General features: G+C 42.4%; 46 protein-coding genes. 20 read left to right on the plus strand and 26 right to left on the minus strand.

From position 1 onward, the window contains the following. Positions 1–294: 294 nt before the first annotated feature. The 4 genes from fusA to ACS8FB_RS12915 all read right to left on the minus strand — a co-directional run bounded on the left by fusA (position 295) and on the right by ACS8FB_RS12915 (position 5,332). Positions 295–2,421 (minus strand): elongation factor G, encoded by a 2,127-nt coding sequence (fusA, locus tag ACS8FB_RS12900; protein WP_439263468.1) that lies wholly within the window; start codon positions 2,419–2,421, stop codon positions 295–297. Between the two features lie 367 nt (positions 2,422–2,788). Continuing rightward, positions 2,789–3,262 (minus strand): 30S ribosomal protein S7, encoded by a 474-nt coding sequence (gene rpsG, locus ACS8FB_RS12905; RefSeq protein WP_058369539.1) that lies wholly within the window; start codon positions 3,260–3,262, stop codon positions 2,789–2,791. A 198-nt stretch (positions 3,263–3,460) separates the two neighbouring features. Next, positions 3,461–3,835 (minus strand): 30S ribosomal protein S12, encoded by a 375-nt coding sequence (rpsL, locus tag ACS8FB_RS12910; RefSeq protein ID WP_025646352.1) that lies wholly within the window; start codon positions 3,833–3,835, stop codon positions 3,461–3,463. A 375-nt stretch (positions 3,836–4,210) separates the two neighbouring features. Beyond that, positions 4,211–5,332, minus strand: a complete 1,122-nt coding sequence (locus ACS8FB_RS12915; RefSeq protein ID WP_439263470.1) for an EcsC family protein — start codon at positions 5,330–5,332, stop codon at positions 4,211–4,213. Between the two features lie 477 nt (positions 5,333–5,809). Here ACS8FB_RS12915 and ACS8FB_RS12920 point away from each other — a divergent pair, with 477 nt between their 5' ends. Next, positions 5,810–7,060, plus strand: coding sequence for a beta-ketoacyl-ACP synthase II (locus ACS8FB_RS12920; RefSeq protein WP_439263472.1), 1,251 nt, complete (start codon positions 5,810–5,812; stop codon positions 7,058–7,060). 3 nt (positions 7,061–7,063) lie between these two features. Then, on the plus strand, positions 7,064–8,773 hold the full coding sequence (locus ACS8FB_RS12925; protein ID WP_439263474.1) for an anthranilate synthase component I family protein: 1,710 nt from the start codon (positions 7,064–7,066) through the stop codon (positions 8,771–8,773). Between the two features lie 86 nt (positions 8,774–8,859). On the opposite strand, the gene hisC is transcribed toward ACS8FB_RS12925, so the two are convergent. From hisC to ACS8FB_RS12965, 8 genes are all read right to left on the minus strand, one after another. Beyond that, complete coding sequence (hisC, locus tag ACS8FB_RS12930; RefSeq protein ID WP_439263476.1) at positions 8,860–10,008, minus strand: histidinol-phosphate transaminase; 1,149 nt, start codon at positions 10,006–10,008, stop codon at positions 8,860–8,862. 174 nt (positions 10,009–10,182) lie between these two features. Further along, positions 10,183–11,478: a histidinol dehydrogenase gene (gene hisD, locus ACS8FB_RS12935; protein ID WP_439263478.1), complete on the minus strand. Its 1,296-nt coding sequence runs from the start codon at positions 11,476–11,478 to the stop codon at positions 10,183–10,185. Between the two features lie 270 nt (positions 11,479–11,748). Further along, a complete protein-coding gene (gene hisG / locus ACS8FB_RS12940) occupies positions 11,749–12,444 on the minus strand; it encodes an ATP phosphoribosyltransferase (RefSeq protein WP_439263480.1) in 696 nt (231 codons plus the stop codon). Positions 12,445–12,541: 97 nt separating this feature from the next. Next, the gene (gene murA, locus ACS8FB_RS12945; RefSeq protein ID WP_439263482.1) at positions 12,542–13,810 is read right to left on the minus strand and encodes a UDP-N-acetylglucosamine 1-carboxyvinyltransferase; all 1,269 of its coding nucleotides are present in this window, start codon (positions 13,808–13,810) and stop codon (positions 12,542–12,544) included. A gap of 82 nt (positions 13,811–13,892) precedes the next feature. Then, on the minus strand, positions 13,893–14,144 hold the full coding sequence (locus ACS8FB_RS12950; protein WP_299188909.1) for a BolA family protein: 252 nt from the start codon (positions 14,142–14,144) through the stop codon (positions 13,893–13,895). 154 nt (positions 14,145–14,298) lie between these two features. Further along, positions 14,299–15,288 (minus strand): alpha/beta hydrolase, encoded by a 990-nt coding sequence (locus tag ACS8FB_RS12955; protein WP_439263484.1) that lies wholly within the window; start codon positions 15,286–15,288, stop codon positions 14,299–14,301. Positions 15,289–15,408: 120 nt separating this feature from the next. Next, the gene (locus ACS8FB_RS12960) at positions 15,409–16,266 is read right to left on the minus strand and encodes a BON domain-containing protein (protein ID WP_439263486.1); all 858 of its coding nucleotides are present in this window, start codon (positions 16,264–16,266) and stop codon (positions 15,409–15,411) included. Between the two features lie 342 nt (positions 16,267–16,608). Further along, positions 16,609–17,109: a YraN family protein gene (locus tag ACS8FB_RS12965; protein ID WP_439263487.1), complete on the minus strand. Its 501-nt coding sequence runs from the start codon at positions 17,107–17,109 to the stop codon at positions 16,609–16,611. A 101-nt stretch (positions 17,110–17,210) separates the two neighbouring features. Here ACS8FB_RS12965 and rsmI point away from each other — a divergent pair, with 101 nt between their 5' ends. Both rsmI and ACS8FB_RS12975 read left to right on the plus strand, forming a co-directional pair. Next, positions 17,211–18,146 carry a 16S rRNA (cytidine(1402)-2'-O)-methyltransferase gene (rsmI, locus tag ACS8FB_RS12970; protein ID WP_439263491.1) on the plus strand — a complete coding sequence of 312 codons (936 nt, stop codon included), beginning with the start codon at positions 17,211–17,213 and terminating at the stop codon, positions 18,144–18,146. Positions 18,147–18,198: 52 nt separating this feature from the next. After that, a complete protein-coding gene (locus ACS8FB_RS12975) occupies positions 18,199–19,221 on the plus strand; it encodes an adenosine kinase (protein ID WP_439263493.1) in 1,023 nt (340 codons plus the stop codon). Positions 19,222–19,326: 105 nt separating this feature from the next. Here the strand turns inward: ACS8FB_RS12975 and ACS8FB_RS12980 are convergent, their stop codons facing one another. Both ACS8FB_RS12980 and nfuA read right to left on the minus strand, forming a co-directional pair. Then, complete coding sequence (locus tag ACS8FB_RS12980) at positions 19,327–20,655, minus strand: O-acetylhomoserine aminocarboxypropyltransferase/cysteine synthase family protein (RefSeq protein WP_439263495.1); 1,329 nt, start codon at positions 20,653–20,655, stop codon at positions 19,327–19,329. A 233-nt stretch (positions 20,656–20,888) separates the two neighbouring features. Then, positions 20,889–21,572: a Fe-S biogenesis protein NfuA gene (gene nfuA / locus ACS8FB_RS12985; protein WP_439263497.1), complete on the minus strand. Its 684-nt coding sequence runs from the start codon at positions 21,570–21,572 to the stop codon at positions 20,889–20,891. A 560-nt stretch (positions 21,573–22,132) separates the two neighbouring features. Here nfuA and ACS8FB_RS12990 point away from each other — a divergent pair. From ACS8FB_RS12990 to ACS8FB_RS13010, 5 genes are all read left to right on the plus strand, one after another. Continuing rightward, a complete protein-coding gene (locus ACS8FB_RS12990) occupies positions 22,133–23,155 on the plus strand; it encodes an alpha/beta fold hydrolase (RefSeq protein ID WP_439263499.1) in 1,023 nt (340 codons plus the stop codon). A 153-nt stretch (positions 23,156–23,308) separates the two neighbouring features. Then, complete coding sequence (locus tag ACS8FB_RS12995) at positions 23,309–23,938, plus strand: glutathione S-transferase family protein (protein WP_439263501.1); 630 nt, start codon at positions 23,309–23,311, stop codon at positions 23,936–23,938. 223 nt (positions 23,939–24,161) lie between these two features. Beyond that, on the plus strand, positions 24,162–25,214 hold the full coding sequence (locus ACS8FB_RS13000; RefSeq protein WP_439263502.1) for a bifunctional nicotinamide-nucleotide adenylyltransferase/Nudix hydroxylase: 1,053 nt from the start codon (positions 24,162–24,164) through the stop codon (positions 25,212–25,214). Between the two features lie 198 nt (positions 25,215–25,412). After that, complete coding sequence (locus tag ACS8FB_RS13005) at positions 25,413–26,810, plus strand: nicotinate phosphoribosyltransferase (protein ID WP_439263504.1); 1,398 nt, start codon at positions 25,413–25,415, stop codon at positions 26,808–26,810. After that, positions 26,804–27,679, plus strand: coding sequence for an SGNH/GDSL hydrolase family protein (locus ACS8FB_RS13010; RefSeq protein WP_439263505.1), 876 nt, complete (start codon positions 26,804–26,806; stop codon positions 27,677–27,679). The genes ACS8FB_RS13005 and ACS8FB_RS13010 overlap by 7 nt, the downstream gene beginning before the upstream one ends. A gap of 105 nt (positions 27,680–27,784) precedes the next feature. Here ACS8FB_RS13010 and ACS8FB_RS13015 read toward each other — a convergent pair whose 3' ends face one another. Beyond that, positions 27,785–28,063 (minus strand): type B 50S ribosomal protein L31, encoded by a 279-nt coding sequence (locus ACS8FB_RS13015; RefSeq protein ID WP_439263507.1) that lies wholly within the window; start codon positions 28,061–28,063, stop codon positions 27,785–27,787. A gap of 451 nt (positions 28,064–28,514) precedes the next feature. Then, positions 28,515–28,952: a COG4315 family predicted lipoprotein gene (locus ACS8FB_RS13020; RefSeq protein WP_299221809.1), complete on the minus strand. Its 438-nt coding sequence runs from the start codon at positions 28,950–28,952 to the stop codon at positions 28,515–28,517. Between the two features lie 583 nt (positions 28,953–29,535). Here ACS8FB_RS13020 and ACS8FB_RS13025 point away from each other — a divergent pair. Then, complete coding sequence (locus ACS8FB_RS13025; protein WP_439263510.1) at positions 29,536–31,131, plus strand: FAD-dependent oxidoreductase; 1,596 nt, start codon at positions 29,536–29,538, stop codon at positions 31,129–31,131. A gap of 140 nt (positions 31,132–31,271) precedes the next feature. On the opposite strand, the gene ACS8FB_RS13030 is transcribed toward ACS8FB_RS13025, so the two are convergent. Then, entirely contained in the window at positions 31,272–31,964 is a 693-nt protein-coding gene (locus tag ACS8FB_RS13030; RefSeq protein WP_439263511.1) for an LOG family protein, read from the minus strand. Between the two features lie 434 nt (positions 31,965–32,398). Here ACS8FB_RS13030 and ACS8FB_RS13035 point away from each other — a divergent pair, with 434 nt between their 5' ends. Continuing rightward, positions 32,399–33,376, plus strand: coding sequence for an alpha/beta hydrolase family protein (locus ACS8FB_RS13035; protein ID WP_439263512.1), 978 nt, complete (start codon positions 32,399–32,401; stop codon positions 33,374–33,376). A gap of 31 nt (positions 33,377–33,407) precedes the next feature. On the opposite strand, the gene ACS8FB_RS13040 is transcribed toward ACS8FB_RS13035, so the two are convergent. Next, positions 33,408–34,136, minus strand: coding sequence for a 3'-5' exonuclease (locus ACS8FB_RS13040; protein WP_439263514.1), 729 nt, complete (start codon positions 34,134–34,136; stop codon positions 33,408–33,410). A gap of 250 nt (positions 34,137–34,386) precedes the next feature. Here ACS8FB_RS13040 and ACS8FB_RS13045 point away from each other — a divergent pair, with 250 nt between their 5' ends. After that, positions 34,387–34,977 carry a M23 family metallopeptidase gene (locus ACS8FB_RS13045; protein ID WP_439263516.1) on the plus strand — a complete coding sequence of 197 codons (591 nt, stop codon included), beginning with the start codon at positions 34,387–34,389 and terminating at the stop codon, positions 34,975–34,977. Here the strand turns inward: ACS8FB_RS13045 and phoR are convergent. The 3 genes from phoR to dtd all read right to left on the minus strand — a co-directional run bounded on the left by phoR (position 34,974) and on the right by dtd (position 37,430). Then, on the minus strand, positions 34,974–36,083 hold the full coding sequence (gene phoR / locus ACS8FB_RS13050; protein WP_439263518.1) for a phosphate regulon sensor histidine kinase PhoR: 1,110 nt from the start codon (positions 36,081–36,083) through the stop codon (positions 34,974–34,976). The genes ACS8FB_RS13045 and phoR overlap by 4 nt on opposite strands. A gap of 60 nt (positions 36,084–36,143) precedes the next feature. Beyond that, on the minus strand, positions 36,144–36,848 hold the full coding sequence (gene phoB, locus ACS8FB_RS13055) for a phosphate regulon transcriptional regulator PhoB (RefSeq protein WP_439263520.1): 705 nt from the start codon (positions 36,846–36,848) through the stop codon (positions 36,144–36,146). A gap of 129 nt (positions 36,849–36,977) precedes the next feature. Next, a complete protein-coding gene (dtd, locus tag ACS8FB_RS13060; protein WP_439263522.1) occupies positions 36,978–37,430 on the minus strand; it encodes a D-aminoacyl-tRNA deacylase in 453 nt (150 codons plus the stop codon). A 118-nt stretch (positions 37,431–37,548) separates the two neighbouring features. Here dtd and asd point away from each other — a divergent pair, with 118 nt between their 5' ends. Continuing rightward, entirely contained in the window at positions 37,549–38,388 is an 840-nt protein-coding gene (gene asd / locus ACS8FB_RS13065; RefSeq protein WP_439263524.1) for an archaetidylserine decarboxylase, read from the plus strand. A 127-nt stretch (positions 38,389–38,515) separates the two neighbouring features. Here the strand turns inward: asd and ACS8FB_RS13070 are convergent, their stop codons facing one another. From ACS8FB_RS13070 to fadB, 4 genes are all read right to left on the minus strand, one after another. After that, positions 38,516–39,118 (minus strand): DUF1287 domain-containing protein, encoded by a 603-nt coding sequence (locus tag ACS8FB_RS13070; RefSeq protein WP_439263526.1) that lies wholly within the window; start codon positions 39,116–39,118, stop codon positions 38,516–38,518. A 91-nt stretch (positions 39,119–39,209) separates the two neighbouring features. Next, positions 39,210–39,785, minus strand: coding sequence for an isochorismatase family protein (locus tag ACS8FB_RS13075; protein ID WP_439263528.1), 576 nt, complete (start codon positions 39,783–39,785; stop codon positions 39,210–39,212). A gap of 251 nt (positions 39,786–40,036) precedes the next feature. Continuing rightward, positions 40,037–41,209 (minus strand): acetyl-CoA C-acyltransferase FadA, encoded by a 1,173-nt coding sequence (gene fadA / locus ACS8FB_RS13080; protein WP_439263530.1) that lies wholly within the window; start codon positions 41,207–41,209, stop codon positions 40,037–40,039. Between the two features lie 206 nt (positions 41,210–41,415). Beyond that, complete coding sequence (gene fadB, locus ACS8FB_RS13085; RefSeq protein WP_439263531.1) at positions 41,416–43,575, minus strand: fatty acid oxidation complex subunit alpha FadB; 2,160 nt, start codon at positions 43,573–43,575, stop codon at positions 41,416–41,418. A gap of 603 nt (positions 43,576–44,178) precedes the next feature. Here fadB and ACS8FB_RS13090 point away from each other — a divergent pair. Beyond that, entirely contained in the window at positions 44,179–45,225 is a 1,047-nt protein-coding gene (locus ACS8FB_RS13090) for a polyprenyl synthetase family protein (protein WP_439263533.1), read from the plus strand. A 200-nt stretch (positions 45,226–45,425) separates the two neighbouring features. Beyond that, positions 45,426–46,244 (plus strand): DUF72 domain-containing protein, encoded by an 819-nt coding sequence (locus ACS8FB_RS13095; RefSeq protein WP_439263535.1) that lies wholly within the window; start codon positions 45,426–45,428, stop codon positions 46,242–46,244. 111 nt (positions 46,245–46,355) lie between these two features. Here ACS8FB_RS13095 and ACS8FB_RS13100 read toward each other — a convergent pair whose 3' ends face one another. Next, positions 46,356–46,988: a superoxide dismutase gene (locus ACS8FB_RS13100; protein ID WP_299221761.1), complete on the minus strand. Its 633-nt coding sequence runs from the start codon at positions 46,986–46,988 to the stop codon at positions 46,356–46,358. 467 nt (positions 46,989–47,455) lie between these two features. Here ACS8FB_RS13100 and rdgB point away from each other — a divergent pair, with 467 nt between their 5' ends. From rdgB to ACS8FB_RS13125, 5 genes are all read left to right on the plus strand, one after another. Continuing rightward, positions 47,456–48,091, plus strand: coding sequence for an RdgB/HAM1 family non-canonical purine NTP pyrophosphatase (gene rdgB, locus ACS8FB_RS13105; RefSeq protein ID WP_439263537.1), 636 nt, complete (start codon positions 47,456–47,458; stop codon positions 48,089–48,091). Positions 48,092–48,579: 488 nt separating this feature from the next. After that, positions 48,580–49,923, plus strand: coding sequence for a trigger factor (gene tig / locus ACS8FB_RS13110; protein WP_439263539.1), 1,344 nt, complete (start codon positions 48,580–48,582; stop codon positions 49,921–49,923). A gap of 585 nt (positions 49,924–50,508) precedes the next feature. After that, complete coding sequence (gene clpP, locus ACS8FB_RS13115) at positions 50,509–51,120, plus strand: ATP-dependent Clp endopeptidase proteolytic subunit ClpP (protein ID WP_439263545.1); 612 nt, start codon at positions 50,509–50,511, stop codon at positions 51,118–51,120. Between the two features lie 195 nt (positions 51,121–51,315). Then, positions 51,316–52,587 (plus strand): ATP-dependent protease ATP-binding subunit ClpX, encoded by a 1,272-nt coding sequence (gene clpX, locus ACS8FB_RS13120; protein ID WP_439263541.1) that lies wholly within the window; start codon positions 51,316–51,318, stop codon positions 52,585–52,587. 293 nt (positions 52,588–52,880) lie between these two features. Beyond that, positions 52,881–53,897: an SDR family NAD(P)-dependent oxidoreductase gene (locus ACS8FB_RS13125; RefSeq protein WP_439263543.1), complete on the plus strand. Its 1,017-nt coding sequence runs from the start codon at positions 52,881–52,883 to the stop codon at positions 53,895–53,897. Positions 53,898–54,049 lie beyond the last annotated feature (152 nt).

Below are 54,049 nucleotides of genomic sequence, written 5' to 3' on the forward strand. Positions count from 1 at the left end.
TGTCCGATGGTGCCGACGTTGACGTGGGGCTTGTTGCGTTCAAACTTGGCCTTTGCCATGGGTAGTTCCTCTTTATTTGGGCTTAGTTACTTAACTAAAGTATTTAAATAATATGAATACGTTAATTAAATAATACTAAGCACATTAAGATAAATGTTAAAAGGTTGCACATTCGATGTGCAGATATTATAAGAAAATTACAACCAATAACAAGTCTTTTAACAAGTTATTGGCATATTCTCTACTGACAATACAAAGATTTGCGTTAGATTGTCTTATTTAGCAATTTCTTACTTACTCGTCATCATCTTTAGAGTTGAATTTAGAGATGATTTCAGCAGCTACTGACTTTGGAATTTCCGCATACTTTTGGAATTCCATTGAATACGTAGCACGGCCTTGTGACATAGAACGCATTTGAGTGGCATAACCAAACATTTCTGCTAATGGTACTTCAGCACGGATCTGTTTAGTACCACCAGGTAGATCTTCCATACCCTGAACTAAACCACGACGACGGTTAAGATCGCCCATGATATCACCCATGTAATCTTCAGGTGTTTCAACTTCTACTTTCATTACTGGCTCAAGTAGTGCTGGGTCCGCTGCCATGAAACCTTTTCTAAAGGCCATAGAACCTGCCATTTTGAACGATAATTCATCAGAATCGACATCATGATAAGAACCATCATACAAAGTTGCTTTTACGCCAACGACTGGGTAACCAGCAAGTACGCCGTTTTTCATGCGCTCTTGGATACCTTTATCAACAGCACCATGGAATTCTTTTGGTACAGTACCACCAACAACTTCTTCAGCGAATTCATACTCAGTTTCGCCCGCTGGATCAAGTGGCTCAAGACGTAACCAAACGTGACCAAACTTACCACGACCACCAGTCTGACGTACAAATTTGCCTTCTTGTTCAACAGTATTACGAATCGTCTCACGATAAGCAACCTGCGGCGCACCGATGTTCGCTTCAACGTTGAATTCACGCTTCATACGGTCAACTAGAATCTCTAGATGTAGCTCACCCATACCGCTAATGATCGTCTGACCAGACTCTTCGTCAGTGTGTACACGGAACGATGGATCTTCTTTTGCCAAACGGCCCAAAGCAATAGACATCTTTTCTTGGTCAGCTTTAGTCTTAGGCTCAACAGCTAGACTGATTACTGGATCTGGGAATTCCATACGCTCAAGAGTAATAACGTTACTCTCATCACATAACGTATCACCAGTACCTACGTCTTTCATACCAACTAGAGCTGCGATATCACCGGTACGAATCTCTTCTAGCTCTTGCTGTGAATCTGCCATCATTTGAACAATACGGCCTACACGCTCACGCTTCATCTTAACAGGGTTATAAACACTGCTGCCCTGCTTGATAACGCCAGAATAAACACGTACGAATGTTAAGTTACCAACGAACTTGTCGTTCATGATCTTAAATGCTAGTGCTGAGAATGGTGCTTCATCAGAAGCTTCACGCGTACCTTCAGTCTCATCTTTGTCGTCAAGAATACCACGAATAGCTGGTACATCCATTGGAGCTGGTAGATACTGAATAACCGCATCTAGCATCTTTTGTACGCCTTTGTTTTTGAAAGCAGTACCACAAAGTAATGGAATGATTTCATTGTCGATGGTCAATTGACGAAGCGCGCCGTGAATTTGCTCTTGAGTCAATTCGCCATTTTCCAGATATTCATTCATTAATTCTTCTGATGCTTCAGCAGCGTTTTCTACTAGATACTCGCGGTACTCCTCTGCTTTGTCTTGTAGTTCCGCTGGAATATCGCGCTCGTCGTATTCCATACCCTGAGAGGCTTCATCCCAGTAAATAGCTTTCATAGTTACAAGATCGACAACACCTTCAAAATCGTCTTCTTTACCAATTGGGATAACCAACGGTACAGGCTTACCACCTAGACGAGTTTTGATTTGCTCGATAACACGATAAAAATCAGCGCCAACGCGATCCATTTTGTTAACGAATGCCAAACGTGGCACTTGGTATTTGTTTGCCTGACGCCATACGGTCTCAGACTGTGGCTGAACGCCGCCTACTGCACAGTAAACCATGCACGCGCCATCAAGTACACGCATAGAACGTTCAACTTCGATTGTGAAGTCAACGTGACCTGGGGTATCAATGATGTTGATACGGTGTTCGTCGAATTGCTTAGCCATACCTGACCAGAAGCAAGTCGTTGCTGCTGAAGTAATAGTAATACCGCGCTCTTGTTCTTGCTCCATCCAGTCCATGGTAGCCGCACCATCATGGGTTTCACCAATTTTGTGGCTAACACCGGTATAGAATAAAACACGCTCAGTAGTAGTCGTTTTACCAGCATCAATATGCGCTGAGATACCGATATTGCGATAGCGTTTTAGGGGAGTTTTACGAGCCATAGTGTTTTCCTAAGGAAATTCGTGTATATAATAATGTGTTGTGTCTCTGCCTATTACTCTATGACAAAGCAGTCAGCTTCGTAATATTACTTACTGATTATTGGGCCTAATACGGACAAAAAAAAGAGCAAATACTAAGAATATAGTGGCATAAAACTTGAGATGTTTTCTAATAAGTAATCTGTTTATTTAAAAAGGACCATTACTAGAAAACATCTTGATAGATAGCCGCCACCCAGTTAGAAATAGGCTAAACCTTTTATAAACTGGATAAAGAGTGGCGGCAATCAGTAGAATAGAAAATATAAAATCAGTTAAAGCGATCTATCAATCTATAACTTAATATAGAGCACTATTAGTAAGCGGCTTAGAAGCGATAATGAGAGAATGCTTTGTTTGCATCTGCCATACGGTGAACTTCATCACGCTTTTTCATAGCATTGCCTTTACCTTCTGAAGCATCAGACAATTCGCCAGCAAGGCGTAAAGACATTGATTTTTCAGAACGTTTAGCAGCAGCTTCAGCCAACCAACGCATAGCCAATGCGGTACGACGGGAGGGGCGTACTTCCATTGGTACTTGATAGGTTGCACCACCAACACGGCGAGCTTTCACTTCAACCATAGGACGTACATTTTCTAAAACTTCTTCAAAAAAAGATACTGGATCTTCGATGTTACGCTTTTGACTTACTGTATCAAGCGCACCATAAACGATACGTTCGGCAGTAGACTTTTTACCATCACTCATTACGTGGTTGATGAATTTAGCAATGGTTTGGCTACCAAACTTAGGATCTGGAAGGATCTCACGGGTAGCAACGACGCGACGTCTTGGCATAATAAATTTCCTTGTCTTCAGGAGTGTCTGACATTCACAACATGGCACCATTTAATAATGTAGGTGATATATCAAGTTGTCAGTCAGCCTTACTGCATGGCGGTATGTCATAACGACCTATTGTTGGTCTTACCAATAAAGCGGTTAACACCAAGCCCATGCACAGTTAATGGGTGATACGATTAAGCGGGGCTAATATTAAGCTTTAGGCTTCTTCGCACCATATTTAGAACGACCTTGCTTACGGTCTTTAACGCCTGCACAGTCTAACGCGCCGCGAACAGTGTGATAACGTACACCTGGTAGATCTTTTACACGACCACCGCGGATAAGTACAACACTATGCTCTTGTAAGTTGTGACCTTCACCACCGATATAGCTTGATACTTCATAACCTGAAGTCAAACGTACACGGCAAACTTTACGCATTGCTGAGTTAGGTTTTTTTGGCGTAGTAGTATATACACGAGTACATACACCACGGCGTTGTGGGCACGCTTGTAACGCAGGAACTTTTGACTTTTCCTTGATGGTTTTGCGACCCTTACGAATCAATTGGTTAGTTGTTGCCATAAGGCATCCTTCTCCCGTTTGGTATAAAACAAAAAAATGGGCAAACCCACCATCCTTTCCATAAACATGAAAATTTTGGGGTACCCATTTTTAGGACAGTGTATTATAAAGATATGTTACTGCTATTTCAACTACTTATAGACAATGCTACTTTACAATACCTAAAATATATGTATCAAGTATACTTTGCTACCAGTTAGTGATATTACAAAGCATTAAATGTACACATAAAAAGCTTACTACCTGCTTCTGAAAAATTATTGAGTACTGGGCTTGTTATCGTATATATGGCGTTGCAAGCTTACTTTTCAAGACAGCTATAGGTATGTTTACTGCATTTTGGATGATATTTTACCAGTCAACGCTATGACTCATCTACTTAGTATCTGCTTTGTTCTTAGCGTCAACGGCTTTGTCATCTGCTTTGTTATCATTTTTAGTCGACGCATCGGATTCTTCTTGTGTAGAATCACTGTCGAACTCTTCTGACTTACTTTCTTCATTTGAGTCTTCATCGCTTGCCATTTGTTTGACTTGTTCTTCACTGCTACTATCATCAGTAATAAAACGATTGGCAAGTTTTGGCTCTGGCGCGAAAGTCGCTTGAGCAACGCCAAGCACTTCATCAATCAAACGACTATTATAATGCATACCAACAGCTACCGCTGACACTGGTAACAAACGACGTAACCACGTTAAATCGACTTGATCCAAATCAAACCCTACTTGTCCAGCGATATTATCTATTTGCTCTGCATAAAAATTAACATTCTGGTTTTTGAGTCCAAGGTTTTGTAATTCACTGTGCAAACCGCGACTTTGAGCATTATCAAGTAGACCTTTTCCTACCCCAATACCTGCTAATAGAGCTTGTTTTTCTTGCATTTTGCTCAAATCTGCACTGGCAAGCAGCTCATAAGCCATTTTTATACCTTGTTTACCCGTTAAAGGTTGGTCATAAACAGCCGCTAACTGATAAACAGAGCGTAAAGACACCAATAGCAACCATAGCGTATCAGCCAACAATCCTGGCAATCCTGCTAAGCCCGTCAAACCGCCCAAAGTCGCCAACGCTCTATTCTGGTTGGCAATATCAGTCGCTAACGCGTAACGCTCTTCACCATCCAATGCAGTAATATCAGCAAAACGATGCTCATTAGGTAGGTCTAGTTGACTCCAGCTCGCTGCAAGTTTTGCAACCTGAACAAAAGAGCTGTCTAATACAGATTTGAACAAACTATTAGGAACAACTTTTTTAGCATATTTACCATAGGTGGCAAAGCGTGAACCTAATAGCTGCTGGGTCGTTTTTAAGGTTTGCTCTCGGAACAGATCTTGTTGGAAGTCTTCATCGCCTAAATTTACCGCTTTATATTGACGTGGTTTACTTGCTTTAGCATTAGCACTATCAATGAGCGAGCCCATACGCTCAAGATTATTACGAGTAAAATGACCAATGGTATTGATACCTTGAGAGAGAGTACTACGCTTTGCCATCGTTATGTCCTTAAAATGGTGGTTAAACAACCTAATAGTTAGTCGGTATGCCTTTACGTTATGTAGTCATATATTAGATATATTAACACACTAGTAAACATGGGTAAAAAGAACAATGATAGGTACTTGTATCACTGTTTGAGCCGTTATCTTATCTATATCTTAGACTCTATGTCAGTGTGAACAATGTTATCAATGTCACAAAATTTGTATCTAAAGGTGTGGTTTATTTCTATTCTTACTTATCCTCTATAATGCATATAAGTTAGATTTTTAACCCATCTACTTTATCTAGGAATGCTATAATAGAGCATATTATAACGTTTGTGCTTAAGTGCAGTTTTTGCTTCGTTAATACGTTGTTGTAATATTGACGTAATAATCTGCAAATCTATATATGGTTAAATTATAGTTATAAATATTGGTCAGTAATTTTTAGATATATCGATAGTAATTTATTATTATAAGGAATGGAATATGCGCCGAGTTGTGATTACTGGAGCAGGGATTGTCTCTTGTATCGGACATGATTTAGACGCCGTTACATCTGCTCTTCAACAAGGACAGTCTGGCATTAGATTTAATGAGACTTATGCTGAACAAGGGTTTAAGTCACAAGTTAGTGGTAGCATCGATAAGACCGAATTAGATACTTCCGGTATTGATCGTAAATTAAAGCGTTTTTTTAGCGATGCAAGCCTTTATGCGTATGTGAGTGCGTTAGCAGCTATCAAACAGTCTGGATTGTCCCTTGAGACCATCAATCATAATCCGCGTGTTGGCGTGGTTGCAGGCTCGGGTGGTGCATCGACAGGAGATGTTGTCAGTGCTGTCGATTCTATGCGTGAAAAAGGTTTACGCGGGGTCGGTGCAATGGCGGTACCTAAGACTATGAGTAGTTCGGTATCAGCTGCGCTCGCAACTGGACTAAAAATCCAAGGGATTTCTTACTCTATTTCTTCAGCTTGTGCAACATCAACCCACTGTATTGGACATGCAGCTGAGCTTATTCAATTGGGTAAGGCTGATGTGGTACTCGCTGGTGGTAGTGAAGCTGAAGATTGGACCCAGTCTTGTATGTTTGATGCTATGGGTGCCATGAGTACTCAGTACAATGATGTGCCCAAACAGTCTTCACGTGCTTATGATAAAGATCGTGATGGCTTTGTGATTGCTGGTGGCGGTGCAATGGTAGTGGTTGAGAGTCTTGAGCATGCCAAAGCGCGTGGCGCAAATATTTTGGCTGAGATCGTCGGCTATGGTGCCAGCTCTGATGGAGCAGAAATGGTTGCTCCAAGTGGTGAAGGTGCGGTACGTTGTATGCAGCAGGCGTTAGATCAAGCAGGGTTAGAGCGTGTTGACTATATCAATACTCATGGTACCAGTACACCGTTAGGTGATATTACTGAGCTAAAAGCCATCGCTAAAGTATTTGGCTCTGATGCTGACTCTACCACGCAAAACTCTGTCCCACCTATCAGCTCAACCAAGTCAATGACAGGCCATAGCCTAGGAGCAGTTGGAGCGCAAGAGTTGATCTATTGCTTGCTTATGCTACAAAAAGGCTTTATCGCACCAAGTATCAACATTGAAAATATCGATGAGGCAGCAGCACCGTTTGATATTGTCACTGAGCTACGTGAAACCAAGCTAGACACCCTGATGAGTAATAGTTTTGGGTTTGGTGGTACTAACGCGACCTTGATTATTAAAAGGTTTGACGCTTAAAACATGCTTGCACCGAACGCTTTCCAAGATAAGCACAAACAGACTCACTTTGTACAAACGCCAGCTATCAAAAATAGCTGGCGTTTTGGCGAGTTGTCGGCCACAGAGCTGCTACCAAAACTACAGCAGCATTTACTTGCACAAGATAGCAATGCAAACTGGCAATTAGTCTGGCTAAATAATGATGGACACCCTGTAATTGGCCTACTACCCAAAGTAAGCTGGTCTGTATACCCTGCTCATAATCAAACCTCTCATACACAGCTGCCTACTTATAGAGTAATAAAACACTGTCGCAGTGACGAGAATGCTATTACGACAGCATATATGAGTTATACCAAGTGGCAGGACGAGTTAATTGCTTATAGTCGAGCTCATGAGGCTAACAATACTGCTTCAAACTCTCTAAACACACCCTATGAGAAGCCAAATTATCATCACGGTTTAATAGGTTTTATTGGTTATGATATTGCCGCGCATGAGCTGAGTCCAGCGGCTAAAATTGAGCTGGCAGCGCAGCCTTGCGCTGTATTAGGACATTACGATATATACTTGACTCAATCTGTTACAGACAAAGCTGGCTGGACGTTAAATACTATAAAATCAGATGTTGATAGCCCACCAACAAACTTAGCAGTAGCTAAGCTTATATCGTATTTGGATGCATTAGACCTTGAGTTGTCTAATATAAAAACAACAGCCCAGGTTATTCACTGTCAACTAACGCCCTTAGTATTAAACGCACGGTGGCATAAAGGGGACTATTATAATGCTTTTGGAAAAACCCAAGACTATCTACAACAGGGCGATTGTTACCAAATCAATCTGACGCAAGCATGGCAGGGTTGTCTTCATAAGTTAGATGGCTCATATGACAATAACAGCTCTATGACGTCTCTTATCGATTACTTACCTGCCCTATACCAAAATACGCAAGCACCATTTTCAGGCTACTTAGGAGCTCACAATCATTTAGATGATGAGAAAGCTGAGCGTTTGGTAGCTAATAACCATACTAAAAGCGTTAAAGAGCTTAACAACTCACCCTTAAGCTTTGAGATATTAAGCTGTTCACCTGAGCTGTTTTTTACTTTTATAAAAAATACGGCTACAGGCTCTCACCATATTATTACAAAGCCTATTAAAGGCACGCGTCCTAGAGGTAGCACTGACAAACAAGACTTAATGTTAAAGCAGCAACTCATTGACAGTGATAAAGATCGAGCTGAGAACGTTATGATTGTTGATTTATTGCGTAATGACTTAGGTAAATATGCCAAAACTGGCAGTGTGAAAGTGCCGCAGCTGTTCGCTATTGAAAGCTTTAGTAATGTCCATCATATGGTAAGTACCATCACCGCCGAGCTCAGAGTAGAGACTCACCCATTAGCCGTATTGTTTGGCAGTCTACCTGCAGGTTCAATCACTGGCACACCCAAAAAACGCGCCGTTGAAATTATTTCTGAATTAGAAACAGCACCGCGCGGTGCCTATTGTGGCACCATGGGCTATATGAATTTTGATGGAAGTGGACAGTGGAATGTACTCATTCGTACGTTGCAAGCTAATAGCTTAACAAATACCAAGACAGAGGTCAGCTTGTGGGCAGGCGGCGGTATCACTGTCGCGTCTGATCTTGAAGAAGAATATCAAGAGTGTCTCGACAAAGTGGGCAATCTACTAAACGTATTGAACCCATCAGACATCATATAAGAATTTGTACCAAATATTTCAGCATGCAAAATTCATATAGTGAACTCTGCTGTCAACTAATCATTTAATATCGTCCTGATGAAAACTTAGCCCATATTTGAGATAGTCTCACTATCTTCGCTATACGTTTGCATAGCGGTCAGTGCATCAATCAGGCGCTCATGCTGTGCTTGTGTACCAACAGTAATACGAAGATATTCTTGAATGCGCGGCTTATCAAAATGACGCACAATGATGCCTTGCTCGCGTAACTTAGCGGCCACTGCGCTTGCATTTCCATCTTTAGGACGAGCAAATACAAAGTTGGCATGCGATGGCAGTACTTGATAGCCAAGCGTTGTTAGCTGAGTCGTCAATGACTTGCGCAGATCAATGACTTGTTGGCGGGTTTGTTCGAAATAATTATTATCCAACACACTAGCAGTTGCGCCAGCTTGCGCAAGTTTGTCCAATGGATAACTGTTGAAGCTGTTTTTCATACGCGTCAACGCTTCGATTAATGAGGCATTACCAAAGGCCATACCCACACGTAGTCCAGCAAGTGATCGAGACTTTGAAAAGGTTTGAGTCACCAATAAATTATCAAATTCATTGATCAAACTGACTGCTGAAACTTGCGTGCCAGAATGGCTTTCATCTATACAAGCAAAGTCAATATAAGCTTCATCAATGACTATCACCGAATTAGAATGCTCGCTGGCAAGTTTACGAATATTGGCAAGCGATAATAATAGACCTGTTGGCGCATTGGGATTGGCAATAATAATACCGCTACAAGGCTGACGATAAGCATCGGGATCGATACTAAAATCATCTTCCAATGCAATCTGTACCAGCTCTACACCAAAAGTCTGCGCATAAACAGGATAAAAGCTATAGCTGATATCTGGTGCTAATACAGGACGTTCTTTTAGAAAAAAGCTGGCAAATACTAAAGCAAGAACTTCATCTGAGCCATTACCGACAAATACCTCGTTTATATCAAGATTATATAACTCGGCTAATGCTGCGCGCAGATCATCAGATTCAGGGGCTGGATACAGACGTAAATCGTAAGCCTGCTGCTCTAAGACGTTAGCAATGGCCTCCCCTACCTTCGGTGATGGTGGAAACGGGTTTTCGTTGGTATTCAGTTTACACAAATTGGCATGCTGAGGCTGCTCACCAGGGACGTAAGGTGACAAGTTACGTGCTTTAGACGACCAAAGTCTGGTATCAACTTTTTGTTCACTCATAAGTTATCCTACTAGTAGCTAAAAGAGTTGCAAGACCTAAAATGACAGTAATAATAATGTTTTGTCGATATCTTATTAAATTCTATACAGCCTCAGTTATAACCACTATATATTTCTGATAAAGGGTTCTTTATATCCGCTATTCTGTCTATATAACGTCTATGTATAGGTATTTTACTGGTAACGATAACGAGCTGAGCGCGCATGAGCTTCTAAGTCTTCGTGCTGCGCTAAAATGTCAGCGGTCTTAGCCAATGGCTTGCTACCGCCTTCACTACAATAAATGATAGATGATTTCTTTTGAAAGTCGTATACACCGAGCGGCGAAGAAAAACGCGCAGTCCCTGAGGTTGGTAGCACATGATTGGGCCCTGCACAGTAGTCACCGATTGCCTCAGGCGTATGACGTCCCATAAAGATAGCACCCGCATGACGAATATCATCGAGTAGCGTATCGGGGTCATCAACAGACAGCTCTAAATGCTCAGGCGCAATACGATTGATTAAAGCCATACCCTCGCTTCTATCTTTGACTAGAATAAGTGCGCCACGATTCTGTAATGAGTCGCGAGCGATATCTGCTTTTGGCAATTTTGCCAGTGCGTTTTCAATCTCTGTAGCGACTTGTGCTAACTGCTCGCTACTTGTCGTCACAAAAATCGCTTGGGCAATGCGGTCATGCTCAGCTTGGGACAATAAGTCCATAGCTAACCAATCGGCACGGTCTTGCGCTTCACCTTCTGCATACACCAGCACTTCAGAGGGACCAGCTATCATATCGATCCCTACCTGCCCAAATACGGCTCGTTTGGCAGCTGCCACATACTTATTGCCAGGACCAGTAATTTTATCTACCGCTGGAATAGTTTTGGTACCATATGCTAACGCTGCCACGGCCTGAGCGCCACCAATCGTAAACACGCGATCGACTTGTGCCAAATGCGCGGCTGCCAATACTAAGGGGTTTAGTACGCCATTGGGAGCTGGTACAACCATGATAACTTCTGTGACGCCAGCGACTTTGGCAGGAATGGCGTTCATCAGTACAGAAGACGGATAAGATGCGAGCCCACCTGGCACATAAATACCCACGCGATCAAGTGGCGTGACTTTTTGACCTAAGCGATTACCTAACTCATCCTCATATTGCCATGTCTCTTGTATTTGGCGTTTGTGAAAACTTTGCACACGCGTCGCTGCTGTAGTCAGTGCCGTCTTTACTTTTTCGTCTAAATTATCAAAAGCTTCAGCGAGTGATTGTTTAGACAATTCTAACTCTTGTATCGTCGTTGCTGGATGCTGATCAAACTTTTGGGTTAATGCTAGCACCACCTTATCACCATCATGACGTACTTGAGTAATAATATCATCGACAGTCTTTAACAGATCAACATCGTTGACTGTCTCAAAGGCCAGCAGATCCTTCAATTGCTGTTCAAAATCGGTATCTTGGGTACTCAACTGGCGCATGATCTAATCCTGTGTTTAAGTCAAAAAGACTGCTGAGAAAGTAAAAATGATGAAAACAATCAAACCATAATAGTAGCTTCTAATAAATTAACTACAGCTAGTTTGGCTAAATGACAATGGAGTTTTCTCAGTAGTTATCTACTAAAAAACCAGTTTAGCACGCTATATTCATTATAGAACGCCAAACTGGTTTTAAAACTCACATAACATCCTTTTATATTATTAATAATAAGTATGATCTACGTTCAATATTGATCAACTATGTGATAATCAAGAAGCAGCCGCAATACTGATTTTAAAGCTCTCAAGAATCGGCTCGAGTAGCGCAAACTTACGCTTATAGCTGACTTGGTTGACGATCAAACGAGATGATACATCACAAATATGCTCACGCGGCTCTAGACCGTTCGCTCGTAGTGTATTGCCCGTATCGACCACATCAACGATTAGGTCTCCTAAACCGACTAATGGCGCAAGCTCCATAGAGCCATAAAGCTTGATCACGTCTACTTGCTGGCCTTGACTGGCAAAGTAGGCGCGGGCAACATTGACGTATTTGGTCGCAATACGCAGACGACGGTTAGGCAATGCTGCATCCTTTACGCCTGCCGTCATAAGCTTACATTGAGCAATTTTTAAGTCTAACAATTCATAGACATGATTGGCACCGTGTTCAAGAAGTACGTCTTTACCTGCTACCCCAAAATCAGCAGCGCCATGTTCTACATAGGTTGGCACATCACTAGCGCGTAGGATAAGTACACGCACGTTTGGGTTTGAGGTAGGGAAGATAAGCTTACGTGATGCATCAGGGTCTTCTAGTAAATCAACGCCAGCTGCCTGTAGTAGCGGCATTGTCTCTTCTAAAATACGACCTTTTGATAATGCTAAAGTGAGGCCATTAAACTCATTGTCTACTTCATTTAATAAGTCGTTAGTCTGTAAGCGTTCATTTTGCTCAGTCATAATGACAAGGTGTCCATATAGAATTAATGTCCCTAAAGGTTAGGGAGTGTGTTATACCGCTGATAAAAATAAGCGCCCTACGCAAGATATTATAAATCTAGTCGTTAGTATTGATACGCTCAATATTAACCCCTAAGGCGCGAAGTTTGTTTTCGACATCTTCGTAACCGCGATCAATATGATAAATACGGTCAATCAAACTCTCACCTTCAGCGGCAGATGCTGCCATTACCAATGACATCGATGCGCGTAAGTCCGTTGCCATGACTGGCGCCGCTGTAAAGTGCTCGATACCTTTGACCACTGCTGTATGACCATCTACCTGAATAGAGGCACCTAAACGATTGAGCTCAGGAACATGCATATAGCGATTTTCAAAGATGTTTTCGATAATGGTGCTTGTCCCATCTGCCAGACAACAAATTGCCATCAATTGAGCTTGCATGTCTGTGGGAAACCCAGGATGTGGCTGGGTACGAATATCAACAGGATGCGGACGTCCTGTCATCTGTGCACGTATCCAGTCCTCACCCGTTGTAATCGTCGCACCCATTGCCTCAAACTTCTCTAGCACCGGATATAGTAGTGCTGCATTGGTTTTTTTGGTCAGTACATCTCCGCGAGTCATCAAGGCGCCTGCTAAATACGAGCCCGTTTCAATGCGATCAGGGACCACTGAGTACTCACAACCTTGTAAGCACTCTACCCCTTCAATAGTCATGGTCGCTGTACCAATACCGCTAATCTTAGCGCCCATTGCAACCAGCATATTGGCCAAATCAACCACCTCCGGCTCAAGTGCGCAGTTACCTAAGACGGTCGTGCCTTTGGCTAGTGCCGCTGCCATGATGACGTTTTCGGTACCACCAACGGTGATCATATCAAAAGAGAAGTTACAACCAATCAGCCTGCCACCTTTAGGAGCCTGGGCTTTGACGTAGCCGTTCTCTACAGTAATATGAGCGCCCATTGCCTCAAAGGCTTTTAGATGTTGATCAACGGGACGTGAGCCTATCGCACAGCCGCCCGGTAGTGAGACTTCTGCCTCACCAAAACGCGCCAGTAGCGGACCCAATACCAAAATCGATGCTCGCATTGTCTTGACAAGATCATAAGGTGCATAGAAATTGTCGATACTTTTGGTATCACAAGTGACGGTATCGCCTTGCTTTTGAATATTGATACCCATGCCAGCGATCAGCTTAATCAATGTACTCACATCTTGTAATGATGGCACGTTATGCAAGGTGGTGGGCGTCTCAGCTAATATCATAGCTGCAAGCAAAGGCAAAGCGGCATTTTTGGCGCCAGAGATAGTAACTTCCCCTGCGATACGACTACTACCGGTGATTAAAAACTGATCCATAAAAGTGACAACCTAGCTATATATGTGAAGAAGAATGCGATGAATAAAAATCAAAAGCTTGCATTATAAAAATAAGAACCGTTTAACCTTGAGACTGTGCTTCCCACTCAGCAGGCGTCAATGCTTGAATATTGAGCGCATGAATGTCACCGCTGGCAATCTTATCATTTACCAAGCCATAAATAGCTTGCTGTCGCTGTACCGCACGTTTGCCCTCAAAGCTGGCATCGACGACACGTACATCAAACTTATTGCCTTGATTGGCAGCTTGAATAAAAGCATCTGGGAAATGCTGCTGTAAAAATGCAATCAAATCATCAGCGTTCATGCTCATAAAAAATCCTATTATTGTATTAAAAGTAATGTTTGTATGGTCTATATAAGAAGGCTACGTCTCATATAAAGGCATTATTATAACAAGAGTTTGGTCATCTTACAGTATTGTCTACTCACAAGCATGAGTGTCAACTCTACAGCTGTTAGTCTATTTACTTTAACGTTTTGTTTAGATACGTTAATACTTGCGCACGTACGTCATTAACCCAGCGTAATGGTGGTGCCATCGCTCCGATACTCGTAGCATGACTGGCGCCTTTAATCTGGCCATTTTCAACCTTGGCGCCGTAGTCATTTAATGCTTGAGTCATTTTGATAATATTTGTATCGTGCACGGTTTTGTCGTTTTCGGCAGTCAATAGTAAGTACGGCGGCTGCGTACCCTTTATTTGGCGATCAGGCATCACGTCATCTGGCGTATCATCGGCGCTAAAAGCAGTCACACTAGCAAACTTACGAAAGTCATAGCTATAGGGACCGGCAATACCAATAACGGCAGCGATATCGTTTGGTTTGATGCCGTAAGGTGTCAAAAAGTCTTCGTTAGAAACGGCAGCTACTGCATTGAACGCGCCAGCAGAATGACCAATGACAGCTAAGCGCTTAGGGTCGACATGAATACTTGAGGCGTTATTAATACTCCATGCAACTGCCTGTGCAGCGTCTTTAACGTAATCAGGGTATACATGCTCAGGAGCTTTTCGATAGTTGATGACTGCGGTCACGTAACCTGCTTGGGCTAAGCTTTGACCAACAAACGCATACTCATCTTTACTACCACTCTCCCACGAGCCCCCATGTACGAACACAACCATTGGATAAGTATCCACGATAGTGTTCCCGGCTTTCATACCCTGCGCCAACGGTTTTGGATAGTAAATATCCAAATCTTGTAACGGCTCATCGCCATATAATATATCTTTACTGACACCCACGCCACCGTTTGCAGTGATACCGTTCACCACAGCCAGCGCTGACAATGCTTGAGCCTGTTGGGTTGCAAAGGTAATAGCACCTACGGCTACTATACTTGCACCTATCAGCTTCAACTTATGGTTAGATGGCTTGCGGGCAGAGATGTCACTGGTTGACGCAGTCGTGTCCATTGCTTGTTGTGCATAATCAAAGTTTGAACCTTTCATTATTGTTATCCTTATTATTGCCAGCTCGTAGTTACCAAGAGGTTGACTGACATAGCGATTGATCCAAAGTTGTGACTAAGGATAGCTCTACCTTACGAAGCGCTCATAACACCAGCTAGCTTATGGATTTTGGTATAAATCAACATAAGGGCTAGAAGATGGTTGTTCAGTTAGGTCACCAGCTTCTGACGCACTATTATTCGCTACTGGCGTAGTGGGTGCTACGTTGCCCGCGGCCGTTGCAGGTTCGATCTCTCTGACAATAGGTCCTGCACCGGTTGCTTGCGTAGCAGCGTTTTTGGGCTCACTCTCTGACATAATGTCTGCGTCATTAATAGGCAAACCTCTATTGTCTACGACTGTCGTTAGTAAGACCAATTCAGTAATACCAGCAGTACTGTTGGCGATATCGATTAGATGGCTTTGCTGCGTGGGTGTCACTCTACCCATGATATAGACCACACCATCATTAGTCACAGCTTTTAATTGTGATGCTTTGACTCCATTATTAGCCGCAGTTTTAGCCATCAATTTTGATGTGATATAACCATCATGTACGGTTGAGCTATAACCTCTAGCGACACTGACATTTAGCTCGTTATAAACACGGCGAACATCGGGCATGGAGCCGACTACTTTTTCAATTTGCGTTTTTAGGGCCTCTGTTGGCACCTCGCCTGTAAGCAGGACCTCACTATAAAAGCTATCAATACTTATTCGGCTATTGGTTTGTAGATCTTCTTGTAAGCCATAAACATTGATCTTTGCTGTATGCTCGATACTACGATCGAGCAGACGTTGCGGGATGGTACGTTCCGTTACAGGTACCCCATAAGTCCCCTCAGTACTATTGGTTAAGTAATTGGTTGTACAGCCTGTACTAACCATGCTAGCCATTAAAACAGCACCTATCATCGCACGATTAATATCGACACGTGGTGTTTTATAAACGGATTTGAGTGTATACAACCTTGTCATTATCTTCCTCATCAAACACAGTCAGTATTTAAAATTTAGTATAAGGCCTAATAGCATTTGGCAAAATTTGTGTCGCTAGAACACAGTAAACATTATAATGATTTTATAGGTAATATTGTTTGTTATATCAGCCTTGTTGCATACAAAATCACAATCATAAAAAGATCTAATCGTAATGATACTTAATGAAGATAGGGAGGTTCTACCTTGCTCTAAACACTATGCCAAACACTTTACTTAATTTTTATAATCAGCGGTTAGGTTTTTGGTAACGGCAACTTGTTGGATGAATACTCTACGTATCTTTCCAAACATCTTCTCTTTATTGGCCAACTAAATACGCTACCATGCTGTTGCCACAAACGCACCCAAAATCCACTCTGGCTGATACCGTAGTGCTGGACGTTCGATAAAACCGTCTTTATTATTGTTTTTATCGTTTGCATTGTGACTCATAACACTGCTCGTAGGACGTTCAGTATCGTAAGCAATCACGTCAAATCGGCACTCAAATTGTGCATATTCTGGATATTGTTGCAAAAAGTATTTGGCAGTTTTGATAATTTTGCGCTGCTTGGCTTTGGTCACACTAAGTGCTGCATCACCAAAACTTGAACGTAGCCGCTGACGTACCTCAATAAATACCAACGTCGACCACGTTCGACCTGTTTCTAACATCACCAGATCAAGCTCACCTATTTTAGGTTGCTGCCAGTTTTGAGCGATAAGTATCAGACCCTGTTGTTGTAAAAACTGACAAGCCTGCTGTTCAAACACACTTCCCTGACGCTGCTTAGGAGACGTCAAAGTCAGTGGCCGATGGCCATTAGTTGGTTTAGCCATAGCGATAAGTAACCGTAAAAATAGTCAATTCAGATTTATCATAGCACAACATGATAAACTAACTACTTTTAGGTATTCAACATCACATTTGCGAGGTCTTCATGTCTACCCCTACTGCGATGCCAGCTTGTCTGTATATCGTTGCTACTCCAATTGGTAATTTAAGCGATATGACGCCGCATGCAATTGAAACTTTAAAACATGTAGCTATTATTGCCTGTGAAGACACTCGCACTTCAGGGAAACTATTGGCGCATTTTGGTATCGACACCAAAGGCGACAATACCAATGATAAGCCTGTTAATAAAATTGACAATATTGATGCCACAGCAGACAATAAAAATCGCGGACATAATAAGCTGTGGGCATATCATGAACACAACAGCGCTATCCAAACGCCCAAAATTATCGAGATGATCCAACAAGGGCATTCGGTCGCTTTAATTAGCGATGCAGGCACGCCACTGGTCAGCGATCCAGGTTATCAGTTGGTGCAGGCTGCGCATGCAGCTGATGTCAAAGTATCGCCTATTGTCGGTGCCTCAGCTGCGATTGCCGCGCTGTCAGTCGCCGGACTACCTTCTGATCGCTTTAGCTTTATTGGCTTTTTGCCTGCAAAAACGCATGGTCGCCAAAAGCAGCTATCTGCGTTGAAATCACGTCCTGAGACACTCATATTTTATGAGGCACCGCATCGTATTGTGGCAAGCTTAGAAGATATGGTAGAAGTATTTGGTGCTGAGCGCGAAGTAACCTACTGTCGTGAGCTGACCAAAACTTTTGAGACCGTATATAAAACGACCCTTAGAAGTCTTGTTGACTTTGTTAAAGCCGATGATAATCAGCGGCGTGGTGAAATAGTTGTGGTCATTGCAGGAGTCAGCGTCGTACAGGACGACGATATCAGTGTCCATGACAAACTATTGCAGCGTTTACTAGAAGACATGTCCGTCAAAAAAGCGGCGTCTTTAGCTGCTGATATTACAGGTGTCAAAAAGAACGCTTTGTACCAGCGCCTTCTTGAGCTGCAAGCTTAGCAATCAATTGAATGGCTATTTTATTTTAATATTAAAAAGGGAGAGATAATACATGTACGATGTGATGGCGATAGGTAATGCCTTGGTTGACTATGAATTCGTGCTAAGTGATGAGGCATTGGAAGAGACTGAGCTGACCAAAGGCAATATGACTTTGGCAGGTCTTGAGGAGCAGCAGCAAGTACTGGCATTTTTAAAACTGGCAAACATTAAGCTATCAAAACAAGCGGGTGGTGGCTCAGCTGCTAATACTATGTTTACTTTTGCAAGTTTAGGCGGTAAACCTTTTTACGCTTGTCGTATAGGTGACGATATCCAAGGCACATTTTATCTAAAAGATTTAAACCAAGCAGGCGTGGCAACCTCATCTAAGTCAGTACATGAAGGCGGCGTGACAGGCTCTTGTGTGGTCGCTGTCACCCATGACGGTGAACGTACGATGCAAACCTATCTTGGTACATCCAGTGATATCACTGCTGATAATGTTGATTTTGACGCACTAACACAATCAGACTGGCTATATTTAGAAGGCTACTTGGCGATGTCTGAGAGCATTCAACCTGCCATGACCCAGCTCCGTCAACAAGCAGGGATTCATGATGCCAAAATTGCAGTCAGCTTTGCCGATCCAGCGGTGGTGAAGTTTGCAAAAGAAGGTTTACTTAATATGCTGGGTAACAAAGTTGCCGTAATATTCTGTAATAGTGAAGAAGCCCGACTGTTTACTGGAAAAAAACAACTCAAAGCTTCAGCACGTGGACTGCTTGAATACTGTCAGATAGCCGTGGTTACTGATGGGGCTAATGGTGCAATCATCGCTTGTAAGCCCGAAGAAAAAAACAGCGACATTATTATTCATGAAGTACCAACGCCCAAAGTGACCAATGTAATTGATACAAATGGAGCCGGTGATAACTATGCAGGTGCATTCTTATACGCCCTCTCACAGCAATATAGCCTACCGGAATGTGGTCGTCTTGCCAGCGAAGTCGCCAGTCAAGTCATTCAACAGTTTGGTCCGCGACTCGACTCCCAAGACTACAAAGACATTGCTTGCCGAGTACTGGTCGCCTAGATAAGCGTTGTTGACATTGTTAGTCCACTATAGAGCCCATACCGTTAGATCAATAAAAAAGCCTATATCATGATGATATGGGCTTTTTTGGGTGACGAACTGTTTTTAAACAGAGGCTGACGCTAATGCCTGTGCCAGATCTGCTTTTATATCCTCAATGTGTTCGATACCGATAGACAACCGCACCATGTCATTACTAACGCCCGCTTGCTCCAATTCTTGCTCGTTTAGCTGACGATGCGTCGTCGTCGCTGGATGACAGGCCAAAGACTTTGCATCGCCGATATTGACCAAGCGCGTGATCAGCTGCAACGCATCAATAAAGCGTGTCCCTGCTTCAAGACCACCTTTTACTCCGAAAGTCAAAATAGCAGATGGTGTGCCTTTCATATATTTTTTGGCAAGCTTGTGCTCAGAATGATCGGGCAAGCCTGCATATTTTACCCAAGCAACCCCATTATGGTCACGCAGATACTCAGCAACGGCTTGTGCATTTTGTACGTGACGCTCCATACGTAAACTTAATGTCTCCATGCCTTGCAAGATACTAAAGGCATTAAGGGGACTTAATGCTGCGCCAGTATTACGTAATGGTGCAACGCGAGCACGAGCTATAAAAGCTGCTGCGCCCACATCTTTTACAAAGTTTACGCCATGATAACTGTCATCTGGGGTGTTTAATAGTGGAAAGCGTTCAGGATAATCACCCCACGCGAAGGTCCCACCATCAACGATAGCGCCACCAATTGAAGTACCAGTGCCACTCATATATTTGGTCAATGAATGAATGACGATATCAGCGCCGAACTCAAACGGACGACAGAGTGCTGGCGTCGCCACCGTATTATCAATCAATACAGGCACCCCATACTCGTGGGCGATATCACTGACCGCTTGAATATCGATAATATTGCCCAGCGGATTACCGATGCTTTCGGCAAAGACCATCTTGGTTTTATCATCGATCAAATGACGAATAGCCTCAGGGTCTTTGTGATCAAAAAAGCGAACTTCGATACCTTGGCGTGGTAGCGCATGAGCGAACAGATTATAAGTCCCGCCGTATAGAGTCGATACTGCAACAATATTGTCGCCTGCCTCACAGATGGTTTGAATGGCATAAGTGATGGCAGCCATACCAGAGGCGACCGCAAGTGCCCCAATACCGCCTTCAAGCGCTGCTACGCGCTCCTCTAGTACCGCATTGGTCGGATTCATAATACGGGTGTAGATATTCCCTGCAACCTTGAGGTCAAATAAGTCTGCCCCGTGCTGCGTATTATCAAAGGCATAGGAGCTGGTATGATAAATAGGCACTGCCACTGATTTGGTTGTCGGCTCAACAGTGTAACCTGCATGAATGGCAAGTGTCTCTAAGTGCGCAGTATTCTTTAGGTTATTGTCAGTATTATTCTCTGGTTGTCCATCACTCATCACATACTCCTTAACATTAATTGAAAACGTATTGAATAAAAATAATCTCTAAAAAAGCTATTTCCTAAATCATAGCAATAAAAAAAGCTGAGTTCATCATAACCCAGCTTCTTTATTAAAAGAATAGCCATTTATTCAGCGGCTAATGCCTGATATTCATAAGCAATAAGTTTAATAAGCTTTATTCATACCGTCTTTCACACTTAATAGGCCACCAATTTACTATTAAATATTTACTTATAGTAGGCGTTTTCAGTAAGAGTATGATCCGTCTCGTCGACTACTTGGGTTAGCTCTGGTATTTGCTGCTTGAGCTGTACTTCAACCCCTTGACGCAAAGTCATATCGACAGCTGAACAACCTTGACAACCACCGCCAAATTTTAATACCGCAGTCAGGCCTACGCCTTCTTCTTCAATCAGTTCAAGCAGTTGTACATCACCACCATGCGCAGCCAAGCTTGGATTAATCTCAGACTGCAATACGTAGTTGATGCGTTCTTCAACACTGGCATCAGCACCGACTTTGGGCACTTTTGAGTTCGGTGCACGAAAAGTCAGCTGACCACCGAAACGGTCTTTATTATAATCAATGACTGCGTCTTCTAAATAAGGGACTGACGCCGCCTCAATAAAGGCCGAAAAATTCTCGTAATCGAATCGCAAATCAGCGCTGTCTTCTTCGCCTGGCTGATTGTATGCCATACAGCATTCTGCACGCGGTGTACCAGGATGCTCAACGAATATACGTACACCGATGCCATCAGTATCTTGCTTTGACAGCAGATCAGCCAAATAACCTTGCGCTGACTCGGTAATCGTAATATTGCTCTTGGTCTCAGCCTGTTCAGTGTCTAATGCTGACTCAAAGTCTGCAGACTGGTCTAATTGACCAGCAGTTTGGTTGTGCTCACTCATAAGGTTTCCTATGCGTTGTGACACAAATGCTATGTCTGTCATAGTTGCTGTGTCGTGAATTTTATAAACATAAATTTTATAAATGAAATAGATGAATTACTAAATACTGCAGTTTATCGTTGTATGAGCTTGGTTTGACTACAGTTTTAATAAAGTTATGACGACTATTATAACGCATTCAGATGATAATTCCGACTGCGCCACTATGATCTAACTATGACCGTCACAAATGGTTGCGATTGGTTTTTTAAATAATCAAATTTAAAAAGTAGAGGTCGTTAAGCCCTCGTGATAATACAAAACAAATAGAGTATGTGTTATAGCCTATATTAAGACTGTGTTGTTAATTATCAAGCGTTGGTAGACTCTTATGATAGACAAAATAAAATACGCAAAACGCTAATAAGAGCAGTGTTCCAATTTTTAACATGTTATTAATTTATCTGAACGATATTTATTTATGCTTTACTTAGTAATGATATTTTTTAAGAATCCCTAGTACCTATTTAATACCTATATCATTAGTACTTCTCCCAAACGACTTGTACGAGACCACTTTTATGATCACGAAAACGCTAAGTTTAATAGAGACTAAGGATGGTGAGCAAATTGCTATTTGGCGAATTATTGAAAGCATAAAGGTTAGTGAAACATCTGATGATAATGTTGCAGCTCATACCTCTATTGAAAGTATAAAGGTAGCTAAAACACAAAATATATTACTGACGCATGGTACGTTTTCGGACAAACACACCTGCTTAAAAATCGCAGAGTACTTAGCCGGTCTTGGTCATCACTGCTACATTATGGAATGGCGCGGACATGGTCACAGCTCAGTGCCAAAAGATAAATTTAACTTTGAAACCGTCGCGACTTATGACTTTGAAGCGACTTTTGGTTATTTGTTTGATGAACTAGAATTGGATAACTTGCACTGCGTTACTCATAGCGGTGGCGGCGTTGGCTTGACCATGTTTTTAATCCAAAACCCACGCTATATTGATAAAATCAATAGCATCACTATGTTTGCCTGCCAAGCGTTTGGGGCGGTCGTAAATGTCAAAAACTACACTAAAATACTAACAGCCAAATTACTTACCCGACTATTTGGCTACATCCCTGCAAAAAAACTCAAAATGGGCCCTATTAACGAAAGTTATTATACGATGAGTCAGTGGTTTGAATGGAACCTACAAAAGAACTTTAACAGCAGCTTTATTAAACAAAGTAATATTCAACAAGATGTGTTTGCAAAAAACATTATTGATAAAAGTACTGTGAATAAAGATGCTGAGAATGAAGTGACCAATGCTGATGACAGCTTTGATTATCGTCAGTATATGCCAATGATTACCACGCCTATCTATGCTATCAGTGCCAGAGGCGATAAATTCATATCACCCACTGCTGGCTGTCAGTTATTTTTCAATACTTTTAATAATCCTACTAACGTGTTTCGTGAATACTCAATCAGCCATGGGGATTTGGACGACTATACTCATAGCCGTATTATGATTAGCCGCAACGCTGCCAAAGAAATATGGCCGACGGTTGTCGCATGGGTTGATAAGCATACAAATTGATTTTATACCTATTGACACCTATGTATTTATTACATCTATCCAAATTAACTTCACATAAGATAACTGAATAAATTTATACGATTGGTTAAGCTTAGGTTGTTAATAAGGCGATATAAATAAATAATTATAAAGAAATACATAGAGGAGTATTTTATGAAGTTATATGTGATACCAGGTACCTGCGCAGTCGTTCCGCATACAGCACTTGAATGGACAGATGCTGATTACGAGCTTAAGATATTAGATCATGACTCAGTCAAGTCTGAGGAATATTTGCGTATCAATCCACAAGGTGTGGTTCCTTCGATAGTTGATGGCGAGACAGTCGTTACTCAGAACATTGCTACCCAAGTCTATATTGATGCCCAATATCCTAATGCCGATATTTTTGGTACGGATAAGTCACCTGCTGGCCAAGCACAGATTATGCATTGGCTAGGGTTTTTGAATGCTGACCTGCATAAAGCATTTGCCCCACTATTTGGACCTGATGGCTTTATTGAAGATGCATCAGCACAAGAAAAGCTAAAATCCAAAGCAAAAGAGAACATTGCTCATCTGCTAAGATTGCCTAATGAGCAGCTTGGTAAACGAGATTATTTGACTGGTACTAAGAGTACTGCCGATATTTATTTGTATGTGACTTTGACGTGGGCGAAAAAGTTTGACATCGATATGTCTGATTATAAAAACCTTGATGACTTTGTTAAACGTATCGAAGCAGATGACGGTTTAACAGCAGTGATTGAACAGCAAGGCCTAGAGAAAATTGGCTCGCTATAGTTTTTTGTAGCTATTAACTTTTAAAAAAGCCCTCCTAATCTTTTAGAAGGGCTTTTTCTATCATTGCACAATAATAAAAACGCTACCCTAAAAATAAGCATTAAAATCGCTAATCATATGCCATTAAACATCTTTACACTTGTCAGCAACTCCTATGCTGTGTCAGTATTGGCGTCATTAAAATATTTTCAATCAAAAAATACGTAGTAGGAAGTCGGCGTCTATGAGTGAATTATCAGAGCAACATTCAGATAAGCAAGATAGCAAACATTACCGCTATCTGATATTTATTGGTCGCTTTCAGCCATTCCACTGTGGTCATAAAGCCGTCATTGACGAAGCACTAAAACGTGCTGATGAAGTCATTATGTTGATCGGTTCGGCGAACTTGCCGCGTAGCTTGCGCAATCCGTTCAGTGTTGCTGAGCGTGCAGCTATGATTCAAGGTGCATATTCAGCTGAAGAGGCAGCCCGTATACATTGTGTGGGCTTGGATGATGCACTCTATAATGACACGCGCTGGCTACAATATGTGCAAGCAGGCGTCAAATCTGTTACCGGTGATCTAAATGCTGATATTGGTCTTATTGGTCACTCTAAAGACAGCTCTTCTTATTACTTGTCGTTGTTTCCGAACTGGGCATCGGTTTCTGTTCCCAATTATCATAACTTATCTGCTACCCCCATCCGCGATAGTTACCTAATGGGCGCAACACCTACCCCTGAGCGCACGCCTGAGTCGACTCGCAAAGTCTTAGATGAATTTAAAAAGACAAGTCATTATCAGCAGCTGCATGAGGAAGCAGGCTTTATTGATAAGTATAAAAAACAGTGGGAGTCTGCACCTTACCCACCGACATTTATGACTGCTGATGCTTTGGTTGTACAGTCAGGACACATATTGTTGGTAGAGCGGCGCAGCATGCCAGGGCGAGGACTCTGGGCGCTGCCAGGTGGTTTCCTTAATCCAAAAGAGACCTTGTTTGACGCCTGCATCCGTGAGCTACGTGAAGAGACTCGGTTAAAAGTCCCTGAGGCTGTGCTGCGCGGTTCTTGCCACAGTCAGCATACTTTTGATGACCCCTACCGCTCGGCACGCGGACGCACGCTTACCCAAGCCTTTTACTTTCAACTCAAGAACGACGCAAAAGGTCTACCAAAAGTAAAAGGTGGCGACGATGCTGTGCACGCTTTTTGGCTACCACTCGCTGAGCTTGATTCCACCATGATGTTTGAAGACCATTACGCGATCATCACCAAAATGGTTGGGTTGTAATAGCTCATTTAGTCGACCGTTTAGTTCATTATTTAAATGATGACTAACCGACAAAATTCTATATGATTCTACTAGCTTTCTTTAATAAATTTTTATTCTATTAGTTTCACTGCCTAAGCCGATAGACAGCAAGGGCTAACCGTCGCAACTGTCATTCAAAAAAGCAGCTGCGGCATCTTAAAGCAGAGGAGTTCTGTGATGTATACTAGTAATTTGAACAATTTAATTCTTAATAGCGACAGTTATAAGACTTCACATTGGGTGCAATACCCAGCTGGCAGTGAGTACCTGTCTAGCTACATTGAAGCTCGTGGTGGCGACTATGATGTGGTGTTTTTTGGCTTGCAAGCCTTTATTAAAGAATATTTAAGTACCCCTATCACTCATCAAGATATTGATGAAGCTGAAACCGTGATTCATGCTCACGGTTTGACGTTTAATCGTGCTGGCTGGGAGCGTTTGGTCGATAAGCATGGTGGTTATTTGCCTCTGCGTATCGAGGCTGTGCCTGAAGGCAGTATCGTGCCTGTATCCAATGTCGTTTGCCAAATTACCAATACGGATCCTGAGTTTTATTGGTTACCAAGCTATATCGAAACTGCCCTACTGCGTGCCATCTGGTACCCCTCCACTGTCGCTAGCGTGTCACATTATTGTAAAGGCGTTATCCGCCGCGCGTTAGAGAAGTCTGCTGATAATTTAGAATCTCTCATCTTTCGTTTGCATGATTTTGGCTCACGCGGCGCTTCTAGTCATGAGTCGGTGGCACTCGGTAGCTTAGCACATTTGGTTAATTTTGCCGGTACTGACTCTATGGCTGCTTTGGTTGCTGCTAGTCGTTGGTATCAAATGAACAATGACATGCCAGCGTTTTCCATTCCTGCCGCTGAACACAGCACCATGACTGCCTGGGGCCGCGATGGAGAGACTGCGGCTTTTTCCAATATGATTGAACAGTTTGGTGGCAAAGATAAAGCCTTTTCAGTAGTTTCTGATAGCTATGATTTGTGGAATGCTATTGATAATATCTGGGGCAAGGCGTTAAAAGACGATGTCAAAAATATGGGTGGCACCTTGGTTATTCGACCAGATAGTGGCGAGCCGACCAAAGTGGTACGTGAGGCATTAGAGCGCTTAGCAGTAAGGTTTGGCACGACCCTTAACAGCAAAGGCTATAAAGTCTTGCCTGATTACGTACGTATTATCCAAGGAGACGGTATTAGCCCGCAAAGTTTGAGTAAAATCATCGATGTCGTGATGAACGCTGGCTTTAGCGCAGAGAATATTACCTTTGGTATGGGCGGTGGCCTCTTGCAACAGGTCAATCGCGATACGATGAACTGGGCGATGAAGGCCAGCGCCATCTGTATCAATGACGTATGGAAAGACATCTATAAAGACCCCATCACCAGCCATTCTAAACGCTCAAAAAAAGGCCGTTTAGCACTAATAAAAGACGATAACGGACAAATAAAAACCATAAAAATAGATGATTTAAATACTGATACAGCTAACTTGTTACGTGATATCTATATCGATGGCAAACTGCTCATAGAAGACAGTCTCACTAGCATACGGGAGCGCGCAGGATGGTAGCTCCTATTAAGATGTCTGGCATTGCAAAAGACGTATTACTCGCCCCTATTTACTTATATCAAGGTCACAAAGTCAAACGCGACACTGTGCGCCTTCCTGAACCAGATGGCGAAAGACACGGTCATATTCAATTAGGTGACTCTCAATTACGTGACTCTGCTAAAATGGCAGTAAGTAAGATTACAAGAACGCTAAGCTTAATGATCGTTGGGGACTCTGCAGCCGCTGGTGTTGGTAGTTTAACGCAGCAAGAAGCGCTTGCTGGCAAGTTGATACCTGCCTTGCAGCAACAACCAGTCATTAACGCTCATTTCGATGCACTAAACTGGGAGTTGCAAGCGACAACGGGACATACCAGTTTCGATATTTTGCGCCGATTATATATTCTACCTACTCCCAGCCAGCCAGTTGATATTATGGTTTTGAGTGTCGGCGTTAATGATACGACCTCCAACGTCTCTACAGCAAAATGGCAACATCAACTTGAGCAAATCATCACCATTGCTCAGCGTAAGTTTGGCGTACAAACACTTATTTTCTCAAGCCTACCACCAATGGCGCAGATGCCTGCTTTACCGTCACCGCTTAATAACTTTATCGGGGCAAAAGCCACGAAGCTCGACCAAGTATTGCAGGATGTTTGTGCCAAATATAATGATGTACATTATATGGCAGCAAACTTTACGCTAATGACAGAAAAGCATGCCAACGGTACCCCTATCGATAGCGCCACTATGTTTGCCAGCGACGGCTTTCATCCCAGTAGCTTAACGTATGGCTTTTGGGCACAGCAGTTGGCAGAGCTCATGGGTCAACTGCTCGGCTCGTCCTTTGATAATGTAGTCATCAACAATAAGAATGACTATTAAAAGTTTTCATTTATAAAGTACTTTAAAAAAGCCATAAAAAAAACCGCTGAATTATCAGCGGTTTTTTTATGGCTTAGCAAAATAACTTGACGCAATAAGCGCAAATTACTCAGCAGAGTCAGCGGTTTTCTTACTACGGCCACCAAACGCGCCAAAGCGCTTGTTGAAGCTTGCAACACGGCCTTCAGTAGAAGTTTTACGCTGCTCACCAGTATAAAAAGGATGCGATGCACTTGAGATATCAAGTGGATAATATGGGTATTCTTTACCTTCATATTCTCGAGTCGCTTTAGTCTTGGCTGTTGAGCGCGTCAAAAAGAACACGTCAGCATTAGTATCATGGAACAAAACTTCTTGGTAATCAGGATGGATATCTTTACGCATAATAAGCTCTCTATGTCCGATGTATGCTTAACATCATCGACCAATGGTCAGATGATTGCATACGTAACTGAGGCACTAAGGACATGTACAAATCTGGCAACTGCGTCACTGGCTTATTCCAGCACTCAGCACCATATCCTTGCTCTCTTAGCCTTCCCCAGCGGGAAAATTAAACCGCGATTTTAACGGTTTTTGGTATTTGATGCAAGCAGCATGTAAGTCCTCAGTACTTATACTGCTAGCAACAATGAGCGCATAGTCCATGATATCACAGCTTCAAACAGCGCTATCATAACCGACGTCTCTACCTCGACTAATGGCGATCTGATAGAAAAAAGTAGAATAAATTTAATTGCTTATTATCTGCTTTGGCCCAGCGCTGTACGTGACAAGCATTTTATAAAAAAGACAGCCACTATAATGACTGTCTTCTTATTATTTGCATTACGCTTTATTTGGTTGGAATAATATGCCAAACGCCAAGCTTATTGTCGCCGTCTTTGTCACCCACTTTGGTATCATTGGCATAAAAATATAATGGTTTACCATTCATGGCCCATTGATATTTACCGTCTTCACGTTGAAAAGCAGCAAACTGACCAGAAGCCTTGGCATTACTAGGTGCCATAAATGCAGGCCAAGCTACCAAGCAAGCACTACCACATTCTGATTTATTCATCGAATCTTTATCAAAAGTATATAAAGTCATATGATTGGTTGCATCAACCAGCATACCGTTTTTACTCGCCACTGGTACAGTGTTATTGCTCGTCGCTTGCACATCATGCATACCTGATGTGTCATTGCCAAATACGTTGTTTAACGTAGAGCACCCTGTGAGCGTCAAAACTCCTGTCAACGCAGACAACATAAGAATATTTTTCATCATAACTTCCTTGTAATTAAAAACAATATGGGTTCAAATTTATATGTCTCTTTTTACTTGTGGTCTTTTATCTTAGCGTTTGTTTAGCGATGTCTTTAACCATACAATATACGCCTAAATCCGACTGCAAGCGTCTCAATATAGCATACGCTACAAACCTGTCGTTTCCATTAGAATATAATTTTACAAAAGCGCCTTAAACTTACAAATTAATTAAAAACGTCCATTTTTTATTATTCAAATACCATATAGGTATTTTTTGATAAAGTTTTGATATTGCCTGCTCATTTAAAATGTCCTGTTTAAACCGTACATTCCATCACTGTTTGTTGACAAAATTAATGCATCAAATTACGTATTTACCGTCATGTTCATTACAGATTTTCGTAAAATAACACCATAGAATGTAAGTATGGCTAAACAATTAAAAACATGACTCTCACGACTTCATATATGTGTTGAACTTGGTAGTTAGCATACACATATCAGTACATACCATACATTCAACCAGATACTTCTAACGAAATTTTAACGAATACGCTGAATACGGTCTCAAGATGAGACTATCAAGGATATGACAACGACAATGACTCAAACTTTTATTAAAGATCAATCAAAATTAGCCTTAGGCGATGCTTTATCTCAGACAGCAAAGCTCAATACCCCTGCTAAACGTGTGGGTATATTAGGTGGTGGTACAGCAGGCGCAACGATTGCTATTCGTCTTGCAGCCTTAGGGCTTGAAACTTATTTGTTTGAAAAGAAAAAATCCTTAATTGACGGTCCGCCAATGTGCCATTTGCATGCAGGTGGCAACTTGTACCGCGAAATACCTGACGAAGACTGCGTCGCACTCCTTGAACAATGTATCGATATTTTGCGCCTTTATCCTTATACCATTGATGTACGCCCGACTGTATTTGCAGTGCCGACACGTGATGAAGGGCTACCTGAAGACTTATTGCCGCGCCTTGATATCTTAACAGACGCTTATCGTGAGCTTATCGCGCAAGATGCTAATAACAAAGTATTGGGCGAGCCTGACAATTACTATCAACTATATAGTCATGAAAAGATGATCGAGCTTTCTGAACAAGAGCAAGTTGCGGTACCAGAGACAGTTGATGAATGGATGATACCCGTTGCTAAATATTTGGACTTAAATAAAGTTAAGTTTCCACTGATTGTTGTACAAGAATATGGCTGGAACATTTTTCGTTTAGCAGCATCTGCGCAGCTAGCATTAGAAGAATACAATCATGCTCATGTCTTTACTGACACACAAGTTAAGCAAGTGATGCCAGTCGATTGTGAGAATTGTACAAATGCGGATCATCATGTTACCAAGTGGCGTATTGACTACCAGCAGGCTAATGCATCACAAACGGAAGCGGTTGAAGTCGACTACCTAGTGAATGCCTGTGGTTTTCGTACTGGAGTTATCGACGATATGGTCGGGGTTAAAGTCACGCGTATGGTTGAATTTAAATCCTCTTATATCACGCGCTGGGATGATGCAGGCGGGCAAATACCAGAGATTATTGTCTATGGTAATCGAGGCACACCAGAAGGTATGGCACAGCTCACGCCTTACCCAGATGGTTATTTTCAAATTCATGGTATGAGTAAGGCGATTACTTTATTCAATGATGGTTTAGTTGCTTCTAATAAAGGTAGCGCCCAGCCTAAGTTACCGCAGCAATATGTACACTATATCGAAGATGGCTGGGACAAAGCCCCATTACAAGCACGTAGCCAGCAAGCGATTGAATATGTGGCTGAGTTTGTACCGACGTTTAATAGTGCACGTACCATTGGTAATGCGTTATATGGAGGACAACAAATCCCGGGCAAGGATGACACATTACGAGTGGCTGATGTAAGCTTATATTCTAATATACGCTACGCGCGCGCTGAAAACGTCAAAGCCTCATCAACCTTGATTGCCGCTGATCAGATCGTTCATGAATTAACACAGCTTGGACTGATCGCAAACGATACTGCTGAGGATCGTCGTCGTTATGCGCACGAATGGACTTATCTTGTACATAACGACAGTACAGCTGTTGATAATGTGGCACGCGTACTGGCTGAGGAGCGTGGGTTTCCTCAAGCTATGGCTGGTGTCAATCGCAGTATTCGTGAAGCCACTTTAGCAAATTTGGCGTCTAACACAATATAATATATCACTCCAACTCACACAGGTAAGAAAATACAAAAAAGGAGCAGATGACCAAATACTGGTTGTCTGCTCCTTTTTCTATCCTGCTATATAACTACTAATAATGAATACAGGCTATCTTACTTATCAATTGATTGACCTTATGATACTTGGCTTTCATTTCCAGCCATCTTCTCTGTATCAACCGCATCTTCTATCGTTACTAGTGTCTGTAGTAAGTCGATTGCTTCGTTGATAGTATTGCACACCACCAAACGATCGAGATCTTGCTGCTTCATAAAGCCTTGCTCAGTGGTATATTTTAAATGCTCAATCATACGATCATAAAAGCCATTAATATTGAGAATAATCATCGGTTTTTCGTGCTGATACAGCTGACGCCATGTGGCAATCTCCATTATCTCTTCTAATGTCCCAAGCCCGCCTGGCAACGTAATAAAAGCGTCTGCGTACTCTGCCATGACCGTTTTACGTGTGTGCATCGTATCAGTCAGATGCAGCCGTGTTAGCTGGTCATGCGCAATTTCATGTTTGAGCATAAACGTTGGAATCACACCGACAGCTTGTGCCCCGCCTTTGATAACTTCGTCAGCCACTGAGCCCATAAGACCAATACTGGCACCACCATATACCAAGCCCATACCGTTTTTTGCCAAGGCTTGTCCCAACTCACGTGCTGCTTGCTCATAAATATCACTATTGCCCAAACGCGAACCGCAATAGACTGCGACCAATGGCATAGTCAACGCTGATTTATCTACTGCCTTTTCAATATGTGCAATATCTTGGCTGGTCAATACTTCATAAGTGTCATTGTTAATTTTCATTTGCATAAAGCGCCCCTAATTTTGTATGGATTATCATTTGTGTGTATGACTATATTAAACTGTTTTAATAATTGTGTGCTTTGAACAAATACATTGCTCGCAGCTGATACCAAGTGTGTTTATTTTTCATTGTAGATAGAGTGTTGTCGATGCTCTGTTAATTACGCATAATAAACATAAATTGGTTTCACGTCTATTTTCGGACTTTGGAATATATAAACGATAAAAGATAATGTTAGATAAAGAGATACAACCAAGCATTTGTCTTGCTAGCATTCCTCTTAGCATAAGCTATGTTAATGGCTAATAACAACTTTTTATCACTGACGTATAATGACCAATCTTGGTAATAATACGCTGTACTTACAAGTATGCTAACCTTTACAGCATATCATTTATTAATAATCATCGCTTATTGGTACACATCATAAGGTATGGCAATGCATCAAAACCAAACACCACTTTCTGCAAATAAACAAGAGCGCATGTCTGCCACGCCTCTTGATACTACAAGCAACGCTCCATTAGAGACGAAGGTTACAAGTATCGATACTTATGCGTTGACCATCATATCTGATCGCAATCGAGCGTTAGCAGCGACCGTCTACCGTCCTAAAACTTCTGTAAACACAGCCGTGATGATCGCGCCAGCGACTGGTATCAAACGTCAGTTCTATCACAGTTTCGCGACTTTTTTAGCAGAGCAAGGCTTTGGAGTACTAACCTTTGATAATGAAGGTATTGGTGAGTCGCTGACGACCGATTTGACCAAATGTGATGCCTCTCTTATCAGTTGGGGGCGACATGATATGCCAGCCGCCCTCGATGCCTTACAAGATGAGTTCGGTAATGCCACTTATCACCTGATTGGCCATAGCGCAGGCGGTCAGCTGATTGGCCTTATGCCCAACTATGCCTCTATTGCTTCAGTTTTTAATGTCGCTTGTTCATCAGGGCGCATTAAAAATATGGACATGCCTTATAAGCTCAAGGCCATGGGTTTTATGGACGCCTTTATTCCACTCACTAACTTAACCTTAGGCTACACCCCAGCTGATAAAATCGGTATGGGCGAGCCGCTACCGCGCGGCGTAGCTCGTCAGTGGCGCGCGTGGTGCAATGGCGCAGGCTATATCAAGACCGCCTTTGGCAAAAGTGTCCACACGCATTTTTATGCTGAGATTAGCATGCCAGCATTATGGCTCGGCTTTAGCGATGATGACATTGCCAATAGTAAAAACATGGATGACATGATTCGCGTATTTACCAAAATGCCAATCGAAAAACGCATCTTTGATCCAAAAGACTTTGGCCTAAACAGCATTGGACACATGCGCTATTTTAGTAGTAGAACCAACGCTAAAGCTCCTAAACTGTGGCAAATGGCAGTGGATTGGCTAAACGAGCAATCACAATAAATATAATGCATCTTATATTCAAACCGCTTATTTATTTGTTGATGCTATTAGCCTCTTCTGCCTTGAGGCGCTTAGTCAAAGCAGAATGCAATGACGGTGTCATGTTATGAATGTTGCCTAGCATCCACTTAACGTAACCAATAGGTACTTCTTTAATAAGCTTGCCTTTATACTTACCAAATGGCATCTTCGCGACTGGGTTGGCGGTGTTCGAAATCTTGTGCGCTGTCTCAAAATCTATGGGCTTGATTTGTAGGCGCTCACAGCAAGCTTGGTAAAGCAAATAACACATGCGCGCATCACCTAGTGCATCATGTGCAGCAATGGTCATTTTGCTAGCTTCCTCTTGTCCCAATAACTGCTCAATACATTTGGACTGCCCATAATAGCGCCATTCTGGAAAAGCGACGCGCGCCAGTCGCACGGTACAAATCAGCTTAGCAGACGGCCTACCGATCACTCGCCAATCAAAGCGTACGTTATGGCCAATCAGATACTGCGGCAAGTCAAATTCATCCAATTCAAAACGCTCAAGTCCAGCGACATCATCATCGGTAATGCCATGAACTTTGATCACAATTGGTGATATAGGACGGCCACTGTTAAAGTATTTCATCCACTCAAACCCACTGGCCACATTAATGGTTGCAACTTGGATAGGTCGTGGATCTCGACCTTGGTCGGTTTCAGTATCAATAACAAGCGCAGTATCAGTCATAAAAAACCAGTCATCAGTATTAGTCCCAAAAGAGTCAGTCAAGAATCTAGCCAATTCACTATAAAATCTATGCCAGTAGTAAATTCTTATAAAAGTATCGATTTTTTTCTATACTAACTATAGTATTGTCATATGCATGCTCAGTCTTTATGGGGATAAAAGCGTCATATAACAATGACATACAAACATTAAAGAACAAGGCATCTATAATATTAAGGTGTGTTGTACACTCGACCTTTGTAAATGTCCAACACGATTTAGAGTAAACCACAAAACACAATAAGAGATGTCGATGCCAGTAGATCAAAAAAACCAGCAACCAAAGCCTGCACGTTTGCGCCGTATGCTGAGTGTGTTAATCAAAGCTGCTGTGCTATTGGCCTTATTATTTGTATTCGACAAACTTCTCCCAAGTATCAGTCAACAAACACAGTCCTTTGTCGTCGCAAAATGGCAACAGTTGAGTCTGCTACAACAAGAGTTGCCAACAGAAGATAGCTTGCCAAGTCCACTACCAGATCAGCACTTGACCGATACTTGGGGCGCTGCTCGTAGCCAAGGTCGCACGCATGAAGGCATCGATATCTTTGCGCCGCGCGGCACACCAGTACAGTCAACGACGCAAGGCATTGTCAGTAAGGTTGGCGAAAATACATTAGGCGGACGTGTGGTGATGGTCGTAGGTCCTGGCGGTGCAGGACATTATTATGCACACCTAGAAGATTATGCTGATATAACTCCCAACGACTGGGTAAATGCTGGTGATATCATAGGCTATGTTGGTGACAGTGGTAATGCCAAAGGTACACCGCCGCACGTACATTATGGTATTTATATCAGCGGCAGTGCTGTCAATCCTTACCCACTTTTACAAAAAGACTAAAGCGTAGGCTCAGATCGTACATGGTTGGCGGGGAACAACGCACTAAACGTCGACCCTACGCCCTCTGTTGACTCAATTTGTAAGTTTACATCGTATTGATATAGGACGTGTTTGACAATTGCGAGACCTAACCCAGTGCCGCCTGTGGCACGGCTACGTCCACTATCGATACGATAAAAACGCTCAGTCAACCGCGTGATATGCTGGGGTGCAATACCGATACCATCATCCTCAACAGCAAAACGGCAGCCTTCAGAGGTCTTGGCCCAGCTGATTGTGATATTACCGCCTTTGGGTGTGTATTTGATGGCATTGATGACCAAGTTAGACAAGGCGCTATTTAAATACATCTCTGACCCGTATAAGCCATCATAGGTATCTATCTGCAAATGTATGCTATGCCCATATTCGCTATTATAAGCTTGGGCATCATCGTAGATATGGGTTAGCATTTTGGTCATATTAATATAATGAAACTCATGCGTCTCTTCAATCTCAATCCGAGACAACAGTAATAAATCATTGACGATTCTATTCATACGCGCTGTCTGCTGGGTCATCAGCTCAAACCCACGCTGCCAATGCGGCGGCATGTCTGGCTGATCTGAGAAGTTTTCGAGATAACCCATGAGGACTGTCAAGGGCGTTCTAAGCTCATGTGAGACATTTGCCACAAAGTCGCGGCGCATTTGTTCCAAATGATGCAGACGAGTCACATCATAAATGATTAATAGTTTTTCGTCCCCAAAAGGGGTGAGCTCGCATTTCAAGTAACGCTTAGGATCTCGCCAAGAAGCCATATGCACACCATCGTTGGGTGTCGTCATGGCTTGATAGTACTGGCGAAACTCAGGCACATTGATAAAATCAAAAATACTCTTACCTTTATCTGCTACTTGTAGCAATAGTAAATCTTCAGCAGCTTGATTCCACCACTCTAAACTATCATCATTATTGAGCAGTATTACGGCGTCTTGTAGAGCGCGTAATGAGCTTCTGATTTTTTTGAGCTGGCCCATCACTTCTTGCTGAGTTGCTTGATCTTGCGGGTGCTGTTCTGGCTCGTTTTGTTGCTCGTTTTCTATAGGCGTTATCATATCTTTCATACCCTTACGACTATCTACTGCGTTACTTTGTCATTCATATGTCGTTCTGTTTAAACTGGCTCATACTGGCTCAATGAGACTAGAGAACCGATAACCAGTACCTCGCACTGTTTGAATCAACGTATCGCAGTCGTGGGGCTTTAATAATTTACGCAAACGCCTGATATGCACATCAATTGTCCGATCTTCGATATAGACATTACCGCCCCATACCTGATCGAGCAGTTGTGCGCGCGTATAGGCACGCTCTGGATGACTCATAAAAAACGCCAATAGCCTATACTCTGTCGGTCCGATATCCACAACCTTATCATTGGCCGTGACGCGTTGGCTTTTAGGGTCTAGGCTCAGCTTACCTATCTCGATAGACTTATCAGCACTCAGCGCACTACTACGACGCAATACCGCTTTAATCCTTGAGATTAGCTCTCGTGTCGAAAAAGGCTTGGTCATATAATCATCAGCACCCGCATCAAGCCCATGAACTTTACTGTCCTCTTCACTTTTGGCCGTCAGCATAATGACTGGTATCTCAGCAAGCAGCTCATCGCTTTTAAGCATACGACAAAAATCAATACCGCTTTTATCTCCAGGTAACATCCAATCTAATAAGATAAGCGCAGGACGATGATCAACCACTTGTTGATGCGCCTCTGACACATCAGCCGCTTGCAAGCTGTCAAATCCAGCCATCTCCAATGTCATCACCACCATTTCACGAATGGCAGGCTCATCTTCGACAATCAAAATTTGCTCATTATGCATAGGACAACCTTATTATTAAGCGCTGAATAATTATATAAGAGGGAAGTTTGGGCTAAAAAAGACGGTAAACACTCGTTAATGACCGTCTATTAAACGCGTTAATTATGACAGTTTGATGACATTCGCTCTTTAAACTTCTAACAAAAAGTTTAGAGGCCCATCATTGACGCTATCGATTTGCATATCAGCTCCAAACTGTCCCGTTGCAACGTTGGGATGCTGAGTCTTTGCATAAGCGACTAATTGCTCAAACAATACTTTTGCAGCCTCGGGCGGCATCGCACCGCCAAAGTCAGGGCGTCGTCCTTTGTCTGTTTTGGCCATCAAGGTAAATTGTGATACCAGTAATAATCCGCCACCTACCTGTTGTACATTTTTATCCAGTTTGCCAAGTTTAGCTGGATCAGCTGTATTTTCAAAAACACGATAAGTGACAATCTTATCGATCATACGTTTTGCCTGTTGTAAGTCATCATCGGGTCCTAAGCCAATATATGCCAAGAGCCCATGTTCAATTGAGCCTATACAACATTCATCAACTATAACACTAGCACGGTTTACCCGCTGGATTAGAGCTTTCATAAACTGCTTCCTTAAACAATTATGGTCATACGATTGAGTACTGACCATGGTAAAATATAAATATTTATTATTTCTAACTTTTATTTTCTTATTTTAACAACTACTTTGGTAACCCTTTATGACTTTATTTACCACCATTCAGCAGTTTGTACCGCAGCAAAAACTTAGTAAAGTTGCTGGACGTTTGGCGGCTAGCCGTCATCCAATGGTTAAACGTGCTTTTATTCGCAGCTTTGCAAAAGCATATGATGTAAAGTTGGATGAATACGAACGTCAAAGCTTAAATGCTTACGAGAGCTTTAACGATTTTTTTACCCGTGAACTCAAAGATGATGCTCGTGCTATCGATACTACCGTCCATGGCATTGTAAGCCCTGCTGACGGTATTGTCTCGCAGCTTGGTCAAATTAACGATCATAAGCTACTTCAGGCTAAAGGGCGTTACTACGACATCGGACAGCTACTTGCTGATAGTGATGATGGTAGTTACTTCGCTGATGGTAGTTTTGCTACTGTTTATCTAGCGCCCAGCAACTATCACCGTGTGCACATGCCTTTTACAGGTACCTTGACCAAAACTCGCTATGTGCCAGGTACATTATTTTCAGTCAATAATACCACTGCTGCTAACGTGCCCGACTTATTTGCCCGTAACGAGCGTTTGGTTTGTATGTTTGATACCGAATACGGCAAAGCAGCAGTCGTGATGGTTGGCGCTATGATTGTCGCCGGTATTGAGACGGTAGCGACAGGAAAAATTACCCGTACCGACGATATTCAAGAAGCTGAGCATAGTATGGTGTTGGCTCAAGGTGATGAGCTTGGGCGCTTTTATCTGGGGTCAACCGCCATTGTTATATTGCCTAAAGCTGCAAAAGCTGACTGGCAAGATAATATAATGGCGAACAGCGTGGTACAAATGGGTCAATTACTAGGGGCTGCCCATACGGGAAAATAAATAAAACCCCAATAAAAAACCCAGTCAATAGCATGACACTCATGACACTATTGGCTGGGTTTTGTTTTGCGCCATATTATCCATCGTTTACACTATGAATAACTTCATATCATCTGTACCAAATGTTTTAGTAACGAAAATGTTTGGCAATAGGATAGGTGAAAAGGATATTCTCTTCTTGCGTACCATCTCCAATATTGTGAATAATAAGCGGCGTTCCATCGGCAGTCTTTTTGTTTGAGACGATACCAATATGCGGCACGTTGTCTTTTGGCAGTCGCCACGTCACAATATCCCCTGTCTTAAAACTGTCTTTGTCAGTGACAGATAATGATTTTCCATGACGCTCAAAAAACACTTCAAGATTGGCCACTCGGCGATGGTCAATATTGTTATCCGGTGACTTTAATCCCCAATTCTTTGGATATTCTGACCAATTTGACTTCATGTCGTGATTGACCAGCTGCTGTAAATCTATATTTTGCAAACGATAAGCACGTACGATGACATCGGTACTTCTCCCCGTTTTCATCGGTACATCACCACGTGGAAAGTCCAGTTTTTGATAAGTGGCGTCATAATTGACTGTCACGCCGATTTGTTTTTTGGCATCTGCTGCCAGCTTGCTACCACTGCTGTTAGGACTGGCAGCCATCACTGGTTGTATCATCATTATTAAAAATACAACTGCTAAGAGCGGTTTAAAACCGTACTGCTTTACCCTATTCATCTTTTATGCCTTATATTGTCTATTTTTAATAAAATCTGACTAGGCACTTCATTATCTAGATTGTTTAATAACTACCTTTAACGATAATTGACTACTTAATCAGATTACTAATAGTCTTAAATGCAGGGTCGCGACTTGTGCGACATAGCTCAAACAATATGGTCTCAACCGTAGTAATTACCCCACCTGCGCGGCGAATACGCCGTATGGCTTGTTTTTTATCATATGGAAAGCGTGATCCTACCGCATCACCAACGATGACTGGTTGCATGCCATTATCCAGTAAATCTAACGCCGTTTGCATGACACACACATGCGTCTCAACGCCAAATAGTAGAACGATACTACGGTTTTGCTGCGCCAAATAATGCCATGAATCATCGTTGTCGCAAGCGCTAAATGTAACTTTTTCAAAACTTTTAGCATTATCACCTTCTAATAGCTCAAAAACTTCAGGTAACGTATCACCGAGACCTTTTTTATATTGCTCATTAAGCATAATAGGGATATCAAGGGCCTGTAGACCTTTTATCAACGTTGTTATTTTTTTGACGATGTTTTCGTGATCATAAATGTGCGGCGTTAGGCGCTCTTGCACATCGATAAGCATTGCTTGCGTGTTTTCACGAGCGATGCGATAAGTACGATCGGTAATCATAGTGGCCATATTGAGTACACTCCTTGTACGTTTGTAGCACATCGCTACAGACTAAATGATTGATTTGTTGTTATTTGATATACGCTCATTTAGTCATATTTCGTCCGGTGCGTCAATAAACATAATCTTTATTAACAACTTATGAACGTTATGTCATAGATGGTTTTTGATTGTTTACACACAAACAAGCCTCCAGTTATTTAACCGAAGGCTTGGGTTAGCATATTTAAATTTTACAAAACGACTGCTATTTCAAAATCTTAAACACGCTCAATCACGGTCGCGATACCTTGACCTAGACCGATACACATGGTTGCAAGGCCAAGCTCAGTGTCAGACTGCTCCATAGCGTTTAATAAGGTAACCGTGATACGAGCACCCGAACAGCCTAGTGGATGACCTAGAGCAATGGCACCGCCATTGATGTTGACGATGTCTTGCTTGTCAGTCAAGTTCAAGGCTTTAAGTACTGACAAGCCTTGCGCTGCAAAGGCTTCGTTTAGCTCGATGGTTTGCATATCATCGATGCTCATACCAGCGCGCTTCAGGGCTTTGTTCGTGGCAGGTACAGGTCCATAACCCATGATAGCGGCATCACAGCCAGCGACAGCCATGCTGCGAATACGGGCACGAGGCTTCAGACCTAAATCTTTGGCTTTTTGTGCGCTCATTACTAGCATTGCTGACGCACCATCTGACAAGGCTGATGAGGTCGCAGCCGTTACTGTACCGCCTTTAGGATCAAAGGCTGGACGTAGCTTTTGCATTTGCTCCATTGTCGCATCTGGACGAATCACTTCATCAACAGTACATAGTTGCAGACGACCAGCGGCATCATGACCTTCGATACCGATGATTTCATTGTCAAAACGACCTTCAGTAGTCGCAGCCCATGCACGGCGATGTGACTCAAGACCGAAGGCGTCTTGCTCTTCACGGGTAATGTTATTCATACGACCAAGCATTTCAGCTGTCAAACCCATCATGTTTGAGGCTTTTGCATAATGCTTAGAGGCTGCTGGGTTTAGATCCACGCCATGCATCATACCAACGTGACCCATATGCTCAACGCCGCCAATGATAAATACATCACCTTGGTTGGTCATGATTTGCGCCGCTGCCGTATGTAGCGCCTGCATAGAAGAGCCGCATAGACGGTTAACGGTTTGACCGCCAGCGGTCTTTGGAATACCAGCCAGCAGACCAATATTACGACCGATGTTCAGACCTTGCTCAAGCGTCTGGTTGACACAGCCCCAAATAATATCTTCGACATCGTTGGTATCGAAATCGTTACGCTCTACCAAAGCACGGACCAATTCCGCTGAGATATTATCAGCACGAACATGGCGAAACATACCGTTTTTAGATTTTCCCATGGCTGAGCGTACACCGTCTACGATGACCACATCTTTTGGACTTAAAGTTGTCATACTATTTTCCTTTTCAATTTTTATTGTCAGTGTTATCAGTTCGCTTTGATACTAGATACGATATGTACTTGTATACCTAACTTTTTAGGGCTAGAAACAAATTGAACCGAACAAAACGGTACGCTTGCTGTTCACTTTCTCGATATAGCCATTGCTATCAGCGATACTTGCAAACGCACCCCACTTATCCTTATACGGTATGCTCGTTACGCTGTGGCGTAAAAAGTCTCACCTGCAGCTGCCATGTCGCGAATCTTTTGCGGGGCTTCATAGGCTTTGCCAAGGTGTGCGTACTTTTCACACAGTGCCAAGTAGTTATCTAGACCCATTTGGTCGATATAACGGCAAGGACCACCGCGGAACGGCGGGAAACCAACACCCATGATCATCGCCATATCAGCCTCACTTGGCGTACTGACGATATTGTCTTCTAGACAGCGTACGGTCTCATTACAGAAAGCCAGCATAGTGCGGTCAATGATGGTTTGATCATCAAATTCCCGCGTGTCGCTATCTGTCGTGGTTTTTAATAGCTCATAAGTGGCGTCGTCAGCGACTTTCTTCGGCTTACCGCGCTTATCTGTTTCGTACTTATAAAACCCAACGCCGTTCTTTTGACCTAGACGCTCGTTTTCATATAAATGCTGGATCGCACCTTTATAATCAGGCTTCATGCGGTCAGGGAAGCCTTCCGCCATGACTTCTGCGCCGTGCACACCAGTGTCTAGACCGACCACATCAATTAAGTAAGCAGGACCCATTGGCCAGCCAAATTTCTCCATGACCTTGTCAACATGGACAAAATCGGCACCTTGCTTAAGCAATAAATCAAACGCACCGAAGTATGGGAACAATACGCGGTTTACTAAGAAACCTGGGCAGTCGTTAACCACAACCGGTACTTTACCCATCTTGGAGGCCAATGCAACGGTGGTTGCAATCGCTTCTTCAGAGGACTTTTCACCGCGGATAACTTCCACCAGTGGCATACGATGTACTGGGTTAAAAAAGTGCATACCGACGAAGTTTTCTGGACGCTCAAGTACTGTTGCCAAATGAGTGATAGAAATCGTTGAGGTGTTAGATGCCAAAATCGCATCTTCTTTTACTAGACCTTCTACTTCTTTGAGCACGGCATGCTTAACCTTAGGGTTTTCTACTACCGCTTCGATGACGATGTCAGTCTCAGCAAAGTCACCATAGTTCAGCGTTGGACGGATACGGCTTAAAGTTTCACCCATTTTGGCTGGGGTCATCTTCTCACGATCGACCATTTTACTTAATATCTTACTGGCCTCTTTCATACCCAAATCTAATTGCTCAGACTTGATGTCTTTCATGATAATTGGCAAGCCCTTGCTGGCTGCCTGATAAGCGATACCGCCGCCCATGATACCAGCGCCTAGTACGGCCGCTTCATTGATATCATGTGCTTGCTTGCTGTGCTGCTTCGCTAATTTTTTAACCAATTGATCATTCAAGAACAGACCAACCAAGCTCTCTGCTTGTGGCGTTTTGGCAGCTTTTGCAAAACCAGCAGCTTCAACTTCAATCGCTTTATCACGTGGCAAGTTAACATGCTTTTCAATCGCTTCGATCGCGATGGCTGGTGCTGGGTACTGCTTAGGATTGGCTTTAGAGAAGATCATGCCTTTGGCACTGTTAAACGCCATCGCTTGCTCAAGCTGGTTTAGCTTAACAGGGTTTAGTTTCTCTTCACGCTTGGCCTGCCAATCAAGCTCACCTGAGATGCATTTTTTGACCAAATCAATGGCAGCATCCTGTAAGTCATCAGCAGGAACGGTTGCATCAACCAAGCCTAGCTTGAGAGCTTCCAATGGTTTTTTTGGCTTGCCAGTGGCGATTAGCTCAAGCGCGTTATCGATACCGATTACACGTGTACTACGAACCGTACCACCAAAACCTGGGAAAATGCCTAGCTGAGTTTCTGGTAGACCGATAATCGCTTTGTCACTCATGACACGATATTCACACACTAAGGTCATCTCACAACCACCGCCTAGTGCTGCGCCATTGATAGCCGCTACTTTTGGGAACGGTAAGTCTTCAAAACGGTTAAAAGTATCGTTAATACCGACAACCCAATCCTTAATCTCACTCTCTGGCTTCTTAAATGAGCCGACGAATTCAGTGATGTCAGCACCAGCGATAAATACGCCTTTGCTTGAGGTGACAATTAAACCTTTAACGTCATCAGACTTTTCAAGCGCGCTTATCGCTTCATCAAATTGCTTGTTGGTTTCGGCATCGAACTTGTTCACGCTCTCATTTTCGGCGTTGTATTGCATGTTGGCGATGCCATCCTCTAGCATTGTCACCGTGATGCGATTTCCTTGGTATACCATTTGAAACTCCTTGCTATGTAATAAAAGCTATGTAATAAAGATCAAATTATAAAAGCTACGTTTTAGAGTGAAAATAACTAGCTAATGTTTGTAAATAAAACGAATAAAATTACTGTCAATTTATCAGTCTATAACCCAACGACTGATAAAAGACAGTGATGATGTGTTTATTATTCTGCGCTCATCGATATGGCGCTTGGTTATACTGTTTTGACGTCATTTAGTGTAGGGGATTATGCCCCCAACTGTCACAAGCTAATACCAGACTCACAAGTCACTATTAACATTAATTGATAAAATCCAAACTCGTCAACCAATCACTGACATCTACCTTGTACTTTATACCTTGTCACTAGCTTTTTTATATGCGTATTGGCTTGTGAATTTTAAATACCATCTATTTGATTGAACAACAGTACCAAGACGTGTGATTACTTCATCAAAACACATTCAACCTATAAGTTAAATCACCAATACGTAACCAAAATAAAACAGCGCTTAGCATATACGCATAAGCCATATCAGCTATCATGTTACACTGGCTTGTTATCTATTTTTATTCATGTATTCTCTATTTTTATTTATATGGTGGTTGGTTGAGTTATGTCTGTTTCTACTGCGCCTCGTTTTGTTCCTTTTACCAATTTTGAGCACTTTTATAGCACATTACGCGCACAGTTAGCGCAAGATATTGACGTATTATTTGCTTATGCAAACTTACCAAGTCCGCTTGATGACGCATGTCGCTATATGATGACTGGACAAGGCAAATTGGTACGACCTTTATTAGTGGCCAGTAGTTTTGTCAGTATTGATGCCAGTATAAATGTAGATGGTGAAGCAGATATCGAGACAGATGATTTATCTGACAACTCAAATTTAACCGATCACGTAAAAATCGCTGACTTGCAATCACTGCTAGAAAACGACTCAGATTATGACATGTGTCGCCGCGCTGCATTGGCTGTAGAGCTATTGCATACCTACTCACTGGTACATGATGACTTGCCATGCATGGATGACGATGAGCTGCGCCGAGGCCAGCCAACTTGTCACATTGTGTTTGACGAAGCGGCGGCACTACTGGCGGGTGATGTATTGCAAACTTTGGCCTTTGAGGTTTTAACCGCAGAGCTGCCTACCTTCGCGCCTTTTGATTCAGACATTGCAAGCCAGCTATTGGCCGTGTTTGCACCGCGCGCTCGCCGCATGGTCTCAGGTCAAATGCTGGATCTGAATGCTGAAGCGCATACTAATATTTCTCAAGAAGAATTAGAGGCCATTCATCGCGACAAAACTGGGGCGTTAATTGAAGCGGCTATGCTAATGGGTGGTATTTGTGCCGGAGCAACGGCTTTGCAACGTATGGCATTACAAGAATGCGCGCAGCATATTGGACTGGCCTTTCAAGTGCAAGATGATATCTTGGACGTCACTACAACCACCGACGCCTTAGGCAAACCTGCTGGTAGTGATGAAAAACTAGACAAATCCACCTATGTCAAATTAATGGGCGTGAGCGCTGCCAAAGACTACGCCCAATCATTATTTAATAATGGACAAGCCGCTATCACTCGCGAACTTAGTGGTAATGAAGACAACAATGCGTTATTAGCATTGATAGAATGGTTATGGTCGCGTAAAAAATAATACAGTCAACTCAATGTAGAAACGATATAGCGTGACTGGTATGAATTTTTTGCAGCCTCTGTCGGCGTAGGCACAGCAAACAAGGAAAATTTATACCAGTCACACGTCATAAAACCATGTATCTGTTTTATTTGATCTTGACTATAGATTAAAAACTCCGTTAAAACTTTAATCATCAAAAACAGCAAAGAGTGGTCAACATGGAAAGTACCCCTATTCCGCGTATTTACCTCGGCACTGGCGGTTATAGCGATACTGACTTACTAGGTACGCTGTATCCAACTGACACTAAAAAGACGGACTTCTTACAAGAGTATGCCAAGCAATATGGCGCGGTTGAGATTAATAGCACCTTTTATGCGCCTATCGGGCAAAAAGCCTTTGCTGGTATGATTAATAAAGCTTATGAGCAAGCCGATAGCGAGTTGAAGTTTGCCGTAAAGCTGCATCAAGACTTCACTCATGGATGTAAAGGCACTGCCGAACATGCACAAGCATTCTTTAACGCTTTATCACCGCTCATCGAAGCCGATTGTCTAGCACCACTACTACTGCAATTTCCACATGGCTTTGATCGCACTCGCGAACATCGGCTTTATCTAGCCAATCTTGTTAGCTGGTTTCAAGATTATCCGCTGGCAGTCGAGTTTCGTCATAACGGTTGGCATACTCCGCAAGTAGTCGATAGCTTTAAAGAACAAGGCTTGATTTGGTGTAGCGTCGATTATCCCAAGGTCAGCGGTCTACCACCGTCACGACTGATATTTACTCAGCGCACTGGCTACCTACGTATGCATGGTAATAATCTAAACTGGTGGGATGCGATGAGTGCGAGTGATCGTCATGATTATCGCTACTCTGAGGCTGAGATGCAGGACTGGGCGCAAGCAATTGCCAATCAGCGCCAACATTTTGATACGTTATACATCTTCTTTCAGAACACCGTCAATGCGCATGCTTATTATAATATTGCGATGCTTAGGGATGCTTTGGATAAGTTTGGATTTGAGGTACTTTGATATTTAAACCATATGAAAAGCAATTAACGCCACATAGTTTTATGCTTTAAACCAAAAAAAAGGACGCCTCTCAGCGTCCTTTTTTTATTTACTCGTCAAGTCTAAAAATGCTTACTTACCTTCAACACCTGCATCTTGACCTTTGTATTTAGCGTTTGCGTAGTCCCAGTTCACTAGCTTGTCTAGGAACGTATCGACATAATCAGGACGACGGTTACGATAATCGATGTAGTACGCGTGCTCCCATACATCACAAGTCAATACCGCGACTTTATCATGAGCCAATGGGTTATCAGCATCGCTGGTCTTCATAATAGATAGTTTGCCACCGACTTTATCAGTTACAAGCCATGCCCAACCTGAACCAAACTGTGACGTTGCTGCATTTTTAAACTCTTCACGGAACTTATCATAGCTACCGAAATCTTCTTCGATTTTGCCTTTTAGATCACCAGTAGGTTCGCCGCCACCATTGTCTGGCGTCATGCAGTTCCAGTAGAACGTATGGTTCCAAACTTGTGCTGCTTGGTTAAACATGGTTTGCTTGCTGTCGTCTTTCGCAGTCGCTTCAATGATCTCTGGTAGCGTTTTGTCTTCTAGGCCAGAACCTGGTAACAAGTCTTTTAGTTTATTCACATAAGCTGCGTGATGCTTATCATGGTGATACTCTAGAGTTTCGGCACTGATATGCGGCTCTAGTGCGTCTTTTGCATAAGGAAGATCTGGTAGTTTAATATTTGACATAGTTATTTTATCCTTGCTTATTTGGCCACTCATATTTTGTGTATATCAAACAAGACACCACAAAATACCGAGCTAAATTGGCTGAGTTTATTGTTAATGAATGAACGTTATTGCTTGATGTGCTAGTGCTCATCAGGATGAATCTAAAGGCTAATTTAAGCAAATTAGCGTAAACATTGTTATTCACTTAAAAGCCAAGTGATTGACTTAAAAGCTATTATTAACTTTAAATTCACAAGCTATAAGCTATAATTCACTGTAGCTTGCCAGCTATTATAGCAAAGCATTTGCACAATATCAGTTACTGAATGTTATAAGCTTTATTGATAGTATCTTGTTTCGTGCACATTTTATTAACTATAGAGTCGGGCGTACAACAGAACTATTAAATTATGACGTAGGACTGATGTTGTTTGTTAACTTTATAACTATTAATCATATATGACTATTAATGACGGATATATTTTATGAGTCCAGCTTTACCATTATCTAAAACTACTCAAAACCAGTGGGTGCTTGCCAGTAATAACCAAGGCAAACTTGCAGAATTTAAAAGACTCTTCGCTGAAGCCAACTTAGACGTTACTATCGTACCGCAAGGGCAATTAGAGATTGAGGACGCTGTCGAGGATGGTTTGAGCTTCGTTGAAAACGCCATCATTAAAGCGCGTCATGCCAGCCGAATCAGCGGACTGCCAGCTATTGCTGATGACTCAGGCTTATGTGTGCCAGTACTCTGCAACACACCAGGCATCTACTCGGCGCGCTACGCAGGCGAACATGGCAATGATGCTAAGAACAACGCTAAGCTCATCACTGACTTGCTTCCTATCCGTGATGAGCAGCCAGATACACCCATTAAAGGTATGTTCGTCTGTGTACTGGCAATGGTACGTCATACTGATGACCCGCTGCCGATTATCGCCCAAGGTCTATGGCATGGGGAAATCTTGGAAGCGCCGCATGGTGACGGCGGCTTTGGTTATGATCCGCTGTTTTGGTTACCCAAGCTGCAAGCAACTGCCGCAAGCTTAAGTGCCACTGACAAAAACAGCATCAGCCACCGCGGGCAAGCTATCCAGCAGTTATTAGAGCAGTTATAGCTATTTATATAATGGCTACTGACATAAATAGCGCTCGTTCTTTTTACGATAATAGGTTTTTAGTCTTAACTTTCTGTACTTGTTTATTAATGCTTTTTTATTAGTGCTTTTGTCTATTAGTACTTTTGCTTACCGTCCATCCTGACAGATAGCTTTTACTTTAATTAACAGATAGATTATACTGTTCTACTTTTAAAATTTTATTACAAGATTCTGGTCGACTGTACCATTTATAAAAGCACAATGTTTATAAAAGCCTAACGTATGAAAGTGCAATAGTCATTGCAGCGCTTTTGGTAGAGAAGATTGGTCTTGGATTATCGATATTGGATACTAGATGGTGTTATTTGCACTATTTGATGACCGACTTATCAGTATCGAAATATAAGTATTTTAGTACCCCTATTCATTCCAATGGCAATCGGCATAACCCTTATATATCTAGAGGGGCGATTGCCTGTTATTTTAATCATAAAGGTGTAATTAACATGGCTACAGATTTACAAGTCACAACCAACAAGCTGTCGGAAAAAGAAACCCAGCTGACAGTGAAAGTTCCTGTTGAAAAAATTCAAAACAAAGTTGAAGGCCGTATTCGTCAAGTTGCGAAGACTGCCAAGATTGACGGTTTCCGTAAAGGTAACGTCCCTATGTCTCATATCCGTTCACAGTATGGTGCTGGTATTCAGCAAGAAGTGATCAATGATGTGATTCGCGATACCGTGTTTGAAGCAATCAAATCTGAAGACATTCGCGCCGTTGGCATGCCAAACATCGATGATGTTAAATTAGAAGACGACTTCTTAGTTTATCAAGCGACTGTTGAAATCTTCCCAGAAGTCGACGTCCAAGGTATCGATGAGATCGAAGTTGAGCGCCATACCGCGACTGTTAAAGATGAAGACGTCGATACTATGATCGAAAACTTGCAAAAGCAGCGTCAAGAGTTCGTCGAGAAAAAAGGCATGGCAGCCAAAGACAATCAAGTGACTTTCGACTTTGAAGGTTCAATTGATGGTGAGAAGTTCGAAGGTGGCTCAGCTGAGGACTTTAAATTGGTTATCGGTAGCAACCAGATGATCCCAGGTTTTGAAGCTGGCATCAAAGGCATGAAAGCTGGCGAAGAAAAAGTCATTGACGTAACTTTCCCAGAAGACTATCAAGCTGAAAACCTAGCGGGTAAAGAAGCTCAGTTCAAAATCAATGTAAAATTGGTCGAAAAATCAAAACTACCTGAAATCGACGACGAGTTCCTTGAGCTATTTGGCGTGACTGAAGGTGGCGTTGACAAGCTAAAAGAAGACGTACGCAAAAACATGGAACGCGAAATCAAAAACGCGGCGCGTAGCCAAGTTAAGCAAGCGACTTTTGATGCGCTACTAGAAAAGAACGAATTTGATGTACCAAATGCGATGCTAGAGCAAGAAATCGAACGTCAACGCAACATGATGATGCAGCGTTTTTCTCAGCAGTTTGGCGCTAATGCTGATAGCTTTGATAAAGACATGCTGCCAAATGAGCTATTTGAAGAGCAAGCGTTACGTGCAGCCCGTCTTGGTATCATCGTTGCCCGTGTTATCGACACACAAAACCTTGAAGTAGATCAAGAGCGCGTTGAGACCTTCATCAAAGAAGCTGCAGAAAACTATGAAGACCCAAGTGAGGTCATCGAGTACTACACCAATGATAAACAGCAACGTGCAAACATTGAGTCTGTCGTATTAGAAGACCAAGTGGTTGATTATCTCATTGATCAAGGTAACGTCACTGACAAAGAAGTTAGCTACCAAGACTTACTAGCGGCTCAGCAACAACAGCAACAAGCTATGTAAATTAGCGTTCTCACGCTATTGGTCTAGAGTGTAACAAGAATGCCCTAACGGTTTGTTGGGGCATTTTTATTCGTGGTTTATGAGGCTGCCCCTTGATAATTGAGCGCAAACACCCTATCAATAGGGAATCATTCTTTGTACAACCATCTAAGTTGTTATTATGAGTCACGCTGTCCGTTTAATCGCTACTTTTTAGGATTTGTATAAACGCAAACGTAGAGACGCAATTATTTTAGGCGTCTAATTATCGGGTACTGCTATTAATTATTATTAAAGTTAACTGAAAATTAATACAGCCTCATAATTAAACCAGTTATCATGGCGTCAGTTGTTGTTAATTACTATGGCTAATGATTACAAAGCATTTATATCGAACAAGGCGTAATACTTAATAACGCTTACATATTATTGTCTGATACACTATTTTGCATCTCACTATTAGACTGTAGCACGATAAACCCTTAGCTCATTTTGTAACTCTATTTTATACACTTATTTATAGGACATTTTATGACAGATTATGATCGCATCACCGCCAACCCTCATTTTGATATGTTAATGAGTGCACATAACGATGTGCAAAGCATGCAAAATGCACCTCAAGCAGCATTGGTACCGATGGTTGTAGAACAGTCGTCACGCGGTGAACGCTCTTTTGATATCTTCTCGCGCTTGCTCCGTGAGCGTGTGATCTTTTTGACAGGTCAGGTTGAAGACCACATGGCCAATCTAATCGTGGCACAGCTGCTATTTTTAGAAGCTGAAAACCCTGATAAAGATATCCACTTATATATTAATTCACCAGGTGGTTCAGTCAGTGCAGGTTTGGCTATTTTTGATACTATGAATTTCATTAAGCCTGAAGTATCGACTATTTGTATGGGCGGTGCTTACAGTATGGGTTCTTTCCTATTGGCTGCTGGTCAAAGAGGCAAGCGCTATGCACTAGCCAATTCTCGCGTAATGATTCACCAGCCTTCAGGTGGTGCTCAAGGTCAGGCAACAGATATCGAAATTAACGCGCGTGAAATTCTAAAAACTCGCGCACGCTTAAACGAGATTTTGGCTGAGCGTACTGGTCAACCAGTAGAAAAAATCGAAAAAGACGTTGAGCGTGACTTTTGGTTAGATGCTAAAGAAGCAAAAGAATACGGTCTGGTTGATGAAGTATTAGAACGTCGCCCTGATTCTTTATAAAGACAGCACCTACCCAGCTAGATAGATAGCTATGTGGTATGAAACTAATATTACTATTGCCAACACTCAAATAAACGCAGCAATCAAGTATTAGCATCACGTACATAGGTTTAGCAAGTATAGACAGTACTAGTGATTGAGCGTTAGTTTGTTGTTGGAAATGGTACAAGCATTAAATTTTAGGAGTGCCTTTATATGGCAGAAAATAACAACCCGCATTGCTCGTTTTGTGGTAAAGCTAAAAGTGAAGTCAAGCAGCTTATTGCCGCTGACGATGCCAATATCTGTAACGAATGTATTGAACTATGTACAGATCTAATCGCTGATAGCACAACTGATGACTCTGATGGCGAGATTGATACCTCATGGGTCAATAAAAAACTGCCAACTCCTAAAGAGTTGCGTGCCAAGCTTGATGAGTACGTCATCGGTCAAGATGCTGCCAAAAAAGCATTGTCTGTCGCTGTTTACAACCATTATAAGCGTCTAAAAGTCAGCCAAACCTTGGCCAATGACAGTAAAAAGGCCAAGATCGGTGCTGATGATGCTATGGTTGAGCTAGCCAAAAGTAATATCTTGCTGATTGGTCCAACTGGCTCTGGTAAGACTTTACTTGCGCAAACCTTAGCACGTCTATTAGATGTGCCTTTTGCAATGGCTGATGCTACTACTTTAACCGAAGCTGGTTATGTCGGTGAAGACGTTGAAAACATCGTACAAAAGCTATTGCAAGCTTCTGACTATGATGTGAGCAAGGCTGAGCAAGGTATTATCTATATTGATGAGATTGATAAAATCAGTAAAAAAGGCGATAACCCGTCTATCACACGCGATGTATCAGGCGAAGGCGTGCAACAAGCCCTACTCAAGCTTATCGAAGGTACTGTCGCTGCGATTCCGCCACACGGTGGTCGTAAGCATCCGCAGCAAGAGCTTATTCAAGTAGACACCAGCAATATCCTGATTATCGTTGGCGGTGCATTTGCAGGTCTTGATCAAGTGATTCAGCAGCGTACGGAAAAAGGCGGTATTGGTTTTAACGCCGATGTCAGCTCAAAAGATGACAGCCGTCGCAGCTCAGATTTGCTCCAGCAAGTCGAGCCAGAGGATTTAATCAAGTTTGGTCTTATCCCTGAGCTAATCGGTCGTTTGCCAGTGTTGGCAGCACTTGAAGAGCTTGACGAAGAAGCATTGGTACAGATCCTAACTGAGCCAAAAAACGCTCTGGTAAAACAGTATAAGTATCTGTTCGATATGGAAGGCGCTGATATTAGCTTTACTCAAGAAGCGCTTGATGCCATTGCTAAAAAGGCTATGGAGCGTAAGACAGGTGCACGTGGTCTGCGCTCTATCGTAGAAAACGCCCTACTTGAGACCATGTATGAGCTACCTTCAATGAAAAATGCCAAAACGGTAATGGTTGATGAGCATGTGATCAACGATGGTAAAACCCCTAAAATTGCTTAGCTTATGGTTCAGTTAAGATAGTTAGTTATCATTAACTGGCTATCACTGTAGAAAAAGCGTCTAGCATCTCGTGCTAAGACGCTTTTTTTATGTCTGTTTATTTGTTCTCACTGAATCATCAAAACGTCCATTGCACCAAAAATGACAGCGGCGTCTATTAATGAGAAGTAGATAAAATTGAAATCATGCTAAGGTAGATATTCTATCTTAATCCTCATATTTAATTGTTGCCGTTTAACTTATCTTGAGTTTAGATACTGACCATTAATGACTATAACAAAGGACTGTTTACCATGCTGAATAATGTGACCACTATGGCAAGCTCATTACGCCAACACTTACCTTTTTCATCCGATAACGATCGTGACCTTACCCCTTATTACCGAGATCATGTCGCCGCGATTACTGGTGCAGGATCTGGCATGGGGCGTGATCTTGCCATTCATTTAGCGCAAATGGGCTGTCATGTTGCACTATCCGATATTAACGCTGAACAACTGGCACAAACCAAGGATTTACTGGTTGGTTACGATGTCAAAGTGACCACTACAATACTCGATGTCTCAGACAATAAAGCGGTTGAAGCATGGGCTGATGAGGTCATGAACGATCATGGCAAAGTGAATTTTATCTTTAACAATGCAGGCGTGGCACTCTACTCTACCGTAGAAGGCAGTAGCATTAATGAGCTTGAGTGGGTGATGGATATCAACTTTTGGGGCGTGGTTTATGGTACCAAGGCATTTTTGCCATTGATTAAAAATAGCGTAAAACTCAGTGAAACTGAAAGCAGCGCTGCTAAGACAGACAATAAGTCACGAAAGTTTAATGAGCATGGTCATATCGTAAATATCTCAAGCCTGTTTGGCTTAACTGCTCAGCCTTCACAATCTGCTTATAACGCCAGTAAATTCGCTGTGCGCGGCTTTACCGAGAGCCTGCGCCAAGAGTTAGATATCCAGCGCTGCGGCGTGTCAGCGACCTGCATTCATCCAGGTGGTATCAAAACTAATATCGCTAATAGTGCACGCGGTAATGACAGCATAAACGACATTGGCATGCGTACTGGCCCAAAAGCCATCAGAAGTTTTAATAAGTTTTTGAAATTTGATGCCAGTGAAGCTGCTTGGATTATATTAAAGGCGGCGGCGACCAATCAACGACGCTGTTTGATTGGCAACGATGCCAAAATGATTGATGCCGTACAGCGCGTATTTCCATCGACATACAGTCAAATACTAAACGATGTGAATAAGCTCTCTCGCAAGCTAAAACCGCGTCGTAATAAAAGATCAAGCACCGCTAAATAGTGTTGTTTAGTAGCTTTACTTGTAAAAAAGCCCAGTTATTTAAATAACTGGGCTTTTTGATTTTAGAAAGCATTAAAAGCATTAAAAGCATTAAAAGCATTAAAAGCATTAAAAGCATTAAAAGCATTAAAAGCATTAAAAGCATTAAAAGC

It is taken from the genome of Psychrobacter sp. 1U1 (assembly GCF_051847535.1).
Classification (GTDB): domain Bacteria; phylum Pseudomonadota; class Gammaproteobacteria; order Pseudomonadales; family Moraxellaceae; genus Psychrobacter; species Psychrobacter saeujeotis.

Coding starts and splice junctions, on each gene's coding strand:
- fusA (WP_439263468.1), bottom strand. CDS start 2,421: ATGGCTCGTAAAACTCCCCTAAAACGCTATCGCAATATCGGTATCTCA.
- rpsG (WP_058369539.1), bottom strand. CDS start 3,262: ATGCCAAGACGTCGCGTCGTTGCTACCCGTGAGATCCTTCCAGATCCT.
- rpsL (WP_025646352.1), bottom strand. CDS start 3,835: ATGGCAACAACTAACCAATTGATTCGTAAGGGTCGCAAAACCATCAAG.
- ACS8FB_RS12915 (WP_439263470.1), bottom strand. CDS start 5,332: ATGGCAAAGCGTAGTACTCTCTCTCAAGGTATCAATACCATTGGTCAT.
- ACS8FB_RS12920 (WP_439263472.1), top strand. CDS start 5,810: ATGCGCCGAGTTGTGATTACTGGAGCAGGGATTGTCTCTTGTATCGGA.
- ACS8FB_RS12925 (WP_439263474.1), top strand. CDS start 7,064: ATGCTTGCACCGAACGCTTTCCAAGATAAGCACAAACAGACTCACTTT.
- hisC (WP_439263476.1), bottom strand. CDS start 10,008: ATGAGTGAACAAAAAGTTGATACCAGACTTTGGTCGTCTAAAGCACGT.
- hisD (WP_439263478.1), bottom strand. CDS start 11,478: ATGCGCCAGTTGAGTACCCAAGATACCGATTTTGAACAGCAATTGAAG.
- hisG (WP_439263480.1), bottom strand. CDS start 12,444: ATGACTGAGCAAAATGAACGCTTACAGACTAACGACTTATTAAATGAA.
- murA (WP_439263482.1), bottom strand. CDS start 13,810: ATGGATCAGTTTTTAATCACCGGTAGTAGTCGTATCGCAGGGGAAGTT.
- ACS8FB_RS12950 (WP_299188909.1), bottom strand. CDS start 14,144: ATGAGCATGAACGCTGATGATTTGATTGCATTTTTACAGCAGCATTTC.
- ACS8FB_RS12955 (WP_439263484.1), bottom strand. CDS start 15,288: ATGAAAGGTTCAAACTTTGATTATGCACAACAAGCAATGGACACGACT.
- ACS8FB_RS12960 (WP_439263486.1), bottom strand. CDS start 16,266: ATGACAAGGTTGTATACACTCAAATCCGTTTATAAAACACCACGTGTC.
- ACS8FB_RS12965 (WP_439263487.1), bottom strand. CDS start 17,109: ATGGCTAAACCAACTAATGGCCATCGGCCACTGACTTTGACGTCTCCT.
- rsmI (WP_439263491.1), top strand. CDS start 17,211: ATGTCTACCCCTACTGCGATGCCAGCTTGTCTGTATATCGTTGCTACT.
- ACS8FB_RS12975 (WP_439263493.1), top strand. CDS start 18,199: ATGTACGATGTGATGGCGATAGGTAATGCCTTGGTTGACTATGAATTC.
- ACS8FB_RS12980 (WP_439263495.1), bottom strand. CDS start 20,655: ATGAGTGATGGACAACCAGAGAATAATACTGACAATAACCTAAAGAAT.
- nfuA (WP_439263497.1), bottom strand. CDS start 21,572: ATGAGTGAGCACAACCAAACTGCTGGTCAATTAGACCAGTCTGCAGAC.
- ACS8FB_RS12990 (WP_439263499.1), top strand. CDS start 22,133: ATGATCACGAAAACGCTAAGTTTAATAGAGACTAAGGATGGTGAGCAA.
- ACS8FB_RS12995 (WP_439263501.1), top strand. CDS start 23,309: ATGAAGTTATATGTGATACCAGGTACCTGCGCAGTCGTTCCGCATACA.
- ACS8FB_RS13000 (WP_439263502.1), top strand. CDS start 24,162: ATGAGTGAATTATCAGAGCAACATTCAGATAAGCAAGATAGCAAACAT.
- ACS8FB_RS13005 (WP_439263504.1), top strand. CDS start 25,413: ATGTATACTAGTAATTTGAACAATTTAATTCTTAATAGCGACAGTTAT.
- ACS8FB_RS13010 (WP_439263505.1), top strand. CDS start 26,804: ATGGTAGCTCCTATTAAGATGTCTGGCATTGCAAAAGACGTATTACTC.
- ACS8FB_RS13015 (WP_439263507.1), bottom strand. CDS start 28,063: ATGCGTAAAGATATCCATCCTGATTACCAAGAAGTTTTGTTCCATGAT.
- ACS8FB_RS13020 (WP_299221809.1), bottom strand. CDS start 28,952: ATGATGAAAAATATTCTTATGTTGTCTGCGTTGACAGGAGTTTTGACG.
- ACS8FB_RS13025 (WP_439263510.1), top strand. CDS start 29,536: ATGACTCAAACTTTTATTAAAGATCAATCAAAATTAGCCTTAGGCGAT.
- ACS8FB_RS13030 (WP_439263511.1), bottom strand. CDS start 31,964: ATGCAAATGAAAATTAACAATGACACTTATGAAGTATTGACCAGCCAA.
- ACS8FB_RS13035 (WP_439263512.1), top strand. CDS start 32,399: ATGCATCAAAACCAAACACCACTTTCTGCAAATAAACAAGAGCGCATG.
- ACS8FB_RS13045 (WP_439263516.1), top strand. CDS start 34,387: ATGCCAGTAGATCAAAAAAACCAGCAACCAAAGCCTGCACGTTTGCGC.
- phoR (WP_439263518.1), bottom strand. CDS start 36,083: ATGAAAGATATGATAACGCCTATAGAAAACGAGCAACAAAACGAGCCA.
- phoB (WP_439263520.1), bottom strand. CDS start 36,848: ATGCATAATGAGCAAATTTTGATTGTCGAAGATGAGCCTGCCATTCGT.
- dtd (WP_439263522.1), bottom strand. CDS start 37,430: ATGAAAGCTCTAATCCAGCGGGTAAACCGTGCTAGTGTTATAGTTGAT.
- asd (WP_439263524.1), top strand. CDS start 37,549: ATGACTTTATTTACCACCATTCAGCAGTTTGTACCGCAGCAAAAACTT.
- ACS8FB_RS13070 (WP_439263526.1), bottom strand. CDS start 39,118: ATGAATAGGGTAAAGCAGTACGGTTTTAAACCGCTCTTAGCAGTTGTA.
- ACS8FB_RS13075 (WP_439263528.1), bottom strand. CDS start 39,785: ATGGCCACTATGATTACCGATCGTACTTATCGCATCGCTCGTGAAAAC.
- fadA (WP_439263530.1), bottom strand. CDS start 41,209: ATGACAACTTTAAGTCCAAAAGATGTGGTCATCGTAGACGGTGTACGC.
- fadB (WP_439263531.1), bottom strand. CDS start 43,575: ATGGTATACCAAGGAAATCGCATCACGGTGACAATGCTAGAGGATGGC.
- ACS8FB_RS13090 (WP_439263533.1), top strand. CDS start 44,179: ATGTCTGTTTCTACTGCGCCTCGTTTTGTTCCTTTTACCAATTTTGAG.
- ACS8FB_RS13095 (WP_439263535.1), top strand. CDS start 45,426: ATGGAAAGTACCCCTATTCCGCGTATTTACCTCGGCACTGGCGGTTAT.
- ACS8FB_RS13100 (WP_299221761.1), bottom strand. CDS start 46,988: ATGTCAAATATTAAACTACCAGATCTTCCTTATGCAAAAGACGCACTA.
- rdgB (WP_439263537.1), top strand. CDS start 47,456: ATGAGTCCAGCTTTACCATTATCTAAAACTACTCAAAACCAGTGGGTG.
- tig (WP_439263539.1), top strand. CDS start 48,580: ATGGCTACAGATTTACAAGTCACAACCAACAAGCTGTCGGAAAAAGAA.
- clpP (WP_439263545.1), top strand. CDS start 50,509: ATGCAAAATGCACCTCAAGCAGCATTGGTACCGATGGTTGTAGAACAG.
- clpX (WP_439263541.1), top strand. CDS start 51,316: ATGGCAGAAAATAACAACCCGCATTGCTCGTTTTGTGGTAAAGCTAAA.
- ACS8FB_RS13125 (WP_439263543.1), top strand. CDS start 52,881: ATGCTGAATAATGTGACCACTATGGCAAGCTCATTACGCCAACACTTA.